Here is a 57671-nt window from a genome sequence, read left to right as displayed (position 1 = left end):
TAAAAATTTGCCTCAAAAAGTCGTCAAGCATCTGAATGGATTTCAAACATTGATTAATCAGCAGAAAAAGAATCAATTAATTTCTGATGAGGTATATCAGAAGCTCAAAAGGGATGCGGCTTATCTTATAAACAAGTGGCAAAGGTTGGATTTAGGGGATCCATGGTTGGAAGAATCTCGTGAAAAGAAGGAAATTGCACCTGGCCTATCACATACACATATTGACCGTGGGAACCCAACTGAAAATAATGGGGTTCAAAACACAGGTCCGTGGAATATTGATGTTTTAGAAGTCAATCCAGATAAATTTAAAGGTGAAATTAGGTCATTTTTATCCAATGATGTGGTTAAGGGGAAGGAACAATTGACAAGTATATCGCAACGCATGAATTCACTTGCTGCTGTGAACGGGGGATACTTTGTTGTAGGAGCAAACGATGGGACACCAGGTGATTTAGCAGGTGTTTCAATGGTGAATGGGGAAGTTGTTAGTGAATCAGTAGGGGATAGAACGAGTTTATTGTTTTCAGACTTGAGTGAAAACAAGGCCTCTATTGCAAATGTGGAAACAGATTTAAAAGCTATCTCCTCAAATGGGGAAAAATCAATTATAGATGGTCTGAATAGAAAGCCAGGGTTGATCCGTAGTTGTGGTGGTACTTCAGAGGACGAACGAAAAGAAGATCCAAAACACGATGTCACATGTACAGATGATGACGAACTAATTTTGTTTAAACCCATTTTTGGAGATGAGACGCCGGCAGGAAATGGCTTAGAGGTTGTTTTAGATGCAAAAGGGAAGGTAACGGATATTCGTCATAATAGAGGTGGCAATATCCCAGTAAATGGGGCAGTGCTTGCTGCCACTGGAGACACTATAAAATGGTTAAGCCAAAATGCTCAGATCGGTATGTCAATCGAAGTTGAAACTCATTTATCATTAGATGGGAAATCGGTGCCAGCCAAAAGGTACACTAGTATTATAAATGGAGGACCACGCATTCTGGATGACGGAAAAATAGATATTCACTCAGAAGAAGAAGGGTTTCGTTGGAGCGAAGACTTTTTCAATAGTTTTGTTAAAAGCCGCCACCCTAGAACACTTGCTGGCATTAAAGCAAATGGTAATATAATCTTTGTAACTGTAGATGGTAGGGATCCAATGAATAGTGTTGGAGTAACCTTTGAAGAGTCGGCAAAGCTTATGAAAAGCTTGGGTGCTTATGAAGCAATGAATCTTGATGGTGGAGGATCCACAACAATGACAGTTGGAAGTCAATTAATTAACCATCCTTCCGATAATTCAGGTGAAAGAGATATTGGTGATGCTATTCTATTCCTGCCAAAATAATTGATGTCACCATAAACAGGGTAAAAAGAAATATTACAAAAGGGAAACATGATCATGAAAATATTTTAGAATTATTTTTTGCTGTCGATCGCATTGTTACATGCGGTTTTTCTTTGTTGAAAGAATGATAGAATTAAAAAAATTTCGTAATTTCCAGCAAGGACATTCTCTAAAATGTAATAATTTTTAAGTATGTTATTGGTACTAAAGGGAAGTAATGTACAGCTCCTTTCCCCAGAATATCCATTCTCTCTTTCCCCAACCTATAATGGAGTAGAGTGGGTAACTTAAAGGGCATTGTAGTACAGATGCCCTTTAAGTGTCCTTTCAGCCTGACGTGCAATTTCAACTGAGGTGTATGCATTAATTATATTGATCCCGAGAGATACTTGCGGAAGAATTACACCGATGATGAGTATACTGAATACATTGGTTGAAAACCAAGCAGGATGTGAAATCACGTTTATCCACGCAGTACAGAATCGTGAAGTTCACGCGATGAGGGAACATGTAGATAATTTACGCAGGAACACCAAAACGTTACTTCTTTTGTATGTTATTTAAATACTATCGAGGAATCATAAGTTTGAAACGCTCGCTTTATTGAATTAGACGCGATAAAATGGAGGAATGCAAATAAAAGAAGATGAAAAGGCGCTGTGCTTTCAAGGAATACTTCAAGAAGTATTGAAACCTATAGCAGAAAAATTGAAAACGATAAAAGAAATTGAATCTGTTAGAAACGGACAAGAAGAATTAAAAAAGATGGTGGAAGAAAGACAAAGGACTAGTTAAACCTTCTTTTACAAGTCAATGTTTATTGTTTTCTTGATAGTAAATGGGCCCTTTGTGGAAAAATCCAGGCACTCATTTTTTTGAAAGATTTGTTAATCAAACGTTCCTTCTTCCACCTTTTCAAGGGGATGGGCAGAAACTCCCTATTTTTAAAAGGATAGGTGAATTACAATGAAAAAGCTATATTATGGTGGAGAAATTATCACGATGGAAAAAGACAAGGAATCAGTCGAAGCTGTATTGGTAGAGAAAGGTGTCATTCAAGACCTTGGTTCGTTAGCTAAGTTTGAATCCCTATTACACAATGGCAACATTGAAAAACATAATTTACAAGGTCATACGTTGTTACCTTCCTTTATTGATCCTCATAGCCATGTTTCGATGGTTGGTCCTGTTGCAGCTTTGTGTGATTTAAGTACATGTAACAATTTCGATGAGATTGTGACCGCATTAAAGTCTTATATAGAAGAGAAGCAATTGAGAGATACCGATCCAGTTATTGGTTTTGGTTACGACCATAATGTATTACAAGAAAAGCAGCATCCAACCAAAGAAATACTTAATCAAGTGTCGATGGATAGAATGGTTATCGTCATGCATACATCTGCTCATATGGGTTGTGTCAATGACATGGCCTTACAGTTTGCTGGAATTGATGAAAATACGAAAGATCATGAAGGCGGTAAGATTGGTAGAGTAAGAGGATCACTAGAGCCCAATGGATATTTAGAAGAAGCAAGTATGATGGCTATCCGAGAAGAGGTAGTAAGTGATATTGGGACAAATTTTGCAGCGATGATGCAGCAAGGTCAAGAAATATATATTAAAAATGGGATTACGACTTGCCAGGACGGTGCTACAAGTAAAGAAATGATGCAGCTTTTCCATACCTTAGCAGATCAGAACAAGCTCATGATAGATATCGTTGCCTATCCATTAGTAATGGAAGCACCAACAGAATTGCTACAACAATACGAAAGGTATGCTAAAAAGTACAGCAATCGGTTTAAACTTGGAGGATATAAGCTTTTTTTGGACGGTTCTCCACAAGGAAAAACAGCTTGGTTAACGGAACCATATGAAGGAGAAACGGATTACAGAGGGTATGCGTGGTTCCAAGATGAAGAGGTAAAGAAATTTGTTTTAACTGCGCTTAATGATGATGTTCAATTACTGACACACTGTAATGGAGATGCCGCATCGGATCAGTTACTACGAAGCTATGAGGAATCCTTAAAAGACGCAGCTAATCCGAATAAACACAAGCTGCGTCCAGTAATGATTCATTGTCAAACTGTACGTAGTGATCAATTGGACAAAATGGTTGAATTAAATATGATTCCGTCGATTTTCAATGTGCACACCTTCTACTGGGGAGATGTACACCTCAAAAACTTAGGGGAAGAACGAGGTAGCAGAATTAGTCCAGCAAAAACAGCCTTCGATAAAGGATTGGCTGTTAATTTTCATCAGGACTCCCCTGTTGTTAAACCTGACATGCTTCATGCCATTTGGTGTGCTGTGAATCGTAAAACTAGAAGTGGTCGGCGAATTGGAGAAGAGGAATGTGTTACTGTTTACGAAGCGTTACAAGCCGTTACCATCAATGCGGCGTATCAATATTTTGAGGAGGATACAAAAGGGAGCATTGCCGTCGGAAAATATGCAGATTTAGTAATATTGGATCAGAACCCGCTCACGATAGATAAAGAGGCGATTCATAACATTAACGTAGTAGAGACTATTAAGGAAGGAAACACGATTTATCAAAATACTGAGGCAAGCGCCTAACATGTAGGCACTATTTAATATGAGTATTAAATCTCGCAGATAGTTGGCAGTAAGACTCTCACTTCAATATAAGAAAGTGAAACCAATATGGTTAAGTGGGGGCGACTGCTGACTTCATTACTAAACAAAGATATTACCTTTCTATTTTAATATTTTAACTTTGTAGCTATTATAACAAGGTAATCAATATATTCTTTCAGCCATAAGCAGTATACAACAGAATAAGCATTATTAAGTAGTCAAACGGCTAGTCCACACGGGCAAGCCGTTTTTTTAATATAAAAATATTAAGGAGGAGATTTCTTATGCCAAAAATTATTAAAGACTTTATACCTGCCTCTCAAAAGGAACAACGTCCTGGATATGCTATGGTTCCGCTCTATTTAACAATTCACAATACTGCTAATACCAGCGAAGGCGCAGATGCAGAAATGCATAATCAATACTTGCATAATGGTGCAGGTGGTCGAACTGTTGGTTGGCATTACACCGTAGATGATAAAGAAATATACCAGCATCTTCCAACGAATGAAAACGGCTGGCATGCTGGTGATGGTGAAAATGGAACTGGTAATAGACGATCCATTGCTATTGAGATTTGTGAAAATAGCGATGGGGACTTCCGTAAAGCAACAAAAAATGCACAGTGGCTAATTAAAAAATTGATGAAAGAGCATAAAATACCGATTTCAAGAATTGTTACCCATAAGCACTGGAGTGGAAAGAACTGCCCTAGAAAATTACTTGATGATTGGAAGGGGTTCATTGATGAAATTAATGGTGCATCTAACCAAGAAGTAGACAACTACAACGGTCATTCCATTGTGGATTACCTTAATAGTATTGGCAAGAACGCTAGTTTTCGCGCACGCCGGCGATATGCTGCTCAATATGGCATCCGAGGTTATAGGGGAACAGCCAGTCAGAATCTTACATTGCTTCATAGCATGCGTGGCGATTCACAAAAAGCAAGCTATATCGGCAAACGAGTAGAGTCTAAACATGCAGGTCAATTAAGATTTTATAACAAGCCCAGTTGGTCGGATAAATATGTTGTTGGCTATCTTAAAAAGGGATATGGTTTTCCGACGATTGTAGCTAAGCTCAAAGTAGGCAATGGTTATCAATACAAGGTTAAAAATAGTAAAGGAAACGTTTATTATGTGACAGCTAGTAATCAGTATGTCAGAGTTGAATGAAGAAATAGTGCCTCACTCGCTAAGGAGTGGGGCATGTTCATGTTAAAGTGAATATACAAAGGTTGTTTAACCAAGATTGTTAATGGAATACTTTTCCTTTTTAGGAAGAGGTGTCATAAATCGTTTATACTGCGCTACAATCATGATGCTTATTACTACTAGTAAGTACCAGGAACTAATTTTTCCGATATGGACAAAACTCCATGAAAATTGTTGATTAGGATATTGCCATGCCCCAAAGAAAGTAGCAATATTCTCGGCAACCCAAATGAAGAAGCCGATAAGGATAAATGAGATAGACAACGGCATTTTATATGTTGTGTTCCGTACAATAAATTGTACATGAGTCTGTAAAAAGACAATAAATAATAGCAGTGTTAAAATCTAACGAAAATCTAAAATAAAATGATGCGTAAAAAAGTTTAAATAAATCATCAATCCAAGTGGTATTGTCCATATATTTTTGGGCCATTTATTCATTTTTAAATGAAATCTACGCCATGCCTGACAAATATAACTAGCGACACTTGCATACATAAAACCACTATAAAGTGGTACCCCAAGAACTTTTGACCACGCTTTTTCAGGATAAGACCACGAACCCAAATATACTTTATATACTTCTAGTAGTAATCCGATAACGTGGAAAATACATATCACTTTCCACTCTTTAAATGACTCCAAATTGGTTTTTAACATCAGATATTGCGTAATAAGACAGATTAGTAGAATAAAATCGTAGCGTGGTATGCCAGGTATAGAAATTATCTTGGACAAAGCAAGTGTCGCGAAAATAACCACTGGAAAAATGCATGATAAAGCCTGATGGTAACCGAAATAAAAAAGGTCTATGATATATTTCATGTTCTCCCCTCTTCGTATTCATAAGGGTTATAATAGCCCTTACTTACATTAACCATAAGGACTATTTGTTCTATAACGTAATGCTAGTTGCTAATTCGCTTAATGAAGGAAACGCTAGAAATAAGAAATATGGTGAGTACACCACTAAAAACAAATAGATAAGATAAATTAATTAAGAAGAACGGTTCAATTAAAGTACCATCAGGTTCCACACTTGAACCAATTAAGCTATAGATAACGAAACATATAGCACCCAACAAGATTGGTGTAGAAGCTAACAGATATTTCTTTTTCATCAAACATTCTCCTTTGTTATTATTTATTACAAACTAATTCTAAATCAAAAATATATGTAAATCAATTAAAATTTATTGATTTACAATAAAAATTTATTATTTAAATAGATTTCTTTCTGATTGCTTAAACATAAAGAAAGGCACCTCTTTTATATTTGGAGATGCCTTTCTTATTTACAGCTTTTTATGGAAAATAGCTCGATTTTGGATGGTAAGTTAGCTAGGAGTCTAAAATAATTTACCCTATTATTATTGAACTTTTGTTGGGGGATTTGTTGTCACATACGTTTGTGCGATAAAGTCGTGAATGGCACGTCTATCTTCTCTCACTCCTACCATGAAGGCGCTTACGATTAATCCTATTCCAAACGTAAGAATGTAAATAATTCCTGCTACAATATTTCTTAATATCATTGTTCCTATGCCAATTTTTCTGCCATCAATTCTTACAATACGGTTTCCCGCCATTCTCCTCCCTAGCGTGTACCCATACCAAACAATAGGTGTTATCAGGCTATATATAAGCCCTAAATAATCAATAGGACGAATGGTTTCATTATCATAGAATACACCGTATAGAAATTGCGAAATAATTCCTGTCACTAAAAAAATAATAATAACATCTAAAACTCTTGCCAAGAATCTGTTTTGAAAACCTGCTGGATTGGTAATGTCGATAAAAACCTCTCCTCTCTATACAAAATTTATACGCTTTTTTTCATTAGGATGTTATGGAGAATGACTGTTTTCGTTAAAGCTTTATCTTGTATATAACTGGCAGTAAGACCCTCATTTCAAGCAATAGAGTGAAACCAATATAGAGAAGGGGGAGGTAAATAAGCTCCTCACTGATTGAGGTTTCACTTTATTGCTGCTTTTTTGTTTGAACTTTCTTTACCAGTTAAACCTAATGAATCTGCACTTTCTCCATTTTCAAATTGTAATGGTAGCACACCCATGTTTTTGTGTTCATATCCCAGCATTATAAACCGCGGTTATCTCAGATAAAATAAAATGTCCCTTTATAGATGTAATCATATGATTTCACCCTTTATGCATGTTAGCTGAAGAATGAATCAAAGTCTTATCGCAGAAGTCCATACTTAATCGTCTGTGTAAAATTTAGACCTTTAGCGAGCCACGGAATCCTCTAGCAGCATAGTAAGAGGATGCACCGTTGTGATACAGAAAGACATGCCCATAGCGATAATCACAAAAAAGGGCACCGCCGAGTTCTCTAATATCTGAGGGTGTTTGCACCCAACTTGACGTTTTCTTATCGAAATGTTCCAGCTGCTGTAACGCTCGATACTGTTCTTCTGTTAAAAGTTCAATACCCATGGCAGTTGCCATATCAATTGCATTATTCTCTGGTTGATGTTTTTTTCTTGCCTCTAGTGCTTCACGGTCATAGCAAACACTTCTGCGGCCCTTAGGGCTTTCGGTTGAACAATCATAAAAAATGTATTGGCCCTGCTCATGACCAACAACATCGGGTTCACCGCCAGTGCTTTCCATTTCATGAAGCGACCACAGTTTTTCCGCATTAGCTTCCAGCCTTGCTTGGACGTTAGCCCATTCGACACCTTGGTGACGGTGCATGTTTTTCTCAAACCGTGTTTTCAATGCTTTGAATAATCCTTCACGTTGTTCTACTGATAATTCTTTTTCATTGCTTTTTGTCATGTTCATTTCCTCCTAACTAAAACGGTTAAGATATGTATATTTGTTTTACAATAAACTGTTTAAAGGATTGTGTAAAGTCAGTTTACATTAAATTACAAGACTAAGTAAATGTATTTCCCTACAATTTGGAATTTTTCTTGAATGACTTTAATTTTCCTACACAAATTTTATCACACATATAACTGGCAGTGAGGTGCCGACTTCAAGTAAAAAATGAAACCAATGTTGGTAAGTGGGGGATCGACTGCCAGTAAGTGTCTGAATGGTTCAAAGTCCTTTAGGTCATACCCTTGTGGTACGAACAATCAGTGGAGAATAAACAAATCTCCACTGATTAATGATTCACCTTATTTGTAGCCCTCGATAACGAAAGTACTATTCTGAATACTTATAAACATCTGGTCTCAGGTTTTCAAAAATAGGAATGTTTTGCTGTTGTTCTGTTACCTTCTGTATATCGATTTCTGTTGTTAAGATTGTCTCTTGATTGCCTGCTTCTTGAATAATATTTCCATTTGGATCGATGACGATGGAATGTCCTGCGTATGTGTTGCCGACATGTTTTTCGTTATTCACGACACCTACACTATTACATGCAACGACATAGACGCAATTTTCTATAGCTCTTGCTTTCAATAATGTTCGCCAATGGTTTAAGTTTTTGGTGGTCCACTGGGCGACATAGAAAATGATTTTTGCTCCTTGAGACGCTGGGTAACGTGTGATTTCTGGGAAACGTAAGTCGTAACATATAATTTGAGTTGCCTTGATATCATTAATTTCAAATACTTCTGGTGCTTCATTTCCACCTGTTAAATAAAGCTGTTCATCTAACATTGGCACGAGATGTATTTTATCTTTTTGATAAATTAGCTTACCCGTTTTTGATACCACAAAGGCGGTATTATATATATTCTTATTGCGTTTGTTTGAAACGGAACCTGCAATAATATTTACATGATGATTAGTCGCTAAATGTTGGATAAAAGGGAAACTTCTTGTTAAATCGACATCTGCATTTTCTGTTAAATGTTGTAAATCATACCCGTTATTCCACATTTCAGGTAGTATAACAACCTCTGTATCTGTTTCGAGTTTTTCTTCAAATAAGGCTTTGATACGATTTTCATTTTGTTCTACGTTGCCTTCTATAATCTCTAATTGAAATAATTGTATTTTCATTTTTATATCTCCTATTCATATGTAAATTTATAAATGGTATATAACTTGTCATTATATTTAACATCCTCACCATGTGAGGAAGATAGGATAGATGGTTTGATATCATCTATTACGCGCCCGCTATTAATATTTTCTTCCATATTAATTGTGAACTTTTTAATCGGTGGGTGTAGGGTCTTAGCATCAGAAATAAATAAGTCTCCAGTTATCAACACATTGTCATCTTTATGATGGTAAATGACATGGCCTGGAGCATGACCAGGTGTTTCATATACATCGAGGGGTAACGTGTTAATGACACTATCTTGAAAAGCCTCAACCTGATGTTCAACACCTGTTGTTTCCTTTTCTACTTTATTTGGATAGGGTATTTTTCCATTAATAAACGGAAGTTCATTCTTGTGTGAGTAAATAGGAATGTTTAATTCAGCTCGTAGATACTTAGCTCCATTGATATGATCCAGATGACCATGTGTTAGTAAAATACTTTTGGGAACACCTAAGGATTTTGCTGCTTTTAGCTGTATATGTGCGTATTCTTCCATCCCGGTATCAATGATGTAAACATCTTCACCATCCACTACGTACCATGTATTAATCTTGACTGGAATACCGACAACGGTTTCGTAGGTAAGTCTATAAATATGTTTAGAAATTTGGACGAATTTCAATTCATACACCTTCTCTTATTTATTTGATATCATAAATTTAACAAGATAAAAAGGTAGTAACAAGAAGGCACAATTTTGTAACTACCCATTGAGGTGAGGAAATGTCAGACTTTAAAAGCAGTCAATATGGTACTTGTACGTTAACTGTAAAGCATGCCTGTCCAATTGAATTAACGATACATATCATTGGTGGTAAATGGAAAGGTATCATTCTATTTTTACTGTCTCAATCACCAATGAATTACAATGCGATACGCCGTGAAATACCAGGTGTTACTCAACGCATTCTTACACTACAGCTTAGAGATATGGAGAAAGATGGTATTATTGAAAGAGAAGAAACAAGCGATTACCCTAAGAAGGTAATATATTATCTAACAGCTCTTGGTGAGGATCTTATTCCAATAATAAAATCCATAGAGAAGTGGGGGAATGCTTATATGAGGAAGGGATTTGAATAAGGTTAAAAAAACGGGGAGTTGTTATGAATTTACAAAAGCCTCATTCTTATGTACAACTCTGAGAAGATGCCACACCCTAAATTTAGTGATATGCTCTCTGTCAAGTAAACAATAGATAAAACTAATATTTAGGGTGTTTTTTATGGAGTATATGAAAATTCGTCAATAACTATTTAACATCTTCGTGCGATTTGGAAACGAATAAAGATATCTATCTCGTTTAGCTTCGATTAATTTGTATGAAAAGGTCCATCTTTTCATAAAGTGTATGCATAAAGCTATTAGTTGAAGTAATTTAAAATTTGGCTTTTTTATTTGACTTGATTTTTAAGGTTACAATAATACTAGCTATACTAACTACAACTCCTAAAATGGCAATAGCGCTTAACCCAAGATTATTAGGAGAAAGAAATCCGACTGGTATAATTCCTAAAAATGAGATCACTATAAATGCTTGATACATTGCCGATATGTTTCGTACAACACGATTACTAAATAGTGATAAAAGCAAAGGCGGTAAAAAGAGTACAATGATTATACCAATAGATATCCACAAACCAGCTGGTTCATCGTATGAAACAGTATTAGGACCTGTTGGATATCTAGCAGCCAATAAAACCGCTCCAACAGCTATTAATAAAGTTAAAAAAACCATATAAAATTTTTTGAGCATAGATAGAGAACTCCTTCTCCCTTAACTAATTTTGGAATAGTAATATATTTAGCAATATGAAAAATGACTAGTTTTAGTTGAAGTCTGCCCTAGGAAACCAAGGTTATATCTAAGTGAAAGAAAGTGAACCAAATCCTGATTTAATTGCTTATCCCGCATATAATTGGCAGTAAAAACTTTTGCATAATACAAGCCCACATAGCAAACGTCCCACTGCGTACTATTGCACAATAAGATAGTGAGCAGAGGATTTTTTGCCTCCACTTCAAGCGGTGATTCCTGTACCATAAATTTGGTCATTATATCTATCTAATGGAAGTCCATTGACATTTTTCTAAGTGTTAAAATGAACTAAAATCAATTCCATTCAGCATATATGTAAGTACGGTCAGTACCAGCAAATATCCCGCCATGGTCCAATACAAATCAAACTTTGGTTTGTTGATATGTACAAGGAAAAGATAAATATGGATGACTCCATACAACATTAGTGCAAAAACGTAGGTAATTACAAACAAGTCTATCATTAGAAATCCAAAAAAGCAGATAACCAAGCAGAAAATAGCAGCAAATGGAATGTTTACGACAGCGTACTTTGTAAGTAATTCGCGGTGAGAGAATTTTGCATTCCCCAGAAACTTCAATAACATATATAGAGAGATATAGCCTGCTGCAAAAGTAATAATCCAGGAAAGAGTCCCAGTTATTAAAAACATAATTCCAATCTCTGTAAACATACTCAATAAGCCATCGAATCCAAACTTAAAGAATAAAAAGTTACATAAACCTATGATAATTGAAAGTATTAACAGTATGAGGATACTCGTTTCAATTCCAATGATATGATTCGACTTCACTACAGAATGTGGTCTTATAATGGCATCCTTTAGTATACCTTTCGTTTCATTTAAACTCTTACCAAAGTCAAAGTTTATTTTGCTTTTTTGCTCCTTAGGTTCGTCAAAATTTTTGTCATTATCCATCGTTTCACTCCTTCTATTAATTTACATACATTCATATTAAATCAAATTTATAAAACTACCTATCTATGCTCCGCCTCCTTTGCTGCTCATTCTTATATTACGATAATTTATATGAAAGTTTCAATTTATCCCGCAGGGGTTTTATGCTGAAAGGCTACTTGGCAACTACCTGTTTGCGGAAGGGCTTTTCTATTATAAATTTCGGATAATCCTTGGGCTGGTAATTAGTGTCTACGCCTCCACTAACGTAAGTTTTCCACCATGATAACAATAGTAATGTTCAGCGTGAAGACTTTTAATTTTATTCAAAGATTGTTCCGCTTTCTCAATATTTAAACAGAAGTGTGGATTAGCGATAACTAATTCTTGATTTTCTTTAACAGCTGCATCACCTGTAATGACACTTTTTAAACTCGGAATATATAATGAAATGTGACCCGAAGTATGCCCTGGCGTTGCTATTATTCGACATTTGTTATCTAAAATCATATCTCCATCCTGGACTTTTTCATCAATTGGAACATGCTTTAAATTCTTTAATTGCTGTATAAACCATTTGCCAAATTCCATCTCTTCTTCTGGCATATTTTCTAGCTTTTGTTCTGCTTGAATCAATCTCTCTGACTTCATTTCACCACTAATATATTTTGCTTCAAGGTCACTAGCTATAATGTTAATCCAAGGATATTTTTCCTTGAAATCGTATAAGGACCCTATATGATCATCATCATAATGTGTAATAATGATACGCTTTAAATGCTTCATTTCATATCCATGTTTTAAAATTTCATTTTCTATTAAATGTAAAAAGCCTGTATACCCTGTATCAATCAAGGTTAATTCATTATTTGATATAAGTAAGCTGGGATAAATATAATTGTTTTGTCCATTAAATTCAAATTTAATTGGTAATTCTTTTATCTTCATCTTTCTACCTCCGTTTGTCTTAAAAATCTAGTGAATGATTATGTTACCAAACGATTTATCCATGCTTTCTTGTTTCAAATGCTTCGGTTACTTGCACGACTGGTTCATCCCAAGGATGATTAGGGTAAATGCCTTCTTCAATTACTTTTAATAATAAATGCTTATCTCTAGGAATAGAAAATTCTAACTTAAACGACGTTACTTGCTTCCTTTCTCCTATATCTCCCTCTGTTGGCATAGAATTTTTTGAAGGGACAAATTGCTCTATACCATCATTTGAATGCCAAGCTACGTTTTTATAGTTTCCATAAATTAAATCATCAACATGTAACACACCTTCTAATACTCTATCCAAAGATTCTGGAACCACATAAGTATGTATTCTATATATTGGCACTAATTTCACAAATTTCTTCCTCCCAATACCTTTTTTAAAAGTTAAGAAAGTATAAAATTAGTGCAATGACTGCGTTAAGCCAAGTAGTTATTTTGAAATGTTTGATGTATATTGGCAATGCTCCGACGAATTACTTCGCTTTCGGCGGGCACGGCCTCAACTAACTTTGCAAAGAAGAACACGTTGCAAAGTGGATTTTCGGCTCGTGCTAATCCCGCAGGAGTCTACGTAATTCGTCTCCGCTATGAGAAGGTGCAACAATTCTTGTCATAAGTAATAGGTTGACTTTTTTTTACAATAGGTAAAGTGAAAATCGCTATCCGTGAGTATAAAAGCAGCTGTGTTACTTCATGCTAGCGTTGTAGAGCCTGATAATAGCGAAGGCCGGCCACTTCAACTCCTGTGGGAAATGTTTGACCTGAAGATCCACTTTTTTGAGCGGGTTTTGCTAAAAAAGTTAGCTGAAGGACAAACCCCACGGAAAGGGAAGTGGGCAGCCGGAGTGGTGGTCAAGCAGTAGCTATTATTCCATAATAGCTACTAGAGGAAGCGTAAATCTGAGCATTTAGTGATAAGGACTGAGCGAATTTTGCTCAGTTTTTCTAAATAATACCCTTTTTATCCCATATATAACTGGCAGTAATACTCCCACGTCAAGTAACCAATAGGGATAGGGGTGGGATCGACTGCCAGTAAATGTTCGATTAGTTCTAGGGACTTTTAGGTCATACCCTTGTGGTACTAACCAAACCTCCACGGATTGAAGTTTTACTTTATCATATTCTTTCTCTCCATATAGCTAGTCATGCATAGGTTAATTCTATAAGTATTATTATGCTCTTACAAGATTTCCTTTTTAAAATAGGAAGCTGTGATAATCAATACGCAAATTCATCATTTCTATAATCTGTGTGTATGTTTTGAAACTTTGCTTCTTTTTAGAAATAATCTAAGTCCTGTATAAGAAAAGGGCTGCTAATCGCCAGCCCATTACGAAAAATATAGTGAGTTATAGCCACTCTTCACACTCGTCAGCTAATCGCTGTAATTTGTCAAAGAATTGACTAGCGTGATAGCCATCGCAAACAGCATGATGGACTTGTATTGAAATAGGTAAAAATAATTTATCTCCCTGATTAAAATACTTACCTCCTGTAATGATTGGTAGTAAGAATGTACCATCATTAAAGATATTTAAGTTAAAACCTGTAAAACTAGTCCAGGGGATGCATGAAATAGGAATTGCGTTTTTAGGCGTTTGTTTTTTTGCGCTTATCTCTTTTACATTGCCATAAAGCTTCATATCCTGTTGATAGTTTTTATAAAAGGAATAGAAGTTTACTTCGTATGCTGTCCATATAGTAGAAAACGTCTTATTCTCGTTATGAAAAATAGTATAGCTTGGTATCATCTGATCCCAAAATCCCAGTCTTCCTTCTTCATCCAAACACGTTCTAAATTCAACTTGACAATTAACGACCTTAGTAACCATATAGATAAAAACAGGATAAAACTTAATATTCATTTCACGAGTTTTTGCTAATAACCTTGTAATATCTATATTTGCAGTCATGCTGAACGTACATCTAGTATGATTTAAAAAATGTTCAAAATAAGGTTTTCTTTCCCAAGTATTTATATCAATTAAATTAAATGTCATAGTTTATATGCCTCCTAAATTTTTTTGAATAAATTTAAGAGGCAATCTTCACGGTTCGCTTCATTACTCACTCACCCTTATATAATGTCATTTATTATTGCAATATATAACAAAATTAAATAAATGTACACCCTCTAAATAAAATAGATTTATACTTTATCATTTGATGGTAGAAAATTAAAATGGTGTAGTGTTTGAAGCTGTACGGATACCTAGATACCTAATCTTGTTATATCGCAAATATTCTATTGGTTTGGTATTAACTCATTCTAATTATGTTTGCTTCGTATAGTAAGTAAGTGTGATTTAACGTTCTTCAACGAATAACCTATTTGTAGAGTAGATTTTTATTCTGAAATATACACTTAATATAATCTGTATTACTAAATATCGATCAGTTTACAATATGCTCTAAGAGTAGGAGGGGGATGGAAGAAATCAACGCTATGTAGCTGTTTTTTCTTGTAATAGGATGCTTTTTTAAAAAAGTTAAATTGCTGTAAAATTAACAAAAAATTGCAGGGAAATAAGGATATGTATAGAAGTAGTATGTATATTGAAAAAGGAGGTAACAAGATGTATAAAATTTTATTTTCCCTGCTGTTAGTAACTGTTATATCCGTTGTGGCTTTTGGAAACACGTCACATGCCTCTGAAGCTATTACTAAGGACGATGTAACTCTCTTGAAAACATTCGGACCATACAAGTTTAAAACAAAAGATGGTAAGTGGGACGGAAAAGTAGTAGTACCCTCTGGTGGTGCAGACGTTACGGTAACTGTAAGGAATTTGAATTTTTATGGAGAACCATTGGTGCGTTTATGTAATGCTTCATCGGGAAACTGTACTGGTTTTGGTCCATTAAGGCAGCCACTACTAACTAGAACTTTTACTGATATGTTACCCGGAACCTATTATGGAGATGTAGTTACTGGTGTGGTAACATCTAGTGGTACCATAAGCTTTGATGTTAGATAGAAGGTACTTGGATAGATAAAACAAATGAAAGTTGGTTGCGGATTTATATGATTGATGTGCATTGAATATAGTGCCCTTTCCTTGGTTGGAGGGGGTGTCTTTTTTCATTTTGGAATACTTTTTTCATCGTGATGGTAACAATGATATTGAGGGTCAACATCTTCCTAAGATCACCAGCTTGTAAAACATAAATAAAAAAACTCCATTAAAAAGGAGGATGAAAGGGAAGGAAATAATAAAATGTGGAATAAATAATCTTGTACATTAGCTTACGTAAAAAGCTGAGATTGTGTTTGGGATATATTAATCATTTTTTGCAAAAAAGAATGGATGGTTGAAATTTACCATTAGCATGGAGGCTTCTACTTTGTCTCACATATAACTGGCGGTAAGACCCCACTTCCAGCAATAAAGTGAAATCAATATAGATAAGAGGGGGGATCAACTGCCAGTAAGTGTCCGATTGGTTCAAAGGCCTTTAGGTCATACCCTTGTTGTACGAACAATCAGTGGGTTATAAACAAAACCCCCACGGATTGAAGTTTTACTTTATTTCTTCGTTCACCTCTATATTCTCCAATATGTGTATGGTCCATTACTTGTTAAAATTGCATTTTTCGGTACTTGTTTAAGTATGAGTAAAAGATTAAGAATGTCGACGGACGATGCCATTGCATTTAGGATTATCAGAAATTTTAATGCTGGTGTTAGGAGTCCTAGCATACCTAATAGCAGTGGCGCAATTATGGAAATAGTGATGAACGGAGCAATGGTGATTAGGATATATCTTGATTTTACAATCTCTTCCTCTGTTATTACAAACCCCCCGAATAACGTTAAACCTAGATATGTTTTATCTGATGTAATAAAATGTGGTATGAATATCAAATGAAAGATTTCGTGAAGTATTAAAAGTAGGATTAGCATAAAAATAATAGGAACGTTAATAGTTAGTGAGATTTTGTCTGCTGTCAGTCCAAACTCATGAAAGGATATAGTGGAAAAGATATGTATGACCCCAATAGAGAGAATTGCAGCTACCATCATCAACGGAATAGATAACAAAATAGCATGGCATAAATGTTTAGGTTCTCTCATTGGAACCCATCCTTTTTTTATTAAATCTATGTGTAATTGTGGGTTGCTTTTTGGCAAGTTGTTTCTTATTTTCATTCGATTCCCTCATTTAGAATTCTTTTAATATAATAGAAGGTAAACTTTTATGTAGCAGGTTTGCAGGAGAGATGACAGTGCTTGTCTAAGAAATATCTTTATCCCGCATATAACAGGCAGTAAGCCCTCACCTCAAGCAATAAAGTGAAACCAATATGGATAAGTGGGGGATCGCCTGCCAGTAATGTCCGATTGGTTCAAAGGCCTTTAGGTCATACTCTTGTGGTACGAACAAGCGGTGGGGGATAAACAAAACCCCACTGCCTGAAGATTTACTTTATGCTGTATTACGATTCCGCGGGTAGAGGTGAAGCTTCCTCCTAAGAAAAACGCTCAAAGCAGGATCTACCTTTTCTCCAGCAAGGAGTGTATAGTTCAGTTTCAGTAGCTAGATGACCTTCTAGGACAGCCCTATTGGTTTTACATGGAATCTGATTTTAGTTTAGAGTATAAATGAAGGTCGATGTACCTTTCATCATACTTTTCATATTGTCTAAGGGTGCCCTCTAACGTAAAGCGAAGCTTTTCAACTAGTTTAATAGAATTATGATTATCAGGTTCAATCTTAGCTTCGATACGATTAAGATTAAACGAATCAAATCCAACCGTAAGCAATTTAGAGATTGCCTCTGTGGCGTAGCCCTTCCCCCAAGATTCCTTTGCTAATTCGTAGCCAATCTCCGCCTTTTCATTTTCCTGATCTAACGAATTAAAACCACATGAGCCAATAATTTGATTTGTTGCTAATTCAATAATTGTATAGCGAATAGCTTTATTATCCTCATACAGCTTATTTAGAAAATGAATCATATCTTGTGCTTGGCTTTCATCAGTAAAACTAGTTATATTCATGAATTTAGTCACTTCAGGATCGGACCAAATGTTGAATAAACTAGCTGCATCATTTGTTTCCATTTTTCGTAAACATAGTCTATCCGTGATTAAGTTGGTAATCAATACTTACCCCTCCAATTTATTTATACTATGGGCTATAAATATTGATAGCTGCGCATCATTCAGTCCCTTCTTGCGTTGAAATTAATTCGATTATACAAGGTTTAAAAAAGTAAGTAAATAGCAACATTAATATGTTGCTGCTAGATAAAACCTATTCTAGATATTTAAGCTATCGTGAGAAAAGTAAGCGAGGTCGCTTTAGAATGTTGAGGAAGTAGGCAATGGAATTAATGAAAAAAGTAAAAATAGAGTACAGTGCACATCACAACCTTGGCTTGTAAGAACAGAACAATATCCTTCACCTAACTAGGAAAGCTAGGTGAAAGACATTTTTTTCTAATTGCTACAGAAGGCCATTGACTCCTTAGGAGTTTTGTTGTGTCCTTAGCATACACTAAGATTTTCTCATTAGGTCAAGCGAATGAATTAATTGAATTGGAACTCAATTGCTTCATCATCCATGATGGAGTGGTAAAATAATTCATCCTTATCAAGTAGCCATTTTTTTTCTTTTTCATCATAAATGACAGTTAGCTTTCTCGTTCTAGTATAGTTTTTCTTATCTTCATCTCTGGATAACCAGCCTAAATCACCATTAGGTTCGTGATAGGTGAGCACAGCGTTTATTTGAAATATATATTGGTTTAATTGTTTATCATATTCGGTGTGTAGCAGTGACTTTTTATTGTATACTGCTTTTAATAATTCGCCTGTATACTTTGGTTCCTTGGCCTTTATTTCTTTTATTCTATCGGCTAATTGCTCTTTAAGCTTCTTCGTAGCTCCAGTTTTTAATAGGGATGCATCTTTTTTAGATAACGCTTGTCGATATTGAATCAATGTATCATTTAACTGTTTGAATAATGCTTCTTCATTCTGTTCTGATAATGGATAGATAGTGTCGAACTGAACATAATCTCCATTGATATAATGCTCTTCACTTTTTGCAGTTCCCCATGGAAATTCTTTTTCAGCGTATAAGGAAACTGATTCATTTGTTGGGAACATACCAATTGACGTCTTGTCTGAACCGACGGTAATATCTGTTTTTTCTCCATTAATATAGAGGGTAGAATCATCATAGATGGAGGAAACTTCCACTTCAGTTGCATCAAGCTCTAATGTATGAATGAGTGTCGAATCATTGGAGTTAAACAATTCCACTTCCTCATCAATACTTGATGATATATAAGAATTCTCGAAGGTAGCAGTTACCTTATGCATACCAGGCATGTATGGTCCAAATTCTTTATGATAGCCTTCTCCAGAAGATGTCCCTACTTTCTCATCGTCAACATACAGGTCAATACCTTCCGTATCCATATATAGGTCGAGATGCATCGGAGAAACCATGATTTTATAATCATCGAAGAACATCCACTTTTTACCATCTTTTACTATATTAACAGTAGCATATGTATTATTTAAAGAAGCTTTGGCCATGGTGCCTGATGATACCGTTTCAACTTGCTCGTTTAAACGATTAATTAGCGTTTCGTGTTTTTTAGGGTGGTTTGCTAGATATTCCAAAAACTGTGAAGCATTCTCCTCTGTTACATTGAATGAGTCATTTACGGGATGAAGAATGCCTTTTAAAGCGTCGACATCTTTCTCGTTGACTGCTGTTTCAAAAGCTTGAATAACTTTCTCTGGTGTGAATTTACTGTTTCCAACTAAGAAAAATGAAATAATAGCAGCAATCAGGATGATGGTGGAGCATATGATGGCAAGTAATTTTTTGCTATTTGTTTTATTCTTCCCAACTTTCTTCGTTGGTTCTGACAATGGATTGCCACATTCTGGACAAAAATTTTTATTCTGATTCGTTTTATAGCCACAATTTTTACATTTCATGCATGCTTTCCCTACCTTTCTAAACTTATTGCGTGGACGATTACCACAGTATACTAATCGTACCATAATGAATAAAATTGATAATGCCACTTTTTCCCTGTTTTTACCACGAAATTGATAGGACTTTTTGATAGAGGAATGAAATATGAACTATAAACGATAGAAAAATGGATGAATAGTTCCGTCTATAAATGAAGAAAAGTGGCTGTTTTAATATTACAATTTGATTACAATCCGGAAATTCTGCTTCGTCATCATTAGTTATTAAGTAAAATTACCTAGTTAAAAAGAAACTTATATATAGGAAAAAATTCCATAGTTATAATATATGGATAATAAAGAATATTTAAATTACGATAGTTTTTTCAGATTATGTTTGAAAAATAGCCATAATTGTTTAATTAGGCGTATTTTATTAAGAATTTATCTATGTAACGTACGGAAAAATATCTTAAATTAAAGCTTTCGACAAAAAATACTTCGAATTTAAAGTAATTCCTGAATAACAATAGGTAAAAATAACCATTTTATGGTTTACATCTTATTTTTATAATCGGTTTTTAGTAATATTTAGGGAGGATAAATAAAATGGTATTAAATCATTAAGTAAAGGTGATTCTAATGAATAAGATTAGTCTGGTTTTATTAACAAAGGATAGTGATTATGCTAATTATTTCTCGAACTTTCTTATTAGTTCAAATCTTAAAGAGAAATTTTCCTCCAAAATTTTCACGGAAATAGATACGTTTAAAGAGAGTACACGTAACAAGAAGCAGCACATATTACTAACAGATATGATTATTGATCATGAAAGCTCGGTTACTTTTGATAAAATAATCACACTTTCTGAAGAACAGATAAGTAAAACACATGATTCCATTGCATCTATATATAAGTATCAGCCTTTTCATGAGCTTATGTCACAGGTGTTAGCCATGTATTATGAAATGAACGGAAAGCTTGGTTCGGTAATGAATGGGAAAGAAACGGATAGCGTTATTAGCTTCTATAGTGGAAATGGTGGAGTTGGTAAGACGATCTTATCCCTTTGTTTAGCAAAGCATTTAAGTTTTAAAGAGAAGCGCGTCTTCTATCTTAGCCTGGAAGAATTACATAGTACATATTTATACTTCAAACAGGATAAACCATCCTCCGCCGAGGTGTTTTATTATTTAAAAAAAGATAAAGATCAGCTTATTGCTAATATCGAATCGTTAAAGTCAAGAGATGCTTTAACAAACATAGACTACTTCTCATTTCCAGTACTTCCAGAAGAAATGCAATTAGCAACAGAAGAAGATATTGAAACGCTTATACAGGCAATTAGAGATACACAAAATTATGATTATATTATTGTTGATCTTGATAGCTCCATTCATGTACGAAATCGTACTGCTCTTAAGAATAGTGATGAAGTATTCTGGGTTTTGTCTTCGAACGAGACTAGCTTTTCAAGTGCTAATAATGTCATGGAACATGATTTAGTTGGAATTGGGAATGATCGGTCCAATATCCACTTTATTCTAAACAATGTGGGTGAGGAATTGTTTGACGGTTTTGATGCATTTAATTTTAGTATCGAAGCGCATATCCCATTTCATGTCCATTGGCTTAACAAAAGTGAAGAAACAAAGTTACAGGAAGATATCGTTGTCGGTGAACAGCTTTTCAAATTACTAAAAGAAAATACGATTCAATCATCGGAGGTGTCTCCGCAGTGGCAATAAGTGAAACTAAGGATAAGGAATCAGCTCATCAACAGCCCACGAGCAAGGTACCAAAAACGGAGGATGAAATTACGAAGCTGTTAATCGATAAATTAAGGGAAACACTAGACTTCATGCATTCAACTACAAATGACGAGCTACTGGAACTCGTTGAAGAGACAGTGATTGAGTATGCAAGAGAGTCAAAGATTTCCTCAGTTATGATTAAACGAATCGTTGATCGAATGTATCATGCATTTAGAGGACTTGGCGTATTACAGCCAATATTGGATGATCCATCTATAACGGAGATTATGATAAATAATTATGATGAAATTTATATCGAACGAGATGGTCAAGTATCGAATGCAAATGTGAAATTTGAGAATCAACAAAAGCTTGAAGATACGATTCAAGCAATTGTTTCTAAGGTTAACCGAGTTGTTAATGAATCCAGTCCTATTGTAGATGCTAGATTAGAAGATGGCTCTAGGGTAAATGTTGTATTACCACCAGTAGCCTTAAAAGGTCCAGCAATGACAATTCGTAAATTTCCAGAAAAGCCTTTAATGATTGAAGACTTGATCCAGTTTGGTGCATTGGATGAGGACGTTGCTTATTTTCTCGAACAGTTAGTAGAAGCGAAATATAATATTTTCATTAGTGGTGGAACGGGTTCTGGTAAGACGACATTTTTAAATGTATTGTCCAATTTTATACCAACCGAGGAAAGAATTCTTACTATCGAGGATTCGGCAGAGTTACAAATACGCAAAGTTCCAAATCTAGTTAGTCTCGAAACAAGAAATGCCAATACAGAGGGTAAAGGCGAAATTACAATCAGAGATTTAATCAAGGCTTCCTTACGTATGCGACCGAACAGGATTATTGTTGGTGAGGTACGTGGCCAAGAGGCATTAGATATGCTGCAGGCGATGAACACTGGTCATGATGGGTCTCTTTCTACAGGGCACGCGAACTCCGTTTATGATATGCTAAGCCGTTTAGAAACGATGGTTTTAAGTGGTGCTGAATTACCAATTGAAGTTATCCGTAAACAAATAGGATCGGCAATTGATATCATGGTCCATTTATCGAGGCTTAGAGACCATTCGCGTCGAGTAATGGAGATTTCTGAGGTGTGTGGAGTAGAGAATGGTGAAATTATTATTAAACCATTATATGTTTTTGAAGAAACCGGAGAGGACTACAGAGGAAAAATTATCGGTAAGCTTCAAAAGACGGATCATAAGCTGGAAAATACATCAAAGCTAAAACTCACAGGAAAGAACGATGTATTGGAGCAGTTTGCCTAATAGTAGGTGTGCCTGAAGAGGAGGATGATAAATGGACACAAGAGAAATCCTTTCACTTACCGCTATTATTGTTTGTGTAGGAATATTTATTTTCCGTAGAGTCCGAAAGAAAAAGTTGGCAAACATAGAAAAAAAACTGGCAGAAAAGCATGGTGCTGAGGTCAGAAGAAGAAGTATAGAAGCAATTAAAAGAAGGACCATAGGTGGAGAAAATCTTATTGACTATGGAACCTATAAATTGTCGAAAACAGAACGAGTGAAGTATACATTATTAGCAGCTAGTATTATATTTTGTGTAGGAATAATATTTTATGACAGTATCATTGTATCAAGTATCGCTGCATGTCTTGGAATTATTTATCCTAAATTTAAGCGTAAAGATTTAATAAAAATGCGAAAAGATGAATTGGCTTTACAATTTAAGGAAGCAATTAGCTCACTTGCATCATCTCTTGCAGCAGGGCAGTCAATTGAGAATGCATTTCGTGAAACTCAAAAGGACTTAAAATTGCTTTATCCCGATAATGACACGTACATTTTGAAGGAATTAAACTTGATTAACCGGAGAGTTGAAAATGGTGAAATAATTGAACGTGCTATAGATGACTTTGCCAAGCGTTCCGATGTAGATGATATCCGTAATTTTTCAGATGTATTTATTACATGTAAACGAACTGGTGGAGACTTAGTAGAAGTAATCAAACGTACAGCTGATATTATTACAGATAAAATCGAAATACAACAGGATATTAGGGTACTAGTTTCCCAAAAGAAATTTGAGTCTAAGATTATGGCGGTGGCTCCGGTGGGAATTACGGTCATGCTGAAAGTGACTTCCCCTGATTTTGTAGCACCATTATATGAGTTTGGCACATTGGGGCCAATTGTTATGACAGTTGCGCTCGCGTGTATCATTTGTGGACTTTTAATTAGTCAAAAGATTATGGACATAGAGGTATAGGAAGGGTTAATCTATGATACTAAAAAGTATATTGATGGTGATTCTATTAATTATCATTGGCATGAACTTGAAATATAAGAAGGTATATGAATCATTTATTTCTAGTTATAAAGAAGACATTACATTACCTATCATTGCTCCTTACGCATTAGCTATCATTGATAAATTAAACTTGTATAAACGAATGCCGAAATTGATTAATTCTATTCATCAGAAAATGATCATATTAAAAGGAAGTAAACTATCAGCCGATCATACCAAAATATATTTGGCAAAAATCATCACAACCATAACATTAGCAGTATTCTTTACAATGGTATATGTGGAATTGGACGGTGGAGGTTATACAAATTTAATATATGGATTAATATTGACGGGCATTTTAGGCTTTTATTTAGTGAAGGATTTGGATAAAAAAGTGAGGCAACGAAAGGATTCTATTGTTATTGAATTGCCCGAATTCGTTAATAAAGTCATTCTATTAGTAAATGCAGGAGATACGGTTCAAGGTGCCATAAAAAAATGTGTGGATCAGAATAAACAAAAGGTTTTTGATTCCCCATTATATTTTGAACTAAACGAAGCGGTAAATAAAATGTCAGCAAACACACCCTTTCAGGAGGTGATGAAGGACCTAAATTACAGATGTGGGATTCAGGAGGTTTCCATATTTACGACAACCGTTATGATGAATTATCGCAAAGGTGGAGCTCTCTTAGTTCAATCACTGAAAGAATTATCGGTATCATTATGGGATAAGCGAAAAACGATTACCAGAATTAAAGGGGAAGAAGCATCATCAAAATTGGTATTCCCGATAATCTTTATATTTGGTGCCGTGTTATTAATTGTTATTTACCCAGCAATAGCTATATTTTAATTATTAAATTTATATGCATAGAGGAGAGAGTTTACATGGAAAAAATCACAAATTTTTGGAAGGATTTTTGGAATGATGAAGAAGGGTTAGAAACAATTGAAGTGCTTTTAATATTAGCTGTTTTAGTAGCAATTGCCCTCTTATTCAAGGAAAGGATTACAAAATGGGCAAATAATCTATTTGACAATATAGATGAACAGCTTCCAGGTGAGTGATCATGACTATCCGTTTTTTGAGGAGGATTAACAATCTATGATGAAAAAAAACAGTTTATTATCCATGTTCTTAGTATTAATAATTTGTCTAATCTTAGCTGCCTGTTCTGATGATAAACCAAATGAGGAAGCGGAACAGACGGGGGCAGAGCAAACAGAAACAGATAGCAATAATACTGATACTTCTAATGAGAATATACAGCAAGAATCGGAAGATGGAACAGCTACAGAAGAGAAAGACGAAGAAACTAGTAATGATGAGTATGTAGAGCATCAACTTGGCTTGAAAATAGGAGAGACAGGAATCGTTGTAAGCTCACCTGATAAATTAAAATACGAAGTGACATTAAATGAAGTAAGCTATCGTGATGAACTTGAAAATGTATCCTTATATGGAGACACATTTGTATTAGTAGATGTTACTGTAAAGAATGTCGATGATAGGGCGTTTGATGCTACTGATATCTTTGAACCTGGTTTAGGAGGGCTTGATTCCAATGAATACGTACCACCTATTGGGTCTCAGTATCTTCAGGATGCTTCAGAAATACAGTTGATAGAGGGAGAATTAGATCCTGGAGATTCTATTAATGGAACTTATGTGTTTGATATAGAGAAAACAGATAATTACAATTTTGTATTTGGTCATGCTGCAGATCAAATTACGACCCGAGCTGAATGGGAATTCAGTGAAGGGGAAGTAAAGTAAGAGAATGAATGTTAATTAATAATTAACAGTTGAAAATGAAGGGAGTAATTAATATGAAGCCCTTTATGAAGGAAGAACGGGGAAGCTTTACAATTGAAGCTACCCTTGTCTTCCCTGCTCTTCTAATGTTTACTCTAATTGGCGTCTTCTTTTGTATTATTATTTTTCAAATGGGCACGGCAAGCTATATGGCGCATAAAGTATCAAGTGAGCTCGCCTATACATGGAATAGTACACATAAAGACATAAAAACGGGTGATTTTGAAAAAACAGAATATACAGGTCTAGCTGGTGGAGATGGATTATATTGGCGGGTCACAGATAATGATGTTTTAGGTTTTTTTAACTTAAGTGGTTTTTCTGGAGACAATATAGTAGTAGATAAGAAAAGAAAAGCAGATATATACAATGGTGCAATTACATTAAAAGTGGACTATAATAATACGCTGATATATAGCGAAGTTGAGGTGGAGGCTGAATCTGGCTTGTATATCCCCACCTTTTTCAAAAATATGATTGGAAGCAAGGTGAAAGGAACATCTAGCCATGTGGTTACTGAAACTCCTGAATTAATTAGAACTGCCAACTTCGGTAAATATTTATGGAGTGAATTTGGCATGAATGGAGCATTAAGTGATGCAGTTAGCTCCATAAGGAAGTTTTTTGGTGGTGAATAACTTGAAAAGAAAAGTAAAACGATTTTTTTTAAAGGATAATGGTTCTGTCTCGATCTATGCTATTATGATTATCCTGCCAATCTTCTTATTAAATGCATTATTGATCGATACGTTGCGTATTCTAAGTGCAGAACGCCAAATAGATAGTGCAATGGAGACTGCATTACGTTCTACCATGTCGCAGTTTAGTTCAGATTTGGCAGGTGTAGGCTTATTTGCATATGATGGAAATGATGCAGGTGGGGATTTTACTACATATATGAATGATCAGTTCTATTCTGGCTCTGAATTGAGTGGTACACAAAACCTTGCAAGACCATCGATTACAAGTGCAACGGCAAGCTTTGATAATTCACGTAACTTAGTTGACTATGATGTTTTTCGACATCAAGTTATAGAAAGTATGAAATATCAAGCACCGGTACAAATGGGGAAAGATTTATTTGAATTACTGACAGGAAATGATATATCAGTAGAAGATGTAGAAGAAGCAGAGGATCTAGTTGAAAACTATGAAGAAATTCTTGACTTAATGAAAAAGAGGAATGCTGAAATTGATGAATCTATTAAACAATTAAATCCTTATAACAAACTGATTAACGAAGATATTAAGAATCGTGTCATTGGTAATCCAGTTTCATCTGATAATGAGAAAATCCCTAAAGGAATAAAAACTTTCAATCAGTTAGTCTTTTATCTTGATAGGTATCAAGAGTTAAAAGAAAAAGAAGCAGATGGAGAGGAAGAATTGAGTTCCAGTGAAGAAAAGGAAATCGATAATTACATAGCAGGAATTAACGCTGAAATATATAAAAGTGTTATCGATATCGAGATATACCATAATGATATACCTACCCATTTAGTTGGTTCTGGTGGTGAATTGACTAATCCCAAAAGTGGATCAGCAAAGGATTATAATGACCAGATTAATGAATTGATGGATGGTAGTGATTTATTATCAGAATTAGAGAAATTTACACTAACGGATGATTTTTTTAAAGATATTTTAGATGGTACGGATGCAATTTATGAAAAAGTTCGAATTGACAAATCCTTAGGTGATAATCCAAACCTAAGTGATCCAGGACAGTATAGTATAGGTCAGTTATTTGCATTGTTTTATATAGCTATTGATAGCAATAATAAAACAGCAGCAGAAATTATTATTCAATCTATCGAGACTAAGTTAAATAACTTAAAAGAAAATCAAGTGAAAAAAATAGAAGATCAAATGCAAAAATATGATGATCTGAAAAAAGCATTGGAAAATGTGGATACGCAAGCAGAAGAAGAAAAAGCAGATGAAAGTTTTGGCAGTTTATGGGCAGAATTGAATAAATATAATGATATCAAAAATCAAATATCAAGTGATAATCAGCTTTATGCTGAGCTTGATAATATTATCGCAGAATATGATGGAGTAACAGGAACTGTAGGCGATACAGAAGAACCGAGTCGTCTACAATTTATCAAAGATGCATTCGATAGATTTAAAGAATTTGTGGTATTTATGCAAGGTTTTCCAACTTCTGTTCGGAATGAACTATATATTAATGAGTACATTATGGCGAATTACGGATCAATAGAACCATATGAAATTGGAGCTTCAGAATCCTATGCTTTTGCTACAAAAAAAGCACAATATATTACTTATGGATATAATGTTGCTGGAATGAATTACTTTATGTTTTTAAAAGACATTGCTTTAATTTTATTTGTAGGCAATTTGATTGGACAAGGAATACAAGGCGGTTTTGCTGGACCATTAGGCTTCTTTAAAGCATTGGCTGGAGCGCTAGGTACTACAGCTAAAGACCTGGGCGATTTGACCAGCAAACCATATAATATAAAATGGAATCCGTTTAAAGCATTTGGGGGAGGGTATGTAACTCTTACGATGCCAATGTTTCTAAGGATTATAATGGCTATGAAATCTACCAGTGAACCGTATAATAATGAAAAGATGAGAAGACTACAAGCGGTTATAACGAAGGAGACAGGTGTTAACTTAAATGACAAGCCATCGTATATCGAAGGAAATGTACAAGGTAAATTAAAGCTATGGTTTATTCCACAATTAGCAGAAGTATTACCTGGAAATGTAGAGGGTAACTATTATATTTTTGAAAAACGGAAAGTATACTCATATTAATCAGGAGGGAATAATTGATGAAAAAACTATTGATTATGTTATTTGCAAGTTTGTTATTAGTAGCATGCAGTGACGAAGGTGATACTACGAAAGATACTGGAGAAGGAAATAATGAAAAGGCAACTGATACCGATACTTCGAAAAAGGAAGAACAGAAAAAAGTGTATCAAATCGGTGAAACAGCTGTGATCACCAGTGATTTATATGAATTCGACTATGAGGTAACCGTAGACGATTTTAAGCTTACTAGAGAAGTGGATGGAACAACTATTGAAGATTATGTTACTGGAGCTCGTGAGGAAGATAGATTCGCGGTTGTTGAATTGACCATCAAAAATATTAGTGATCGAGCCTATGTACCAAACGAAATGTTTTCAGCAAATTTTACAGAAATGGGCGCAGAAGGTGGTCATACATCAAATGATGAATTTTTTACCGTAGGAGATGAAGAATTAGCCCCTGGTGAAGAAATACAAGGTCATTTAGTATACCTTACAAGCGTTGATTATGCTGATACATTTGTATTAAAGTATGAAATGATGTCTGACGAAGAAACACACTTTGAATTACCGAACCCAGAACAATAAGTAGTGAAATCCAAAAGGTGAGGAGAGGTTATACTACTCCTCACCCAAAACTTTCGAGAAGTATAAAGTATTTATTAATGGCTAAGGAGTTGTTGTGCGTAATGAAAAAACTATCATTCCTACTTATTTTTATCACTTTCTTAGTAGCTGGCTGTTCAAATTCTTCAGGTGGTGATGGTGGCACTTTAGAAGAATTAGATAAAGATAAAGCAAGAGAAGCCATAGCTGAAGGGGCTTTAGAGAGCCATATCCTACATGATAAAGGCTATAGCCCATCCGATATTGTAAATATCGAGGTTTGTGAATCATACCATATTGACAATGAAGAAGCTGGATTTATCGATATGTATAAAGTGGAGTGGGAGACAAGTGATGGTAAATTTGCGTACGATTTCTCGCTAACTACTGATTATGAGATAGAAATAATTTCTGGCTATAGAAAAATTGAAGACCGCTGCATCTATATTGATTAATAGGAAGGTCCTTTTAGTGAGAAAGTACAAGAATATTAAGTTGTGATTTTAGATAAAAATTAGGAGTTGCTAGAAATGAAGAAATTATTAATGGCGTTAGGGGCCTCATTTCTATTACTTGCCGGATGTGGGAATAATGAAACGGATACTGAAAGTGCCCCAGGTATACGTATTGAAGATTTAGATCAAGCAAAAGCAAAAAGTGCGATTGTAGAAGGAGCACTAGACATGAACTTTCCAGGCAGAGATTATCAAGAAGCTGATATTATCAATATTGAAGTTTGTGAAGCACTACATATAGACCATAAAAGTGATGGATTTACCGGTAAATTTATTACATTTTGGGAAACAAGTGATGGTGAACAAAGGAACCATTTCTTAATAAATGATAATTATGAAGTAGAAAAAATAGCTAATTACGACAAGATTCCTGATCGTTGTGTGAACATTGATTAAACCGTATTAAATCATAAGGAAAAGGGGTGTGTTATGTTGAATTTTCTAAAAAAAAATAGTGGAAGTATAACGTTGGAAGCAGCATTAATCATCCCTCTTTTGTTAACTTTTATTTTGTTTCTCACCTCATTAGTGAAAATTTCGATAGCTGAGATGGCATTACAGGAAGCGGTAAATGAAACAGCTCAGTCTGTAGCTCATTATTCATATTTAGCAATGGTAGGGCAAGGTCTGATCCAAGAACAAACAGATGGGTTTGTTGATTCTTTGACAGAGGGTGCTGCAGGTAAGTTAGGAAATCATGAGGTGGCTAATTATATACTTGATAAATTAGGAGCAGTAGGTAAGGATGTTATTCCAACATCAGGGCAAGGACTTAATTACTTCTCCAATGAAATTTATCAAGGAATAGTTCAAAAAAAATACGAAGAAAATGTATTTAGCTCAACTTTTTTTAGTCCAGAAAGTGTTCGAGTAATAGATTCCTCCTTTCCACATGGAACTAGCGAAGATGCGGCAAATGTAAAGATTGAAGCTGAAAATACCATGCAAATTGTGCTCCCTTTTTTTGAAAAAGAGATCAAAATTAAAAAGATTGTAGTTGAGCGTGGATGGGTTGGAAATTAATAGGGGTAAAACATTGTAAGGACATTAATTTATTAATTATTTTTAATTGCGCTAGCTTATTTTAATATTCGCAAGCAGAGAATCCCTAAATTCAAATCGTGTTTGAAAGTATTATGTCTAGTCTTTTATATTTTTAAAAAGCTATAGGTGCTTGTGATGAGCAATTATTTGCAGTTATTGAGTGATAATAGGCGTATTATTTAAGCTTTGTGCTTTTATATATCTATTATATTCGTAGGGTTATTGGAGTTATAGTTTTATATTTACGAAAACCGTTTTTATTAAGTTGACGTTAGTTTTTTTACATATTAAAGAAAGTATACAAAAAGGTCATTAACACCAGTTAAAAAATAATGTATTAAACCCGTACATATGCTTTATTTCTGGGAAGTTATATATCGTATAAGACTAGGGGCGGTGTAGGAAGGAGATTTTCTTGAAAAAATCATTAACTTTGTTATTAGCAATTTTGTTATTAGTAGCATGTAGTAATAAAGGTGATACTATCAAAGATACTGGAGAAGAAAATAATGAAACGGCGATTCAGCAGGATGAATCGAAAACCAATACTACAGAAACGGTAGAACAGAAAAAAGTTTATCAGATGAGAGAAACAGCAACAATTACCAGTGATTTATATGATTTTGATTATGAGGTAACGGTGAATGATTTTAATATCCAAAATGAAGTAGACAGTGTGAAAATACAAGATTATATTACTGGTGCAGATGAAGGTTATGGATTTGCTGTAGTAGATGTAACGATTAAAAATATAAGTGATGAGTCGTACGTTCCAAATGAAATGTTTTCAGCGAATTTAGCAAAAGAGGGTGACACTGCGGGAGATATTTCAAATGACGAATTTTTTGAAGTTGGTGATAAAGAGTTGGCTCCCGGAGATGAATTGAAAGGTCATCTAGTTTACGATATACCACTAGATGATTCAAAAAAATACACATTAAAATATGAAATATCATCTGATGAAGAAACACACTTCGTATTACCTAACCCTAAAAAGTAAGTTATTTAGAGATTATTATGAAAAAGATCTGTCTAATTTTTCTTGCTATTATTATGCTTGTAGCAGGTTGTAGTGATAGTGATAATACAAGAGAAAAAAATAAAAATTCTGAGCTTGCAGAAACAGCAAATACTAATCAAGAAGATATTGAACTACACAATGTTGGTGAAACAGTGCAGGTGAAAAGTAATAAATATGATTTCACTTATAAAGTTACTTGAATAGTTATAAAGAGCAGGATGAATATAAAGGTAAATCCGTTGCTAATTTTAATGCAGATGGTGGAGACTTTATTGGAGTTAAATTTGCTGTAGTAAATCTTACAATTAAAAATACGAGTACTGAGCTTTTTATACCTTTTGATAAAAAAGAAAATAATAGCTTTTTAGTTTTTGAATTTATGACGGATGAAGAAGTAAGATTTAACATTAAAGAACATTGAATAATAATCTTGCATAATACTTAGGGTAGCATTGCTGCCCTTAGGAATGAGATATTTTGATATATTTTATTCCTAAGCATAGCAATGAGGTAGTGGGGAAATATCTTGGTAGATTGTTTGTTAAACGAAATAGGGGGATACCAATGAAAAAATTATTAGCATTATTAGTACTACTAGCAGTAATTATAGTAGCAGGTTGTAGCGATAACGATGAAGGTGATAACAAAGAGGAGAAAGATGATAACAAGGAACAAGCGACAGAAACAAACGATGATAATAATAAACGTAAAGATGCTGAGGATAAAAAAGTTTATCAGATAGGGGAAACGGCGACAATTACGAGTGATTTATATGACTTCCCATACGAAGTTACGGTTAATGATTTTGAATTAACTTCAAAACCAATTAATGGAATTGATCTAGAACAATTCGGCTATACTTCTGAAGAAGGTGGACAATTTGCTGTAATTAATGCAACTATTAAAAATATTAGCGATCAACCATTTGTACCAAATAAAATGATTTCTGCCCAACTTGTATCAGAATCTATTGGTTTAAACTCTGAAGATGAAGATTTCTTTCTAGAAAGAAACGAAGAATTAAAACCAGGAGAAGAAATTACAGGTGATTTAGTATATATAAGTAGTGATTTTAACAAAGATAATGTTCTTTATCTGGTTTATGAATATATGGCATCCAATGAGGAAACTAAATTCGAACTACCTGTTTCATCATAAGCGTTGTCAATATGGGGTAGCTTACTACTCTTAGAATGAAGATATTAAATTTAAATATCTTCATTCTAAGGGAGATAAGAAAATCTGATATAAGAAGGGGTTATTACTGATGAAAAAACTATTAGTATTATTGTTTATCATAATAATTGTATCAGGTTGTAGTAACACACCTTTCATGTATTTGAAAAGAACCGCATGCTTGAAAGTGAAATGTAAAAATAAAGAAAAAAGCAGCAGAGCATGGCTGGGTAGGGAATTAATTTAGGAAGGAGGGAGAAGAATGCCAACACATTTCTATCTATTAATTGTGTTTTTAGGGGTTGCAGCATTTTATGATATCAAATACTCCAGATTACCAAATTGGTTGAACGTTAGTGGTGCAATGGTAGGTTTGTTATTTCATTTATTTTTCAATCAATTGGACGGGTTGTTAAATTCTGTATTTGGGTTATTGGTTGGTGGAGGTATTATGCTAGTCTTGTATATTTTTAAAGCTATAGGTGCTGGTGATGTGAAATTATTTGCAGCAATTGGAGCGATTTCTGGAGTTTTATTTACGCTATATTCCATTATGTATTCCATCATTTTTGCTGGATTCATTGCAATTATTATCTTATTATTTACCAAAACATTTTTAGTTAATATGACGTTAGCTTTCTATCATATTTTTGAATCGATTCGAGATAAATCGTTAACACCATTGGACGACTTTAAGAATAACATTTCTAATCGTTTTCCATTTATTTATGCTGTAATACCAGGTGTTGTAACTTCATTTTATTACATGTATTTGGCTTAAGGGGGAGAATTTCATATGAGTGAACTTTATCAGTTTCATATAACTTATGAACAAGCAAATGAAATGTATATGAACTACGAAAAACGAAAGAAACAGGGGTTGAACAACGAGATTTTGATAGCCTGCAATTAAAAATGAAGCTACCCTTGTCTTCCCTGTATTTTTATTTTTTGTGCTGGCAGGTGTGTTCTTTTGTATTGTTATATTTCAAATAGGCATAGCGAATTATGTAGCACAAAAGGCCACTGCCCAAGTTGCTTATACATGGAATGACTCGAACAAAGATTTAACTACTGGAGAATTTGGAGAGAAACAGTACACTGGCCTCGATGGAGATGGATTATATTGAAGAGTGACTGATAATAGTGTTTTAGACATGTTTGGGCTGGGTGGCTTGTTTGAGCCAGATGATAGTGTTAAAAGCAAAAAAATACAAAACGGTATTTCAACATATAATGGTTCCATAGAAGTAGATATAGACTATGAAAACTACATTGTATACAGTGAAGTAAAAGCGACAGCAACTACCAATTTATTTATGCTTTCCTTCTTTAAGGATATTCTTGGAAGGGATCAGCTTGAGGCAACTTCTAGTCGAGTAGTAACGGACACACTGGAGTTAATTCGTACCTTCAATTTTTCCAAATATATATGGAAAGAGTCTGGTCTTGGTAGCGTCTATGATGGAATAAAAGAATCAATTAACAACTTTTTTGGTGGGGGATAATATATGAGTAAAAATAAATTAATATCTATTTGTATACTAATTATAATAAGTTTGTTTTTAGCGTCTTGCTCTAATGATGAGACAACAGAACAAACTAATCAAACGACTGATACAGAGCAACAAAATGATCAAGATAATACTGATACGTCTGAAGAAGTGGATTCTGATGAAGGTAATCAAGTTGAAAACAAGGATGAACATATTGAAAACCAGTCTGGCCTTCAGATTGGTGATGCAGGCACTGTAGTAAGTTCAGAAGAAAGATATACCTATGAGGCTACTTTAAATGAAATACATTTTCGAGATATAGACGAGATTAAATTATTTAATGAAACCTTCGCAGTAGTTAATGTCACCATTAAAAATATTGATGATCAACCATTTAAGGCAGAAGATATTTTTAGTCCTAGCCTTGGAGAAATGGGAACAAATCAATATGAAGGGCCTGTAGATAATCAATTTCTTCAAGAAACTTCAGGCATTGAAATTATAGAAGGAGAAATTGCACCAGGGGATTCAGTTACAGGCGATTTTGTGTTTGATATCGATAAATTTGATAACTACCATTTTGCATTTGGGACAAAATGGGACCAAATTTTTACCATGGCTGAATGGGAATTTAGCATAGATGAAGTTCAATAGATATCTTAAAAGCAAACTACATGATTAATTACTATGATCGGGGATGACGTGATGAAAAAATTTTTTAAAGGAGAGCGTGGCTCAGTTTCTATCTTTGCCATTCTTATCATCCTTCCAATCTTTTTATTGAATGCTTTATTTATTGATACATTAAGAATGCTGAGCGTCAGATTGAGAATGTAATGGATATTGCCCTATTAATTGTGTTTTTAGGGGTTGCAGCATTTTATGATATCAAATACTCCAGATTACCAAATTGGTTGAACGTTAGTGGTGCAATGGTAGGTTTGTTATTTCATTTATTTTTCAATCAATTGGACGGGTTGTTAAATTCTGTATTTGGGTTATTGGCTGGTGGAGGTATTATGCTAGTCTTGTATATTTTTAAAGCTATAGGTGCTGGTGATGTGAAATTATTTGCAGCAATTGGAGCGATTTCTGGAGTTTTATTTACGCTATATTCCATTATGTATTCCATCATTTTTGCTGGATTCATTGCAATTATTATCTTATTATTTACCAAAACATTTTTAGTTAATATGACGTTAGCTTTCTATCATATTTTTGAATCGATTCGAGATAAATCGTTAACACCACTGGACGACTTTAAGAATAACATTTCTAATCGTTTTCCATTTATTTATGCTGTAATACCAGGTGTTGTAACTTCATTTTATTATATGTATTTGGCTTAAGGGGGAGAATTTCATATGAGTGAACTTTATCAGTTTCATATAACTTATGAACAAGCAAATGGAATGTATATGAAACTACGAAAAACGAAAGAAACAGGGTTTGAACAACGAGATTTTGATAGCCTGCAATTAAAAATGATTCAAGCTAATCATATTCCAAGATTGATTCCGATGAGCTTTGAAGACATCAATGGTCGTAGTACGGTATACTATCGAATTGAAGGCTTGAGAAAGTTACGGCCAATTGTGAAAGAAAAGCCATTAACAATGCAAGAGTACTATGCCTTGTTTATAAATATTATTCAGGCTTTACAAGATTCAAGCAATTATATGCTGAATGATCAGCAGTATGTTTTGCATGAAGATTTTATTTATATTGGCAATGGATATCATCAAGTGTACTTAACATATCTACCAGTGAATGAAATAGCGAATAAGCCATCGATGTATGAGGAATTGAAAAAATTAATCTTGAATATGGCTAGTGAAGTACAGGGGTTAAAAGGTGTTCAATTTAAGATGATTCTCAGCTACATTAAAGACCCTGGCTTTAGCTTGCAAGGACTTAAGCAATTATTAAGTCAATTACAAGGGACACAGCAGCAGCAATCAATAAATAATGAGAATGAAGATGCGAATGCCGAGCAAGATCAGCAGACAACGATCATGAAAAAAGTGAAAAAATTACCACCGCTTACTAGTAAGATGAAAACATATTCCATTTTAATAGGGATCTTAGCCTTGGCAGTTATATGGAAGCTTTATGAAAGCAGTCCAAATTCAATTATGTTCGGAGTTTCATCCGTTTTAAGTGTAGGAGTAATTGCGGGTGTGTACGTATATTGGAAAGTTTGGCGTCCAGGTGTAGAGCCTACCATTATAGAGAAGGAAGTAAGAGTCAAAAATAAACAGCGTAAGAATAAGTCGACTATAGCGAAGAAGACGAGTGAAGCTACGTCAGAACATACGAATGATTTACCAGCACAACAAGATAGCGCTATTTCGTACAATCAGGAAGTAGTTAATCAAGTCTTTGCGCAACAGAGTGAAACTGCTTCTACGCTACATACAAATAGTGAAGCGTTAACTACGGATACGTCATCCATATCCTCTAATCAACGAGATCAAACCATGCTATTGGATGAAGAGGAGCTACATGGTAAAAAGTTACCGAAAGTAAAGAATTATCTTCTTGTTAAAAGAGAAGAAGCTGATGAAAGTATTGAATTAGAAAAGGATAACTATATTATTGGTAGAGCTGAAAAAGGTACAGATTATGTGGAAAAAAGTGTAGGTGTCTCTCGTTTACATATTGAGCTTGTTAAACTTTCAGACACGTATGGTATTAAAGATTTAGGATCAAAAAATGGTACGTATATTAATGAAGAAAAGATTATTCCATATAAAATACATGAATTAAAAAATGAAGATGAAATCCAAATTGGTAAGATAATTTATTCGTATAGGGTGTCTAAATAATGAATGCAACGAAGGGTATTGATTTTGGATTATTTACGATGAAAGGTCCAGATAAAAAAATAAATGAAGATTATATTGAATATACTTCGAGCTATCTTAACCAGAATGAAGAAGCGCATATTTTAATTGCTGCTGACGGGATGGGGGGGCATACGTTTGGAGATATAGCAAGCTTCTATGCCGCCAATTATATCTTAAAATGGTGGAGAACTAAGCTGATTAAACATGATAATTCAGAACGTTTTTTAGAAGATTGCCAAGACACAATAGCTGGTATCTTTCATGTAATTAATCAAAAGCTAATCGATATAGGTAAACGAGAAGATCATCATTTAGGAACGACATTAAGTGTGCTAATTATTGTGGGTGATCAATATCTTATTTGTCATGTAGGTGATACGAGAATTTATCGAGTGCGAAAAACAATAGCTATTCGTTTAGAGGAAAGTGACGACACTATTGATTTGGAGCAGTCCAAGCGTTTTGTACAGCTTACTAAAGATCATACTTGGGCAAGAATGCAGGTGGAGAATGGGGCCTTGTCGGAAAGAGAAGCAGAGAAGGATGATAAGTCTCACTTATTAACACAGTGTATGGGAGTTAAAGGAGAAATAGATCCATTTGTCTCTATGAACGCATGTTCGGAAGAAGAACATTTTATCTTATGTACGGATGGTCTATACTCTTTGTTTACAAAGGAGGATCTCCATAAGCAATTTCAAGAGGGTTTAGAAAGAGAACATTCCTTACAAAAAATAGCGGAGCATTTTTGTAATCTGGCAAGAGATGCGAACTACCATGATGATGTATCTGTTCTTATTTTGGGACGTAAAGGAAGATAGATGAGTCATGAAGGTTATCAAGAATCATCGTATTAATGGCAAATACAGAGTAAAAAGCTTTTTTCGTGAAGGCGGAACATCGCAGCTTTATGAAGTTGTAGGTCCGAAAAAACAAATAGCAGTATTAAAAGTAGTTAAACAACCTACGACATTGTTTACGAATCAAATTACCAATGAAGCGAAAATATTAGCAGCTATCGATCATACGAATGTTCCGACATTATTTGATATTGTAACGATTCAGGATCATTATAAAGCAATTATCATGGAAAAATTCAATGGTACGAATTTAGCTGATTTCATAGAACAAAGGAATAGAAGATTTCAATGGGATGAAGTACTCGAAATTGGCAGGAAGATAGCTGATATCATCCAGGTTTTCCACAGGAAGCATCCGTCTATTGTTATACGAGATATAAAGCCTTCTAATATTTTATTAACGAAGGATAATACCATTCATTTAATAGACTTTGGAACTTCCGTTTTTGAAAATGAATCACAACGGTCATCTGCTTTGGGTACAATAGGATTTGCTGCACCGGAACAATTTGAGAAAGGTGTTATTGATAAACGCTCTGATTTATTTTCTTTAGGTGCTACATTATTTTATCTCATTTCTGATGGAGAAAATATATATACCACAACGAATAAAAGTATATTAAATGAGCGCGCTCCAAAATCCTTTGTAAAGGTTATTTTGAAGTTGACAGAGACGGATGCTGAGAAACGATTTAATTCCATTGAACATGTAATAGCTGCACTAAAAAAAGTAAAATTATCTTGGAGAGAGCGGACGAAAAAGTTTGGCTAATAAGAAATAAGGGGTGATATGGTGACTGACCGATTTGAAATAAAAGATGGAAGCTTAAGGAAGACTATGGATACTGTAACCTTCGAAATAGCGAAGGAAAAGACGAATATTTTAGCAGATGAACAATTAGAAGAGTTAAAAAGAGACAGTGAATTATTTTTAACCTGCAGACAATATAATATTAAAGAATCGATGGTTCAAATCCATTATCAAATTGATCATGGATTCAAGTCCTTAACTAGTTATGTATCATCAAATAGGGAATTTAAATGTAAATTAGCACGTAGTATATTAACGGTGGACAATTTATTTGGAACACAATACACGACCTTAGTTCATCCAGATAATATTTATGCTAATAATGAGGGAAACATAAAATTTGCCCATCGAGGTATACGTTCTGTATTACCACCTGAGGAATATACATCATTCCAATTACTTCAAGATTTAAAAAATGTATTTTTGTATTTATTCACTACTGGTAATACGGTCACACATGCAATTGATCAAGATATAGTCCAGCGTATTCAAGCAGCGGCCTCAATAGAGCAATTAAGAAAGGCACTGGAACCTTCTCAGGTGAATCAACAACCTATTACGAATAAATTTGAAGATAAAGAAAAAATAGCTTCAAAAAAATTACCATCCTTAAATCGTTCTAAACTGAAGGTAGAAAGAAAATCGTTAATTATCGGTGTAACTGTTGGTATTTTATTAGGAATGCTATTTGTCTATGTTGGCAAGGTAGTACCAAGCACGAAGGCTGCTTCCGCTACGACTAGTGAACTTGATGAGCAACAGGATGAGAATAAAACATTACAAAAAGAACTAGAACAGAAAGAAGCAATAATCAAAGGATATCAGTTCGTTATTTCTGGTGAGACGGAAGAAGCCATAGCTGCATTGGAAAATGTCCAATCACTTGATGAGAATGCTAATAAGGTACTGGCAGGACAATATATCCAATTGAATACATTAGAAAGCTTGTCCAAGGCTTTAGATTTGAACAAGTCTTATGAGGCGGAAGTAGTGGTGAAATTATTAGCTCTTAATAATGAGGAAGCAAATCAAAAAATTCTTTCTATTAAATCGGATCAACCACAAGTTAAGATAGAGCAAGCGTGGTTAAATAAAGACTATAAGCAGGTATTGGAAATTTATAAGGAAATCGCTGATAATAACCGGGCAAAATCTTTAGCCGCTCATAGTTATATTCAAATAAATAAACCGAAAGAGGCACTTAAAATTGCCAAGGCATTAAAAAATAAAGACCTGCAAATAAAAAGTCTACAAAAAGAAAAAGAGCTGATTAAAGCTAATGACGCTTTAGATAAAGATGAGAAGAAGAGTAAAACCGAAAACATAGATAAGCAAATTAAGAAGCTGAAGTAAAAAGGTTTTATCCCATACATAACTGGCAGTAAGGCCCCATTTCAAGCAAAAAAGTGAAACCAATATGGATAAGTGAGCGATCGACTGTCAGTTAAGTGTCCGATTGTTCAAAAGCCTTTAGGTCATACCCTTGTGGTACGAACAATCAGTGGGGAAACAAAACCCCCACTGATTGAAGTTTCACGTTACGTGGTCATGTTACGGTTATGCAAGCACCAGAAGAGAATGTCTTTGTGTTAGTAGGAAAATAATCTTTGCTGTAAAGAAAATAAGAAAAAAGCGTCCTTACATACTATTCTGTAGGGACGCTTTTTTTCATTGTCAGTTATTTGTTAATACTTCAATATGCTTCTTCAGCTTATTCGTCATTTCGTTTAATTCCTCCGTCATTTGTGAGAAGGTTTCCGCTTCTCCTTCCTGACTTTGAACTGCTTGAGCTATATCAGATAATTGCTCAGTAGTCTGTTCAATATTTGACATGATCTCTGCTAATACATTGCTGATTTTATCGGTAGCTTCCGAGGAATCCTGAGCCATTTTCCGTATTTCTTTAGCAACGACAGAAAAGGTTTTGCCATGTTCTCCAGCTCTTGCTGCTTCAATCGCAGCGTTAAGCCCGAGTAAATTTGATTGCTCGGAGATTTTATTAATAAATCCAGTAACATCATGAATTTCACCCGAATTTTTTTCCACATTTTCCGAGTGGGCGGCTATTTGTTGGACGGTTGCGGATAATTCTTCTGTTTGTGAAAGCATCGTATGGGCTTTTCCTTGTACATTATCTGCTAGCTCTTCCAATGATTGAATAATCTCAAGAAATTCATATTCTTGATCTAAGCTAATGCCAATACCAATACAGCCAACGATTTCATTGTTATCAAAAATGGGGATACCTACGCCTTTAAATGGTGCCCCATATTCGGGTGGTGTTTTGATAACGGTTCGTTTACGATTTTTAATTACTTGACCAAACAAGTCATGTTCAAAAAAAGGATCACCAATAGCTACTTTGGCATCCAAGGTTGTGCCTGGAGCGTAGTATAAATACTTTTCTAAATCGACGATGCCGATTAGGATGTTTTCGTTTTGCAAAAGCTCTTTGATTAATGGTCCAAGCTCTACTACCTTTTTAAGGATTTCTGAATCAATTTGAATTGATGTTTGCATGATTTCACTCCATTCTATATGTTTTCTGCGATAAAGGATCGCTGCTTATAAAAATCAGAAAGACAAGCTTCTTCAAAAGCGAAGCCTGCACGGATTAATAATGGTTCTTGATGATATTTACTAACCAATTGCAGACCGATTGGTAGATTATCAGTTGTTGTACCCACAGGAATGGATAAGGCTGGATGTCCTGTCAAACTAAATAATCGTGTAAATCGAGTCATACATGTGAAAATATCTTCCTCCAATCCATCTGTTTCAACATGTTCAATTCCGATTGGTTTAGGGCTTACAGGTAATGTTGGCGTAGCTATCAAATCAATATCCATTAATACATGATCAAGCTGATTAATAGCTTCTTTTTGTATATTTAAAGCCTTGATATAGTCAGTAGCTCCAATTGCTGTGCCATTTAGTAGGTGAGCTTTTACATCATTTCCGTAGTCATCCTGTTGTGTGTGTAGCGTAGTCTCGTGAATCGATGCACCTTCTGCTAAAGCAATGGTAAAAACGCTGTTGCTTGCAGCCTCAGCAAATGGAAGTTCAATATCAATTAAAATAGCACCAAGCTTTTCTAGCTCAAGTAAACTGTTTTGATAGGCTTTTGTAATTTCGGGTTCCACGTGGTCAGTGAAGAAATTAGTAGGTACACCAATGCGCATACCACGAATATCACTTTTACAATGTTCGCTATATCGACGGTCGGTTAATCCTTCCATGATAATGGCTAAGTCAGTTACATCTTGTGTTAATGGACCAACGTGATCCAATGACCAAGAAATACCCTTGATTCCTTTTGTACTTATGTTATTAACGGTAGGTTTTAAGCCGACTACACCACATGCAGATGCAGGGATACGAATGGACCCACCAGTATCTGTTCCAATCGAAGCAAGACCTAAGTTAGCAGCTACAGCTACTCCTGATCCACCACTTGAACCGCCAGGGATATGATCTGTTTTCCAAGGGTTCTTTACACTGCCGTAGAATGGATTGGAAGAAGTGATACCAAAAGCATATTCGTGTAAGTTATTTTTACCCAAATTAATAGCTCCTACGGTTTCTAATTTCTGTACAACATAAGCATCCTCTTGGGGAAAGTATGCTTTATCTATATGTGAACCGTTTGTTGTTCTAATTCCTTGTGTATTAATTAAATCTTTATAAGAAATTGGAACCCCCTGCAAAACAGATGATTGATAACCCTTCATCCAGTTTTCTTCCGCAAGTTTAGCCTGTTTTAAAGCATGTTCATCAGAAACAGTAATAAAGGCATTTAATTTCTTATTCACATGTTCGATTCTCTCTAAAAATAGCTTTGTTATTTCAGTAGGTGAGAATTCCTTATTCTTATAACCTATAAGTAATTCTGATATCTTCATTGTTTTTACCATTTAAAATCCTCCCTCGATGTCACTTACTATATCGGATCTCTATGCATAAATGTTAATTAGAAATATCTTTCATAAGCTATATAGGGGAAGCGATTTTATTGTTAAAATGCCCGATTTTATAATGATTCGGTGCAAAGTATAGACAATAGAAATTTTTGTCTTTAGTAAAGAAGGGAATAACACGTAGTGTATTTTTCCAAAAGGAGATTTCTTCCGCATTTAAAAGCCATTTAAAATAGCCATTCATGAAATGAAGGTAAAGGCGACTCGACAAATCAAGCTCAAACCCGAATACTGCCTGATGATCCTCAAGTAACTTAAAGGCATCACAAATGATATTTGTAAAAAAGCATGTTCACATTGGAGGATACTTCTGCACCGTTTAGTAGAGGACTCTGATGTATTGGTCTTTGCAGTTTAAGCAGTTTCGATACACACCCATCTAGATAGGGGATTTAACTTTTTTCTAATACGATTGATTGATCATCGACTGTCCTATCTGTTGGTGGCACCATTGGCCAAATTGCATCAAGCAGGTCTTCTCTTGTAAAGGTCTGTGATGTGTAACTTCAATCAGTGGAGATTTTGTTTATCCTCACTTCCCCATATTGGTTTCTCTTTATTGTTTGAAGTGGGGGTCTTACTGCCAGTTATATGCGGAATAAAAAATATCCCACGGAGAATTGCTCCGTGGGATGGATTGGGATTACTGAGGGTTACTTACAGTTCTCAACTACCTTCCATGGTCCCCAGTCACCAGTTGTTCCTGGTTCATCGCCTTTTGTCCACCATTTGGCTTCATATATATTGCCATTATGTTGTACACGATCTCCGCCAACGTACGTGTCTCCTCCATTCCAAGCAGGATAATCACATGTTCCTCCTTGATCACTTGTAGAGACAGTCAATGGGGCGGCTGAATAAAGCTTTCCATCCGCATCCTTTGAAGAAACGGTAATCGAATAAGAAGTACCTGACTGTAGGTTTTCTAATTTTGTAGATAATGATGCTGTTGATATTTCTTGATTATTAAATTGAATGACATATTCCACAATAGAAGAAGATTCTGTAGGAGCCTCCCATGATAGATCGATGCTAGACGCTGTTACATTACTAGCATTAACATTCTGCGGAGCTAATGCAGGTGGATTTGGATCTCCTCCATCACCTGTGAAATTTAAGTTGTTTGCCAATGTAGTCACTAGCGTTTGATTTACATCTCCACTATAGTCCCAAAACATAGCGCCTGCAAGTCCTTCAGACTTAATGAAATCTGTTTTATATCCAAAGGATTCTTCATCATCATACGTTATAAAATTTCCGTTTGAAGCATTATATAAATAAGGTACCTTTGCTTTGTCATTCCAATATCGTTGGTAACCATTCTTATTTATATAGTTATCTTCTAAATCGCTAAAGTCAAAAGTGCCATTTTCCCAAGTTCCTTCTGTTGCCGGTGAACAATTCTGATATTCTCCATTATTAGCTGCATCACAATCGCTCCAACCTCTACCATAAAACGGTGTTCCTAAAACTAACTTATTAGCTGGAACTCCATCATTTATATGTCGTGTCACAGCGCTTTGTACGTTAAAGGTATCTGCTTTAGGAAGACCTGCAGCTTCTGCGGCTGGATCAAAATAAAGAGGTGCATTATGACCGCTTTGTGTTTGCCATCCACCGTTAAAGTCATACGTCATAATATTAATCCAGTCCACAATGTCTGCAATTTGACCTAGTTCATTGTTTTCAACATATTCATTACTTGCACCCGAAGCAATAGTAAGTAAATACTCTGTTCCATCTTCTGCTTCAGCAGCATCTAATTTCTCACGAACCTCTTGGAGAAGTAATACATAGTTTTGTTTATCTTCTGGACGTGTACTATTTCCAGGTAGCCCACCACTAACAGGATATTCCCAGTCAATATCAACGCCATCAAAACCATAATTTCGAATAAAGTCAACTGCTGAATTGGCAAATTGCTCTCTTGTTACAGGGTCAGCAGCTACATCTGAAAAACGGTTCGACCAAGTCCATCCTCCAATAGAAATTAGAGTTTTTAAATGGGGATTTTGTTCTTTTAGTTTAATAAGTTGCTTGAAATTTCCTTTTAATGGGTCATCCCAATTATCACCTGGATTTGTTTTTTGGGCATCAATCCAAGGATCTCCCATTACAATAGTTCCATTAGGGGCGTCCATATTGCCATTCTCATCCTGACATGCCCATGTTTGTGGATTTGGTCCAGCAGGATCAGGGTTTCCGTGTCGACCATCCCAGCAAATATCTGCAAATGCATAGTTGATATGACTTACCTTCGAAGCATCCATATCCCATACTTGATAGTCTCTACCATATGCTGCCCATGATGGATAGTAGCCAATAATTTTGTAATCGTTTGTCTCTGCTGCTTGAATGAAACTATTCTGTGTGGGCATGCTTGTAAAGACGAGTAAACCAAAGATGAAAAAAATGAAAAACTTGTTTGCTTGTTTTAATAGATTCACTACGATAATCTCCCTCTCTTTTTAAAATACATAATGAGAAGCGCTTTCATAGTTTTGTAAAATCCAACATGCATGTTTTGGTGTATATCTATCATATTTGTTATAACAAATATTTTCAAGTTAATTAACAGAAATATCTAAATTTTGATTCAATAGACCTAAGTTAAGTTTTAACTTTGATAATTGTATTAATATTTCGTCATTAACAAATGAAATAGGGGAAACTATTAAGTAAAGAATCCTAGTATTGTAAAACCGGATAATTCATTACACAAGTTATTAATTGTAATATCAATTAATAACTTGTAATGATGAATCGTTTTATATATAAATTTTCGCCCTATGTATATATTCCTAAGGCAATTGTGCTATAGTTTAAATATATTGAAAATTATAAAAAATAGAGGGAATGAAGTGCAGAAGTTAGGATGTGTAAATGTAAGTAAGGTTTTTAAAGGAGATGGTGTGGAAACATTTGCTCTGGAGAAAATTAATACCTGTTTTGTTGAAGGAGAGCTTGTTGCCATTGTTGGACCGTCAGGCTCTGGGAAATCGACATTACTTAGCTTGATTGGAGCACTGGATGTGCCTTCAGAAGGAGAGATAATCTATAGAAACGAATCTATTCATAAATATAGTCAAAACAGGTTAGCCGATTTTCGGTTTGAGCATATTGGTTTTATCTTTCAACAATTTCACCTATTACCTGCATTAACAGCCCTAGAAAATGTAATGTCTCCATTGTTTTCACGAAAAGTTTCCTGCAACAAAAAAGAAAGAGCAGAGTCTTTATTATCACAAGTGGGTTTAGCTGATAAGCTCCATGCTTTACCTTCACAGCTATCAGGAGGTCAGCAGCAGCGTGTAGTAATTGCCCGTGCATTAGTACATGAACCAAGTTGGTTACTAGCCGATGAACCAACAGGGAATTTAGATACAGATACAGGCGAGTTGATATTTGTTTTCAACGTCTGTGATAACACAACGATAGTTTTTGAGTAAATGCACTTCATCAATACCAAGCCATTTAGGAGTTCTAATATCTGTTTGAGCTTCAAGCTCAACTACAAAGTTGTTTCGTACAGCTTTTTCGTCAACGCCTATATCGTCTGCAACATTGGTGAATGTCTTTTCAAAACTGGTTTCTTGAATCCAATTTATTAGTCTATTAGTAACGGAACGAATTACTAGGAATCTATAATCATATTTACTCTCTTTCATATCAAGAATTTTTAAGTTTGGTAGGTTAATTATATTTTCTCCTTTTAGAATACTTCATTTTTACCTATATTATAGAAAGAAATTCAAAAAGAGCTGTCGAAACAGCCCTTGGATTTCGTAAATATCATATCTTTGGTCGAATCAGATGTAAGGGAATCAAAATTTACAAATGAATACCATCCATTTGTGTTATTTGGTATTGGTTCTATTTAATACTTGACAAATAACTAGCTGCTACTTTGTTTAGAAAATAAGTGTAACCCACTTGCCATTTCTCAAGCATATCTCTATGAAAGTCGTCAACGATGAAATGCTCTGTTTGATTTAGAAAGTCTTGCGGTGTTGATGGATGATCTTTTTTTTCTAAAAATGCTAAATGTTTCTTTACACGATCCAAAACTTTTGAATTATTCGGAGAGAAACCATCTTGTAAGAACTGAATCATATCTTCATTAAATGACTGTGCTTCCATGGCAGAGTCATTCATTGATTCCACATCAATTGTTTTATTCGACAAGTCAAAGTCATATTCTTTTTTCAAGTGTTCATTTTGGTCTTTTAAGACTTCTTGCCATTCTTCTTCAGTTTCAAAACCTTTAAACATAGTTTCCATATCTATATCGACTCCTTCTTTAGCATTTTTAAGAGAGGAATTGATTGTTTTGATTAGACCTTTAAAACGATCAATTTTTTGTTCTAGTAAATATTTTTGCTGAATCAACGTATTTTTCCTGTTGATTTCGCCATCTAATAATTGTTTAATTTCCTTGAGAGGAAAATGCAATTCTTTGTAAAAAAGTATTTGCTGTAATCGTTCTAAATCTTTTTTTCCATATAGGCGATAGCCGGCTTCTGTCGTTTGCTCCGGAATCAAAAGACCTATTTTGTGATAATGGTGTAAAGTCTTTACTGTTGTATGAGCTAGTTTTGCAACTTCATGAACGGTAAACATTTTTTCTTCTCCTTTCAATGCTCTTTATACTAAAGTATCCTCTAAGGTAAGAGTCAACACATTTATTTCACTTTTTTCTTTGAACATCATATGTGAATTTACAAAAGGAAGTAGCTATAACGACACATAAAATAATTAATAAATAGTAGCTGATTGCGGGCGAATGGTTGAAAGTGGATTGTGATGCTCTAACTACCCAGTCAACTGGATTTATTTTTGATAGAATACTTATCCACTTTGGCAATAAATTGGTCGGCATAAAGGCAGAAGACAAGAAAATCAATGGAAAAGAGAAAAACTGCATGACTGTAATCATTGTTGTGTGCTTTTTTGTCAAAGCGGCAATTCCAATTGAAATAGCTCCAATTAAACATGAGAATAATGCTGGTGTAACAAGAAAAAGAATTGGTGGAACTATTCCCATTGGGAGTCTAAATCCCATAAAATAGCTAATAATTATTAGCAAAGTGGATTGGATCAATTGAAACGTGAAAATGTAGACTAAATCACCAATGATGAAAATCAAGTTATTCTTTGGGGCGATTAAATATCGGTTAAATATTCCTTCTCTCATATCATCTAATGTACTCATTCCTAGATATATTCCGCCAAATAGAGCATTCATGATCAAAATTCCTGGTAAAATATACGATACATAATTGGATTCTTCAAACCCACTTACGGAAGATATGCTTGAAAATATCGTGCCAAACAGCACTAGGAAAATCAATGGCTGGAACATTGAAATGATAATTGCTATTGGATTTTTAATTAGCGGTGTTAGCCTCTTTTTTGCTAATAATAAAGCGAATGCCATGTTATTCATAGTTCTGCCTCCTTCTCATTAAAGTTTGCTAAATAAACGTCATTTAACGTTGCCTGCTTCAATTCACTAAATTTAATTTCGACATTACTTTGAATTAAGTATTTCAGTAATTCAGATAAAATTTGTTGTCCATGACTCGTCATAATTGTTAATAATGTTGGTTTTATTTCATGACGAACTATCTCTTTTAGGTTAGAAATATATGCTTCTATTTTATGAATGTTGGCCAAATCCAATTTGCGATAGTGGATTTCTATTTGATCAGCAGCAAGTTTATTGATCAGCTCTTTTGGCGTCCCAATATCAAGTATCTTTCCATTGTTGATTAATGCAATTTCAGTTGCTAGGTGATTAAGTTCCTCTAAATAGTGTGTCGTTACAAAAATTGTCGTTCCTTCATCTTGAGAAATTTTTGTAACTATTTGCCACAGAGTAGTTCTCGACTCTGGATCTAATCCGGCTGTGGGTTCATCTAGTAAAAGGATATCAGGGGTATGAAGTAGACTTATCGCTATATCCAATTTTCTTTTCATACCACCTGAGTAAGTATCAACCAAATCGTTGGATGCCTGAAACAAATCAAATTGCTTTAACAGGTGTTCTCCACGTTCCATTATTTTTGTAGTACTCATGCCATACATTTTTCCGGCAATCCATAAGTTTTCCCAAGCTGTTCCTGTCGAAAATACAGTTGTTTGTTGGAAAGTGACGCCAACTTTTTTTCGAACCTTATTCACCTTGGAAACAACATCTAAATTCGAAATTTCGACAGTACCCTCATTTGGCAAGGTCAAAGTAGCTAATATACTGGTCAAAGTAGATTTCCCTGCACCATTTGGACCAATCAGTCCGAAGATAGAACCTTTTCTCACTTTAAGAGATACATTATTTAAGGCTACCTTTTTGGCAAATGATTTGCTAACATTGTTTACAGTTAGTTCATACATATTCTTCCCTCCTTATTTCTTATAAAAGGAACTATAAGCTATCCTCTTAGGGGAGAGTCAACCATCAAGTATTCCTTTATAAAAGTCGAATTGGAATGAATTTAACCAAGCTGAAGAAATGATCATACCTTATTCTCATTAGTACTGGTCATGTCCAGCGTAAAAACGCCCAAGTGAAAACTTGGACGTGATTCTTTAAATTTGCAGATATTTTAATACAATTATGATTCGATAGTAAAAGGTTTCATAACGAAAACTACATTAAAAGTTAATCAGTTTCATGGATACAGAAAAAATAAATGATATTACATAATTTATGATTTTACACACAATTATCCGATTTACGATGCTATGAACATTAATTTATTTAATAGGGTTGTCAATACTATAATCCGAATACCTTAAATGATTTAATGTTCTTGCAGAAATTTAAATAAATCATCTCTATTGTTAGTTTTATAAACCTTGTCTTTTGTATCAAATACTATAAACGTAGGAGCTTCCTCTATTTCTTCCAATCTTGCATCTTCCATTGTTTTTTCTTGAGTAAAAGTCTTTACGTTATTTATATCATTTTCTTGTAGCTCCTCAAATGTAATTGCGTCATCAGAAACCACATATAAAGCATATTTCCCTTCTTCGTCAGATAAAAAACTAGCCTTGTTCTCTTCTGACTCATTACAGGCAGTAAATAAAAAGCTGATTAAAATAATTATGAAACAGAACTTTTTCATAAATAACCCCTACCAATTCCATATTAGTCATTTTATGTTTTATTTATATTCATTATTTAGAGATAAAAATGCCAGGAATTGCTTGGGTCAGTTCTATATATATCTACATGACTGGTTTCTCTGACGTGAGGAGCCCATGCTGGAACACCTTTCGAGTTAACAGGTTCCCAATACGAAGGAGCATCAAAACCATAACTACCTGCATAACTAATGTCACGATTTATTGTTTGATTTTCGTATAGCTCATCCCTACTCTGCTCTACGGTACCTTGGATTGTATAAGGATTTGTTAAGGTAAGACTTGAATCTTGTCTATCCCAACCACCTTCAGACCGAATCAATCTCCAATAGTCGGTACCGGAATAGGTAGATTTCTCAATATATATTGTTGAGGATGCACGAACGCCATATGAGTCATCCCATTTACTATCTCCACGAGAGCCATCGTAACTGGCGATTAAATTAACTGCATAAGTTTCAGAGTTGTCACCATTAGACATAGTTCTTTTTTCTATTAATTGCGCAGTCTTATATTTCGGTAACATCATATTCAATAATATTACCTTTTGATGTTGTAACCTCTTTGGTGTATTTGTTTACACCAATCCCTTCAACATCTAAATCAGTTTCCCCTATAGATGCTCTTTCCGTTATTTTTTCAGCATTTTTAATTTCACTAAACTTTTCTATGCTCTTTGTAGAACTAACTTCTGCACTTCCAGAGGTGGGTAATAAAAAGGTAAAACTCAAAACTAGAGCCCATGACATAATACTAAATGTATTTTTCAAATAAAACCTCTCCTTTAGTTTAGTTAGTGATTGTTCTTTTATAAAATTAGCACAAAAACAACATTTAACAAATAATGTGATATTTATGCAAATTGATGGATGAAATAAATTCCCGTTTCTTAACGTATATTTTCTGCGAAATGTTGGTGGTACCTTATATTATAATTTCCTTAACGTTGTAAATCTGGACAGCTCCTTTATTCTTGCTGCAAATGCTCAATGATTATTTATAATTCAAAAGATATAGATGAATAGAAGGAGTAATTTCCTGAATGGGGGAAAAATATAGGTCTTTTTTATCGGTGTTATTATTAGAATAATTAAAATAGACAGTTTTTTGCTAATGTTCCACTACATTTTTCCCTCTTTTATCGGTAAAACCGACAGTCTATTTCATAGTAATCCCCCGATTTACATGCTAGATTTGCAGGTGTACTCTAAGTAATAAGAAGAGCAACAAGGTGTTTCAGTTATAGAAAAGTCGGGTTAGTGTACGGAAGTATCACAATAGGCTGGAAATATGTTAAAGGTATCCCTGCTTTACAAGTAGTAACTTGTTTATCCCAGATATACTGGCAGTAAGCCTCCCACTTCCAGTAATAAAGAGAAACCAATATGGATAGTGAGGGATCAATTGCCAGTTGGTTCAAGGGCCTTTAGGTGATCCCCTTGTGGTACTACCAATCAGTGGGGCATAAGCAAGATAGAATCAAATGAGAAATAGAACAAAATAAACAACGAATGGCAGAAGTACTACAAACGGTACAAGAATATTTACGATAGTCTTGCCAATTAACTGGGATATACCTACATCGAGCAAGGAGTACAAGCTATACAGAAGTCTCAAACCAATGTGAATCAGGTGGTAGACTCTAGGAAGCTGATCGACTCATTGAATTAGCTAAAAAAGTAATAAATCAACAAAAAACGAAGAAAAGGCTGCATCTCTCCAAAGATCTCGTGTCAATATCCAAATAATTAGTAAATCAAGGTGGTGAAATACTGTGAAGAAGTTGATACATCTGTTACGTAAATTCATGTCATGTTTGCTAATTGCTATGATCATTATCTTTGCATTTGCGGTTATCACTTCAAAAGTGAAAGGAGAAGAATCGACCATTTTTGGTTATCAAATAAAATCCGTATTATCTGGGTCGATGGAGCCAACCTTTCAAACAGGATCAATTATCGCAATCAAACCAGGAACAGAGCAATCAATGTACAAAAAAGGTGATGTTATCACGTTTAGAACAAAGGAAGAAAAAATGATTACTCACCGTATTGTCGAGGTCAAACAAGCAGAAGAACAGCAGGTATATACGACAAAGGGTGACAATAATGACGGTGTAGATGTGGAGCCTGTATTAACACAAAATATCATCGGAGAGTATACAGGGTTTACTGTTCCTTATGTAGGATATCTTTTAAACTTTGCAAAATCGAAAGTAGGTACAGCGGTATTATTAATTGTACCAGGTGTAATCCTGCTACTCTACGGACTCTTTTCCATGTTCCAAGCAATTAGAGGAATAGAAGATCCAAAGAAGGAGCAATCTACGTAAATGTTTCTCAATATTCGGTTAATACTCTTGTGTTTTGCAAGCATGGGGGATTAATAAATAATAAAAGGGGAGGAAGTTTAATGAGTCTGAAGAAAAAGTTAGGCATGAGCGTGGTGACTGCATCATTGGGGCTATCATTAATTGCTGGAGGTACTTACGCATATTTTAGTGACACAGAGGTAACAGATAATACGTTTGCAGCAGGTACACTGGATTTATCTGTTGATCCAACTACGATTATTGATATTACTAATTTAAAGCCAGGAGACACGATGGTAAAGGAATTTGTACTTGGTAATGAAGGATCACTCGATATCAAAACTGTGAATCTATTAACTAATTATGAAGTGGTAGACGCTTCTGGAGATAATGGAGGCGACGATTTCGGTCAGCATATTAAAGTTAACTTTATGTGGAATTGGGATAAAGAAAGCGAGCCAATTTTTGAAACTACCTTGTATGAGTTGAAAAACATGGATCCAGATGTAGTGAAAAAGGATATATGGGATCCATTATGGGAACAGCATGGTGGTCTAGATGTGGGAGACACGAATGAGCTTTGGGTAGAATTTGAGTTTGTTGATAATGGACAGGACCAAAACATCTTCCAAGGTGATCAATTAAACCTTGAATGGACATTTAATGCTACACAAACAGATGGTGAAGAAAAGTAATTATCTTTTCATTCTATTAATCTATTAAAAGAGGAGAGGATTCGTCTTGAAAAGAAAACTGATTTCTTCAACGTTGGCTCTGACAGTTGCTTTTGGAGGATTTACGACAGCGGGAACTAATGTCTTCGCACAAGAAAATGTAAAAAGTAAGATAGAATATAATGAACAATATAATACGCCTTCTTATATCATTGAAAACTGGAAAGCGCCGAATACTTTAGCTAAAGCAAAAAAACTATCTGAAAAGGAAGTTGCTTTTGCCTACCTTAAGTATCGTAGCAAGCAATTGAAATTAGAAGGGAATATGAAAGATCACTTTAAAGTGGTCGAGGAAGAGAAAGATAATGAAAATGGTACACATCACATTAAGCTTATTGAACAGCATAACGGAGTTCCAATATATGGATCTGACCATACCATTACCTTAGATGAAAATGACAATGTAAAAGCTTACTTTGGTCAAGTAGTACCTGATTTAGCAGAGAAGGACATTCCTTCAAAGGCTTCGATTTCAGGTGAGGATGCAGTCGAAATTACCAAGCAGGACATTGAGCAGGAGATTGGCAAAGTAGAACATTATGATGGAGAGGTGACAAATGAACAGTTCATTTATGAACATGATGGGAAATTTTATCTTTCGTATCTCGTAAAGGCTTCAACGTCGAAACCAGCTCCTGGATACTGGCACTACTTTATAGATGCAACGAATGGTGAGATTATAAATAAAGCAAATGCAATTGATCATGTAACTGGATTTGGTAAAGGCGTGTTTGGTGATAAGAAGAAGTTTGAGATTGCTTTAGGAGATGACGACCAATACCTTCTTTTTGATGAAACACGAGGGGATGGTGTGCATACATTTGATGCACAAAATATGGACTTCTATCTCTTCCATCTCCTATCCATATTATTAGGGTATACGGGTGAAGAAATAACTAGTGGTCATAAGTACTTTAATGATCCAGCTGCAGTCGATGCTCATGTGAATGCTGGAAAGGTATATGATTACTACTTAGAAACGTTTAACCGTGACTCTTTTGATGGAGAGGGTGCCAAAATTATTTCCTCTGTTCACGTCGGAGAAGCTTGGAATAATGCAGCCTGGAATGGAAAGCTAATGATGTATGGCGATGGTGATGGTCGTAATTTCTTGCCTCTATCCGGTGGACTTGATGTGATTGCCCATGAGCTAACACATGCAGTTACAGATAGAACTGCTGGCTTAGTGTATGAAAACGAATCCGGTGCATTAAATGAATCTTTATCCGATATAATGGGTGCAATGGTTGATCGAGATGATTGGCAGATTGGTGAGGAAATTTACACACCAGATATTGAAGGGGATGCACTGCGTTCGATGAGTGATCCTACCTCTGTACAAAATGCGATTACTGGCCCTTATCCAGATCATTATAATGACCGTTATACTGGAGAAGAAGACAATGGGGGCGTGCATATTAATTCAAGTATAAATAATAAGGCAGCTTATTTAGTAGCCGAAGGCGGAAACCATTACGATGTAACAGTAGAAGGAATTGGTAGAGAAAAAACAGAACAAATCTACTACCGAGCACTAACGAAATATTTAACTTCTACTTCTGACTTCAGTATGATGCGTCAAGCGGCAATTCAGGCAGCATCTGATCTATATGGAGAAAACTCATCAGCAGTCGAAGCAGTGAATCGGGCTTATGATGCGGTTGGAGTAGAATAAAAGAATAAATACACTAGAAAGCACTGCATCTCTAAAATGAGAGTGTAGTGCTTTTTTACAGTCTAGGAAATTATAAAATTTGCCCATTTGATAAATAGGCGTGTTGAGCCGCGTCCAGATCCAGCGTCCAGAAACGAGGCGACTTCACGAATTGTCCTAATCTAAGTCATTATCGGCTCGCAGGCTGACCGTGATTCCTTTTTCTCTGTTGACTCGCTCTAGTCGCTACGTTTCTAGTCGGGCGCTTGCGCTTTTGTTGCAGATTTTTAATGCTGATTACTTAACATATGATGTGCTAATTGGACTGCTTTATCTAATTGATTTGTTTTATCGTAATAAAAAAATAGCTCTTTTTCATAGACGTTTACAGAATAGACGTGTCCATAATTTCTGAAAAATGGTAAGGCTTGTTCTTCAAGATAGGAATAATATTGCTCTTGCTTTTCTTGTAATTTGTATAGTAAAAGAGTAAAAAGATAGCTATAGAGTAATTCTTTAAGTTCCTCAGATACAGCTAAACCTTCTTTCGATAATTTCACCAGTTCATCTTTCGTTAATAGATTTCCCTTTATACATGCTTGAATATATCCCTCTAGCGAGTTTAAATATTTTTTTGATTTTACTTTTTTTATTTTCATTGCATCCTTAAACAAGGTGGCAGCTAACTGATAATCCTCCATTCTAAAATAATCATTAGCCAAATTGTGTAAGACAATTGCTTTTCTTGTTACGGTATGACAAAGTTCACAACTCTTAATAAGCGACTCGTATTTTTTTAAGCGAGCTGTGAAATTTGATTGTACATGTTTATTTTGGATAACAAGTAGCAATGTCTCTGTATCTATAACTCGTAGAAAATTATTGGAGCTCTTGAAATAATGTAATGCTTTCTCGGCATAGGAATAGGCCAATAGGTCTGTATTATTAAAGTAATAAGAGATTGCTAAATGATAATAATAATCTGTGTTTTGATATGTATGACTGTTAATAGATTTTAATGCATTAATTGCTTTCAGGTATTCTTGTTTTCGGATATAATAAATGCCCCAAATGTGGTAAAGCAGTCCTGATTCATATGGTGAAAGTTTCTGATTTTGTAATTTTTTGATTATTTTCAATGTACCTGGATCATTTTCTTTGCTAAGTAAGAAACGAGCTTTCAGAAGTTTATATAAATTATTGTAATCGGAGATATAAATTAATTCACTTTCTTCTAGCTCTGCTACTAAGCTATCTGCCTCTTCCTCTTGCTGCATGATAATAGACTCATGCCATTTCTCTAATTTTTGTTGGATGGCTTTAAATGTGCGAATTTCCTCATGCATAGATATGTTAAGTCGTTTCGCTAATAATTCCGTTATATCTTTTGAGAAATGCGTTTGTCCAAGCTCAATTTTACTGATATGGGTAGCAGAGCAGATATCTCTTCCCAGTTCCTCCTGTGTTAATCCAGTCCTTTCGCGGTAGAACTTAATAATTTTGCCTTCATACATCATACATTTCCCCTTCTTAAAGTAAAGATTATTACTATCTGACTTGTATTCTCCCTTCTTATAAAAATACGTTTATCATCATGTAATAGTTTCTCGGTTATGAAATAATTAATGTGAAGTATTTTTCTCCCTATTGGCAGTAAACTCCCCCATTTCAAGCAATAAAGTGAAGCCAATATGGATATGTGGTGATTGACTGCCAGTAAATGTCCGATTGATTCAAACACCTTTAGGTATCCCCTTTTGGTGCTAACAATCAGTGGTGGAATAAACAAAGCTCCCACTGTTTGAAGTTTTACTTTATCCTATTACGTATAACATTACCAAAGCCTGAGCATGTTTTCACGTAGATTTATGGTTTTCATTTTAATCATAAAAGTTGAAATTCCATTGGTTTCCCCTTATCTTATTATCAATACGTCGTTGAAATAGAAGGAGACGCTGTTAGATGTGTAATTCATTGCGTGAAGAAATACAATTAAAATTACAAAATGGCGAATATCATTGTGAAAAGGAACTGACACTTTCCATTTTAAGTGGGAAATGGAAGGTAGTGATTCTATGGCATTTAGGTGTGGAAGGTCCACATCGATTTAGTGATTTGCAGCGATTGTTTGAAAATATATCTCATAAAACGTTATCCAATCAGCTGAAAGAACTCATAGAGGATGGTATCGTTAGTCGTAAAGTCTATCCAGAAACTCCACCAAAAGTGGAATACTCTATGACAGAACTAGGCTATACCTTATTACCAATTGTAGAATCGATGTATGATTGGGGGAAGAAACGAATCCAACAGTTAAAAGAAGAAGGAATAATAAAATAACATAAAGCTAGGGTATTAGCTTGCTTTCAGTGTGTGATATATACGCTCTTAAATTAGACAATTTATTCCCCATATAATTGATATAACTGGCAGTAAGCCCCCATTTCAAGGAATAAAGTGAAATCAATATGGATAATGTGGGATCAACTGCCAGTAAATGTCCGATTGCTTCAAAGACCTTTAGATCATCCCCTTGTGGTACGAACAATCAGCGAGGATAAACAAAACCCCGCTGATTGAGGTTTCACTTTATACATTAAAAAACCAGTAGTCAGTATAAAAGGCTGGTTATATCAACCTTTCCTAGTAGTCTGTGAAATTATAGGAAATGATTAAATTAGACCATGTGGATAAATAGGCGCGTGTTGAGCTGCGTCCAGCTCCAACGCCCAGAAATGAGGCGACTTCTCAAATCACCCTACTCTAAGTCATCATCGGCTCACAGGCTCATTGTGATTCTTTTACTTCCGTTGACTCGCTCCTACTTTTCTATTTGGGCGCTTGCGCTTTTGTTCAAAGTTAAGAAAGTATAAAATCAGTGCAATGCCTGCGTTAAGCCAAGTAGTTATTTTGAAATGGTTGATGTATATTGGCAATGCTCCGACTAATTACTTCGC

General features: G+C 34.8%; 61 protein-coding genes and 1 pseudogene (1 of these 62 running past the window's edge). 38 read left to right on the top strand and 24 right to left on the bottom strand.

Features of this window, described 5'->3' with window-relative positions; genetic code table 11:
- The 5 genes from ABDZ84_RS08845 to ABDZ84_RS08830 all read left to right on the top strand — a co-directional run.
- A protein-coding gene (locus ABDZ84_RS08845) for a phosphodiester glycosidase family protein (protein ID WP_343781137.1) crosses the window boundary here: on the top strand, positions 1 to 1351 show its 3' portion. Its footprint begins 851 nt before the window's first position; the window shows 1351 of its 2202 coding nt (coding positions 852–2202); the start codon falls outside the window, past its left edge; the stop codon is at positions 1349 to 1351.
- A 408-nt stretch (positions 1352 to 1759) separates the two neighbouring features.
- The gene (locus ABDZ84_RS21495; RefSeq protein ID WP_425542104.1) at positions 1760 to 1915 is read left to right on the top strand and encodes a hypothetical protein; all 156 of its coding nucleotides are present in this window, start codon (positions 1760 to 1762) and stop codon (positions 1913 to 1915) included.
- 66 nt (positions 1916 to 1981) lie between these two features.
- A complete protein-coding gene (locus ABDZ84_RS08840; RefSeq protein ID WP_281949504.1) occupies positions 1982 to 2146 on the top strand; it encodes a hypothetical protein in 165 nt (54 codons plus the stop codon).
- 171 nt (positions 2147 to 2317) lie between these two features.
- Positions 2318 to 3937: an amidohydrolase gene (locus tag ABDZ84_RS08835; protein WP_343781134.1), complete on the top strand. Its 1620-nt coding sequence runs from the start codon at positions 2318 to 2320 to the stop codon at positions 3935 to 3937.
- 305 nt (positions 3938 to 4242) lie between these two features.
- Positions 4243 to 5136 (top strand): peptidoglycan recognition protein family protein, encoded by an 894-nt coding sequence (locus tag ABDZ84_RS08830; RefSeq protein WP_281414402.1) that lies wholly within the window; start codon positions 4243 to 4245, stop codon positions 5134 to 5136.
- A gap of 66 nt (positions 5137 to 5202) precedes the next feature.
- Here the strand turns inward: ABDZ84_RS08830 and ABDZ84_RS08825 are convergent.
- The 6 genes and pseudogenes from ABDZ84_RS08825 to ABDZ84_RS08800 form a co-directional block, all read right to left on the bottom strand.
- Positions 5203 to 6000 (bottom strand): annotated as a pseudogene (locus ABDZ84_RS08825) (DUF817 domain-containing protein).
- Between the two features lie 83 nt (positions 6001 to 6083).
- A complete protein-coding gene (locus ABDZ84_RS08820) occupies positions 6084 to 6296 on the bottom strand; it encodes a DUF3955 domain-containing protein (protein WP_281949502.1) in 213 nt (70 codons plus the stop codon).
- A 249-nt stretch (positions 6297 to 6545) separates the two neighbouring features.
- Positions 6546 to 6974: an RDD family protein gene (locus ABDZ84_RS08815; protein WP_026679792.1), complete on the bottom strand. Its 429-nt coding sequence runs from the start codon at positions 6972 to 6974 to the stop codon at positions 6546 to 6548.
- 444 nt (positions 6975 to 7418) lie between these two features.
- The gene (locus ABDZ84_RS08810; RefSeq protein ID WP_166530718.1) at positions 7419 to 7982 is read right to left on the bottom strand and encodes a DUF4256 domain-containing protein; all 564 of its coding nucleotides are present in this window, start codon (positions 7980 to 7982) and stop codon (positions 7419 to 7421) included.
- A gap of 375 nt (positions 7983 to 8357) precedes the next feature.
- Positions 8358 to 9164, bottom strand: a complete 807-nt coding sequence (locus ABDZ84_RS08805; protein ID WP_026679794.1) for a carbon-nitrogen family hydrolase — start codon at positions 9162 to 9164, stop codon at positions 8358 to 8360.
- A gap of 11 nt (positions 9165 to 9175) precedes the next feature.
- Complete coding sequence (locus ABDZ84_RS08800; RefSeq protein ID WP_026679795.1) at positions 9176 to 9835, bottom strand: MBL fold metallo-hydrolase; 660 nt, start codon at positions 9833 to 9835, stop codon at positions 9176 to 9178.
- A gap of 101 nt (positions 9836 to 9936) precedes the next feature.
- On the opposite strand from ABDZ84_RS08800, the gene ABDZ84_RS08795 reads away from it, so the two are divergent.
- Entirely contained in the window at positions 9937 to 10296 is a 360-nt protein-coding gene (locus ABDZ84_RS08795) for a winged helix-turn-helix transcriptional regulator (protein ID WP_343781129.1), read from the top strand.
- Between the two features lie 295 nt (positions 10297 to 10591).
- Here the strand turns inward: ABDZ84_RS08795 and ABDZ84_RS08790 are convergent, their stop codons facing one another.
- The 4 genes from ABDZ84_RS08790 to ABDZ84_RS08775 all read right to left on the bottom strand — a co-directional run bounded on the left by ABDZ84_RS08790 (position 10592) and on the right by ABDZ84_RS08775 (position 13285).
- Entirely contained in the window at positions 10592 to 10969 is a 378-nt protein-coding gene (locus ABDZ84_RS08790) for a DUF5391 family protein (RefSeq protein ID WP_166531050.1), read from the bottom strand.
- A 341-nt stretch (positions 10970 to 11310) separates the two neighbouring features.
- Complete coding sequence (locus tag ABDZ84_RS08785) at positions 11311 to 11952, bottom strand: hypothetical protein (RefSeq protein WP_166531049.1); 642 nt, start codon at positions 11950 to 11952, stop codon at positions 11311 to 11313.
- Positions 11953 to 12183: 231 nt separating this feature from the next.
- Positions 12184 to 12879 (bottom strand): MBL fold metallo-hydrolase, encoded by a 696-nt coding sequence (locus tag ABDZ84_RS08780; RefSeq protein ID WP_166531048.1) that lies wholly within the window; start codon positions 12877 to 12879, stop codon positions 12184 to 12186.
- Positions 12880 to 12934: 55 nt separating this feature from the next.
- Positions 12935 to 13285 (bottom strand): YqfO family protein, encoded by a 351-nt coding sequence (locus tag ABDZ84_RS08775; protein ID WP_026679799.1) that lies wholly within the window; start codon positions 13283 to 13285, stop codon positions 12935 to 12937.
- Between the two features lie 313 nt (positions 13286 to 13598).
- On the opposite strand from ABDZ84_RS08775, the gene ABDZ84_RS08770 reads away from it, so the two are divergent.
- Complete coding sequence (locus ABDZ84_RS08770) at positions 13599 to 13796, top strand: hypothetical protein (RefSeq protein WP_121603754.1); 198 nt, start codon at positions 13599 to 13601, stop codon at positions 13794 to 13796.
- A gap of 489 nt (positions 13797 to 14285) precedes the next feature.
- On the opposite strand, the gene catA is transcribed toward ABDZ84_RS08770, so the two are convergent.
- The gene (catA, locus tag ABDZ84_RS08765; RefSeq protein WP_343781126.1) at positions 14286 to 14936 is read right to left on the bottom strand and encodes a type A chloramphenicol O-acetyltransferase; all 651 of its coding nucleotides are present in this window, start codon (positions 14934 to 14936) and stop codon (positions 14286 to 14288) included.
- Between the two features lie 576 nt (positions 14937 to 15512).
- Between catA and ABDZ84_RS08760 the strand changes: the two genes are divergently transcribed.
- Positions 15513 to 15914 carry a hypothetical protein gene (locus tag ABDZ84_RS08760; protein ID WP_166530389.1) on the top strand — a complete coding sequence of 134 codons (402 nt, stop codon included), beginning with the start codon at positions 15513 to 15515 and terminating at the stop codon, positions 15912 to 15914.
- 567 nt (positions 15915 to 16481) lie between these two features.
- Here the strand turns inward: ABDZ84_RS08760 and ABDZ84_RS08755 are convergent.
- From ABDZ84_RS08755 to ABDZ84_RS08745, 3 genes are all read right to left on the bottom strand, one after another.
- Entirely contained in the window at positions 16482 to 17012 is a 531-nt protein-coding gene (locus ABDZ84_RS08755; RefSeq protein WP_343781124.1) for a DUF3267 domain-containing protein, read from the bottom strand.
- 495 nt (positions 17013 to 17507) lie between these two features.
- Positions 17508 to 18044, bottom strand: a complete 537-nt coding sequence (locus tag ABDZ84_RS08750; protein WP_166530388.1) for a GNAT family N-acetyltransferase — start codon at positions 18042 to 18044, stop codon at positions 17508 to 17510.
- Positions 18045 to 18470: 426 nt separating this feature from the next.
- Positions 18471 to 19898: a zinc ribbon domain-containing protein gene (locus ABDZ84_RS08745; protein ID WP_343781121.1), complete on the bottom strand. Its 1428-nt coding sequence runs from the start codon at positions 19896 to 19898 to the stop codon at positions 18471 to 18473.
- 621 nt (positions 19899 to 20519) lie between these two features.
- On the opposite strand from ABDZ84_RS08745, the gene ABDZ84_RS08740 reads away from it, so the two are divergent.
- The 25 genes from ABDZ84_RS08740 (at position 20520) to ABDZ84_RS08625 (ending at position 40245) form a co-directional block, all read left to right on the top strand.
- Positions 20520 to 21626, top strand: coding sequence for an AAA family ATPase (locus ABDZ84_RS08740; protein WP_121604564.1), 1107 nt, complete (start codon positions 20520 to 20522; stop codon positions 21624 to 21626).
- 113 nt (positions 21627 to 21739) lie between these two features.
- Positions 21740 to 22921, top strand: coding sequence for a TadA family conjugal transfer-associated ATPase (locus tag ABDZ84_RS08735; protein ID WP_051388483.1), 1182 nt, complete (start codon positions 21740 to 21742; stop codon positions 22919 to 22921).
- 31 nt (positions 22922 to 22952) lie between these two features.
- On the top strand, positions 22953 to 23882 hold the full coding sequence (locus ABDZ84_RS08730; protein WP_051388479.1) for a type II secretion system F family protein: 930 nt from the start codon (positions 22953 to 22955) through the stop codon (positions 23880 to 23882).
- Positions 23883 to 23895: 13 nt separating this feature from the next.
- Positions 23896 to 24762, top strand: coding sequence for a type II secretion system F family protein (locus ABDZ84_RS08725; RefSeq protein WP_051388480.1), 867 nt, complete (start codon positions 23896 to 23898; stop codon positions 24760 to 24762).
- 35 nt (positions 24763 to 24797) lie between these two features.
- Complete coding sequence (locus tag ABDZ84_RS08720) at positions 24798 to 24977, top strand: Flp1 family type IVb pilin (RefSeq protein ID WP_026683192.1); 180 nt, start codon at positions 24798 to 24800, stop codon at positions 24975 to 24977.
- Between the two features lie 37 nt (positions 24978 to 25014).
- A complete protein-coding gene (locus tag ABDZ84_RS08715; RefSeq protein WP_343781116.1) occupies positions 25015 to 25686 on the top strand; it encodes a DUF4352 domain-containing protein in 672 nt (223 codons plus the stop codon).
- 53 nt (positions 25687 to 25739) lie between these two features.
- Entirely contained in the window at positions 25740 to 26363 is a 624-nt protein-coding gene (locus ABDZ84_RS08710; protein WP_343781114.1) for a TadE family protein, read from the top strand.
- Position 26364: 1 nt separating this feature from the next.
- Positions 26365 to 28515 (top strand): TadE/TadG family type IV pilus assembly protein, encoded by a 2151-nt coding sequence (locus tag ABDZ84_RS08705; protein WP_343781112.1) that lies wholly within the window; start codon positions 26365 to 26367, stop codon positions 28513 to 28515.
- A gap of 17 nt (positions 28516 to 28532) precedes the next feature.
- On the top strand, positions 28533 to 29102 hold the full coding sequence (locus ABDZ84_RS08700; RefSeq protein WP_343781110.1) for a DUF4352 domain-containing protein: 570 nt from the start codon (positions 28533 to 28535) through the stop codon (positions 29100 to 29102).
- 101 nt (positions 29103 to 29203) lie between these two features.
- A complete protein-coding gene (locus ABDZ84_RS08695; protein ID WP_026683196.1) occupies positions 29204 to 29575 on the top strand; it encodes a hypothetical protein in 372 nt (123 codons plus the stop codon).
- 75 nt (positions 29576 to 29650) lie between these two features.
- On the top strand, positions 29651 to 30031 hold the full coding sequence (locus ABDZ84_RS08690; RefSeq protein ID WP_343781108.1) for a hypothetical protein: 381 nt from the start codon (positions 29651 to 29653) through the stop codon (positions 30029 to 30031).
- Positions 30032 to 30067: 36 nt separating this feature from the next.
- The gene (locus ABDZ84_RS08685) at positions 30068 to 30658 is read left to right on the top strand and encodes a TadE/TadG family type IV pilus assembly protein (RefSeq protein ID WP_166530383.1); all 591 of its coding nucleotides are present in this window, start codon (positions 30068 to 30070) and stop codon (positions 30656 to 30658) included.
- A 436-nt stretch (positions 30659 to 31094) separates the two neighbouring features.
- Entirely contained in the window at positions 31095 to 31679 is a 585-nt protein-coding gene (locus ABDZ84_RS08680; protein ID WP_343781104.1) for a DUF4352 domain-containing protein, read from the top strand.
- A 17-nt stretch (positions 31680 to 31696) separates the two neighbouring features.
- Positions 31697 to 31900: a hypothetical protein gene (locus tag ABDZ84_RS08675; RefSeq protein WP_343781102.1), complete on the top strand. Its 204-nt coding sequence runs from the start codon at positions 31697 to 31699 to the stop codon at positions 31898 to 31900.
- On the top strand, positions 31897 to 32121 hold the full coding sequence (locus ABDZ84_RS08670; RefSeq protein ID WP_343781100.1) for a hypothetical protein: 225 nt from the start codon (positions 31897 to 31899) through the stop codon (positions 32119 to 32121). The genes ABDZ84_RS08675 and ABDZ84_RS08670 overlap by 4 nt, the downstream gene beginning before the upstream one ends.
- A gap of 143 nt (positions 32122 to 32264) precedes the next feature.
- Positions 32265 to 32858, top strand: a complete 594-nt coding sequence (locus ABDZ84_RS08665; RefSeq protein WP_228089006.1) for a DUF4352 domain-containing protein — start codon at positions 32265 to 32267, stop codon at positions 32856 to 32858.
- 109 nt (positions 32859 to 32967) lie between these two features.
- Entirely contained in the window at positions 32968 to 33123 is a 156-nt protein-coding gene (locus ABDZ84_RS21490; protein ID WP_161629305.1) for a lipoprotein, read from the top strand.
- Positions 33124 to 33138: 15 nt separating this feature from the next.
- Positions 33139 to 33657: an A24 family peptidase gene (locus tag ABDZ84_RS08660; RefSeq protein WP_343781097.1), complete on the top strand. Its 519-nt coding sequence runs from the start codon at positions 33139 to 33141 to the stop codon at positions 33655 to 33657.
- Positions 33658 to 34009: 352 nt separating this feature from the next.
- Positions 34010 to 34384 carry a hypothetical protein gene (locus ABDZ84_RS08655; RefSeq protein ID WP_343781095.1) on the top strand — a complete coding sequence of 125 codons (375 nt, stop codon included), beginning with the start codon at positions 34010 to 34012 and terminating at the stop codon, positions 34382 to 34384.
- A 3-nt stretch (positions 34385 to 34387) separates the two neighbouring features.
- Positions 34388 to 35026, top strand: a complete 639-nt coding sequence (locus tag ABDZ84_RS08650) for a DUF4352 domain-containing protein (protein WP_343781093.1) — start codon at positions 34388 to 34390, stop codon at positions 35024 to 35026.
- Between the two features lie 182 nt (positions 35027 to 35208).
- A complete protein-coding gene (locus ABDZ84_RS08645; protein WP_343781091.1) occupies positions 35209 to 35721 on the top strand; it encodes an A24 family peptidase in 513 nt (170 codons plus the stop codon).
- A 15-nt stretch (positions 35722 to 35736) separates the two neighbouring features.
- Positions 35737 to 37200 carry a DUF6382 domain-containing protein gene (locus tag ABDZ84_RS08640; RefSeq protein ID WP_228089104.1) on the top strand — a complete coding sequence of 488 codons (1464 nt, stop codon included), beginning with the start codon at positions 35737 to 35739 and terminating at the stop codon, positions 37198 to 37200.
- Entirely contained in the window at positions 37200 to 38042 is an 843-nt protein-coding gene (locus ABDZ84_RS08635; protein ID WP_205389582.1) for a PP2C family protein-serine/threonine phosphatase, read from the top strand. The genes ABDZ84_RS08640 and ABDZ84_RS08635 overlap by 1 nt, the downstream gene beginning before the upstream one ends.
- 7 nt (positions 38043 to 38049) lie before the next feature.
- Positions 38050 to 38853 carry a serine/threonine-protein kinase gene (locus tag ABDZ84_RS08630; protein ID WP_026683204.1) on the top strand — a complete coding sequence of 268 codons (804 nt, stop codon included), beginning with the start codon at positions 38050 to 38052 and terminating at the stop codon, positions 38851 to 38853.
- A 21-nt stretch (positions 38854 to 38874) separates the two neighbouring features.
- The gene (locus ABDZ84_RS08625) at positions 38875 to 40245 is read left to right on the top strand and encodes a type VII secretion protein EssB/YukC (protein WP_026683205.1); all 1371 of its coding nucleotides are present in this window, start codon (positions 38875 to 38877) and stop codon (positions 40243 to 40245) included.
- Positions 40246 to 40566: 321 nt separating this feature from the next.
- On the opposite strand, the gene ABDZ84_RS08620 is transcribed toward ABDZ84_RS08625, so the two are convergent.
- From ABDZ84_RS08620 to ABDZ84_RS08610, 3 genes are all read right to left on the bottom strand, one after another.
- Positions 40567 to 41412: a methyl-accepting chemotaxis protein gene (locus tag ABDZ84_RS08620; RefSeq protein WP_026683206.1), complete on the bottom strand. Its 846-nt coding sequence runs from the start codon at positions 41410 to 41412 to the stop codon at positions 40567 to 40569.
- A 14-nt stretch (positions 41413 to 41426) separates the two neighbouring features.
- A complete protein-coding gene (locus tag ABDZ84_RS08615; RefSeq protein ID WP_226983618.1) occupies positions 41427 to 42806 on the bottom strand; it encodes an amidase in 1380 nt (459 codons plus the stop codon).
- Between the two features lie 716 nt (positions 42807 to 43522).
- Complete coding sequence (locus tag ABDZ84_RS08610; RefSeq protein WP_343781154.1) at positions 43523 to 45247, bottom strand: glycosyl hydrolase family 18 protein; 1725 nt, start codon at positions 45245 to 45247, stop codon at positions 43523 to 43525.
- Between the two features lie 483 nt (positions 45248 to 45730).
- On the opposite strand from ABDZ84_RS08610, the gene ABDZ84_RS08605 reads away from it, so the two are divergent.
- Complete coding sequence (locus tag ABDZ84_RS08605) at positions 45731 to 46318, top strand: ABC transporter ATP-binding protein (RefSeq protein ID WP_051388482.1); 588 nt, start codon at positions 45731 to 45733, stop codon at positions 46316 to 46318.
- Between the two features lie 424 nt (positions 46319 to 46742).
- On the opposite strand, the gene ABDZ84_RS08600 is transcribed toward ABDZ84_RS08605, so the two are convergent.
- The 6 genes from ABDZ84_RS08600 to ABDZ84_RS08575 all read right to left on the bottom strand — a co-directional run bounded on the left by ABDZ84_RS08600 (position 46743) and on the right by ABDZ84_RS08575 (position 50785).
- Positions 46743 to 47489 (bottom strand): MerR family transcriptional regulator, encoded by a 747-nt coding sequence (locus ABDZ84_RS08600; RefSeq protein ID WP_026683209.1) that lies wholly within the window; start codon positions 47487 to 47489, stop codon positions 46743 to 46745.
- 67 nt (positions 47490 to 47556) lie between these two features.
- Positions 47557 to 48315: an ABC transporter permease gene (locus ABDZ84_RS08595; RefSeq protein WP_026683210.1), complete on the bottom strand. Its 759-nt coding sequence runs from the start codon at positions 48313 to 48315 to the stop codon at positions 47557 to 47559.
- Positions 48312 to 49262 carry an ABC transporter ATP-binding protein gene (locus ABDZ84_RS08590; RefSeq protein WP_121604577.1) on the bottom strand — a complete coding sequence of 317 codons (951 nt, stop codon included), beginning with the start codon at positions 49260 to 49262 and terminating at the stop codon, positions 48312 to 48314. The genes ABDZ84_RS08595 and ABDZ84_RS08590 overlap by 4 nt, the downstream gene beginning before the upstream one ends.
- Before the next feature lie 410 nt (positions 49263 to 49672).
- Positions 49673 to 49996, bottom strand: a complete 324-nt coding sequence (locus tag ABDZ84_RS08585) for a hypothetical protein (RefSeq protein ID WP_343781084.1) — start codon at positions 49994 to 49996, stop codon at positions 49673 to 49675.
- A gap of 56 nt (positions 49997 to 50052) precedes the next feature.
- Positions 50053 to 50496 carry a hypothetical protein gene (locus ABDZ84_RS08580; RefSeq protein ID WP_343781082.1) on the bottom strand — a complete coding sequence of 148 codons (444 nt, stop codon included), beginning with the start codon at positions 50494 to 50496 and terminating at the stop codon, positions 50053 to 50055.
- A 28-nt stretch (positions 50497 to 50524) separates the two neighbouring features.
- Positions 50525 to 50785: a hypothetical protein gene (locus ABDZ84_RS08575; RefSeq protein ID WP_121604579.1), complete on the bottom strand. Its 261-nt coding sequence runs from the start codon at positions 50783 to 50785 to the stop codon at positions 50525 to 50527.
- 1004 nt (positions 50786 to 51789) lie between these two features.
- Here ABDZ84_RS08575 and sipW point away from each other — a divergent pair.
- From sipW to ABDZ84_RS08560, 3 genes are all read left to right on the top strand, one after another.
- The gene (gene sipW / locus ABDZ84_RS08570; protein ID WP_318279823.1) at positions 51790 to 52347 is read left to right on the top strand and encodes a signal peptidase I SipW; all 558 of its coding nucleotides are present in this window, start codon (positions 51790 to 51792) and stop codon (positions 52345 to 52347) included.
- An 80-nt stretch (positions 52348 to 52427) separates the two neighbouring features.
- Positions 52428 to 53021: a CalY family protein gene (locus ABDZ84_RS08565; RefSeq protein WP_026683215.1), complete on the top strand. Its 594-nt coding sequence runs from the start codon at positions 52428 to 52430 to the stop codon at positions 53019 to 53021.
- Between the two features lie 46 nt (positions 53022 to 53067).
- Positions 53068 to 54735 carry a M4 family metallopeptidase gene (locus ABDZ84_RS08560; RefSeq protein WP_166530370.1) on the top strand — a complete coding sequence of 556 codons (1668 nt, stop codon included), beginning with the start codon at positions 53068 to 53070 and terminating at the stop codon, positions 54733 to 54735.
- Between the two features lie 266 nt (positions 54736 to 55001).
- On the opposite strand, the gene ABDZ84_RS08555 is transcribed toward ABDZ84_RS08560, so the two are convergent.
- A complete protein-coding gene (locus ABDZ84_RS08555) occupies positions 55002 to 56228 on the bottom strand; it encodes a helix-turn-helix domain-containing protein (protein WP_343781079.1) in 1227 nt (408 codons plus the stop codon).
- A 448-nt stretch (positions 56229 to 56676) separates the two neighbouring features.
- Between ABDZ84_RS08555 and ABDZ84_RS08550 the strand changes: the two genes are divergently transcribed.
- The gene (locus ABDZ84_RS08550) at positions 56677 to 57054 is read left to right on the top strand and encodes a winged helix-turn-helix transcriptional regulator (RefSeq protein ID WP_121604583.1); all 378 of its coding nucleotides are present in this window, start codon (positions 56677 to 56679) and stop codon (positions 57052 to 57054) included.
- The last annotated feature ends 617 nt before the right edge of the window (positions 57055 to 57671 follow it).

It is taken from the genome of Virgibacillus salarius, from assembly GCF_039521925.1.
GTDB lineage: Bacteria > Bacillota > Bacilli > Bacillales > Amphibacillaceae > Virgibacillus > Virgibacillus salarius.
Note: the sequence above shows the minus strand (reverse complement) of the source record. Positions and strands in the feature narration are given on the sequence as shown.

Bases quoted from the DNA above. Each gene is read 5' to 3' on its own strand.
- ABDZ84_RS21495 (WP_425542104.1), top strand. From the start codon at position 1,760: ATGATGAGTATACTGAATACATTGGTTGAAAACCAAGCAGGATGTGAA.
- ABDZ84_RS08840 (WP_281949504.1), top strand. From the start codon at position 1,982: ATGCAAATAAAAGAAGATGAAAAGGCGCTGTGCTTTCAAGGAATACTT.
- ABDZ84_RS08835 (WP_343781134.1), top strand. From the start codon at position 2,318: ATGAAAAAGCTATATTATGGTGGAGAAATTATCACGATGGAAAAAGAC.
- ABDZ84_RS08830 (WP_281414402.1), top strand. From the start codon at position 4,243: ATGCCAAAAATTATTAAAGACTTTATACCTGCCTCTCAAAAGGAACAA.
- ABDZ84_RS08820 (WP_281949502.1), bottom strand. From the start codon at position 6,296: ATGAAAAAGAAATATCTGTTAGCTTCTACACCAATCTTGTTGGGTGCT.
- ABDZ84_RS08810 (WP_166530718.1), bottom strand. From the start codon at position 7,982: ATGACAAAAAGCAATGAAAAAGAATTATCAGTAGAACAACGTGAAGGA.
- ABDZ84_RS08805 (WP_026679794.1), bottom strand. From the start codon at position 9,164: ATGAAAATACAATTATTTCAATTAGAGATTATAGAAGGCAACGTAGAA.
- ABDZ84_RS08795 (WP_343781129.1), top strand. From the start codon at position 9,937: ATGTCAGACTTTAAAAGCAGTCAATATGGTACTTGTACGTTAACTGTA.
- ABDZ84_RS08790 (WP_166531050.1), bottom strand. From the start codon at position 10,969: ATGCTCAAAAAATTTTATATGGTTTTTTTAACTTTATTAATAGCTGTT.
- ABDZ84_RS08785 (WP_166531049.1), bottom strand. From the start codon at position 11,952: ATGGATAATGACAAAAATTTTGACGAACCTAAGGAGCAAAAAAGCAAA.
- ABDZ84_RS08780 (WP_166531048.1), bottom strand. From the start codon at position 12,879: ATGAAGATAAAAGAATTACCAATTAAATTTGAATTTAATGGACAAAAC.
- catA (WP_343781126.1), bottom strand. From the start codon at position 14,936: ATGACATTTAATTTAATTGATATAAATACTTGGGAAAGAAAACCTTAT.
- ABDZ84_RS08760 (WP_166530389.1), top strand. From the start codon at position 15,513: ATGTATAAAATTTTATTTTCCCTGCTGTTAGTAACTGTTATATCCGTT.
- ABDZ84_RS08755 (WP_343781124.1), bottom strand. From the start codon at position 17,012: ATGAGAGAACCTAAACATTTATGCCATGCTATTTTGTTATCTATTCCG.
- ABDZ84_RS08745 (WP_343781121.1), bottom strand. From the start codon at position 19,898: ATGAAATGTAAAAATTGTGGCTATAAAACGAATCAGAATAAAAATTTT.
- ABDZ84_RS08740 (WP_121604564.1), top strand. From the start codon at position 20,520: ATGAATAAGATTAGTCTGGTTTTATTAACAAAGGATAGTGATTATGCT.
- ABDZ84_RS08735 (WP_051388483.1), top strand. From the start codon at position 21,740: ATGCATTCAACTACAAATGACGAGCTACTGGAACTCGTTGAAGAGACA.
- ABDZ84_RS08730 (WP_051388479.1), top strand. From the start codon at position 22,953: ATGGACACAAGAGAAATCCTTTCACTTACCGCTATTATTGTTTGTGTA.
- ABDZ84_RS08725 (WP_051388480.1), top strand. From the start codon at position 23,896: ATGATACTAAAAAGTATATTGATGGTGATTCTATTAATTATCATTGGC.
- ABDZ84_RS08720 (WP_026683192.1), top strand. From the start codon at position 24,798: ATGGAAAAAATCACAAATTTTTGGAAGGATTTTTGGAATGATGAAGAA.
- ABDZ84_RS08715 (WP_343781116.1), top strand. From the start codon at position 25,015: ATGATGAAAAAAAACAGTTTATTATCCATGTTCTTAGTATTAATAATT.
- ABDZ84_RS08710 (WP_343781114.1), top strand. From the start codon at position 25,740: ATGAAGCCCTTTATGAAGGAAGAACGGGGAAGCTTTACAATTGAAGCT.
- ABDZ84_RS08700 (WP_343781110.1), top strand. From the start codon at position 28,533: ATGAAAAAACTATTGATTATGTTATTTGCAAGTTTGTTATTAGTAGCA.
- ABDZ84_RS08695 (WP_026683196.1), top strand. From the start codon at position 29,204: ATGAAAAAACTATCATTCCTACTTATTTTTATCACTTTCTTAGTAGCT.
- ABDZ84_RS08690 (WP_343781108.1), top strand. From the start codon at position 29,651: ATGAAGAAATTATTAATGGCGTTAGGGGCCTCATTTCTATTACTTGCC.
- ABDZ84_RS08675 (WP_343781102.1), top strand. From the start codon at position 31,697: ATGAAAAAGATCTGTCTAATTTTTCTTGCTATTATTATGCTTGTAGCA.
- ABDZ84_RS08665 (WP_228089006.1), top strand. From the start codon at position 32,265: ATGAAAAAATTATTAGCATTATTAGTACTACTAGCAGTAATTATAGTA.
- ABDZ84_RS21490 (WP_161629305.1), top strand. From the start codon at position 32,968: ATGAAAAAACTATTAGTATTATTGTTTATCATAATAATTGTATCAGGT.
- ABDZ84_RS08660 (WP_343781097.1), top strand. From the start codon at position 33,139: ATGCCAACACATTTCTATCTATTAATTGTGTTTTTAGGGGTTGCAGCA.
- ABDZ84_RS08650 (WP_343781093.1), top strand. From the start codon at position 34,388: ATGAGTAAAAATAAATTAATATCTATTTGTATACTAATTATAATAAGT.
- ABDZ84_RS08645 (WP_343781091.1), top strand. From the start codon at position 35,209: ATGGATATTGCCCTATTAATTGTGTTTTTAGGGGTTGCAGCATTTTAT.
- ABDZ84_RS08640 (WP_228089104.1), top strand. From the start codon at position 35,737: ATGAGTGAACTTTATCAGTTTCATATAACTTATGAACAAGCAAATGGA.
- ABDZ84_RS08635 (WP_205389582.1), top strand. From the start codon at position 37,200: ATGAATGCAACGAAGGGTATTGATTTTGGATTATTTACGATGAAAGGT.
- ABDZ84_RS08630 (WP_026683204.1), top strand. From the start codon at position 38,050: ATGAAGGTTATCAAGAATCATCGTATTAATGGCAAATACAGAGTAAAA.
- ABDZ84_RS08620 (WP_026683206.1), bottom strand. From the start codon at position 41,412: ATGCAAACATCAATTCAAATTGATTCAGAAATCCTTAAAAAGGTAGTA.
- ABDZ84_RS08615 (WP_226983618.1), bottom strand. From the start codon at position 42,806: ATGGTAAAAACAATGAAGATATCAGAATTACTTATAGGTTATAAGAAT.
- ABDZ84_RS08610 (WP_343781154.1), bottom strand. From the start codon at position 45,247: ATGCCCACACAGAATAGTTTCATTCAAGCAGCAGAGACAAACGATTAC.
- ABDZ84_RS08600 (WP_026683209.1), bottom strand. From the start codon at position 47,489: ATGTTTACCGTTCATGAAGTTGCAAAACTAGCTCATACAACAGTAAAG.
- ABDZ84_RS08595 (WP_026683210.1), bottom strand. From the start codon at position 48,315: ATGAATAACATGGCATTCGCTTTATTATTAGCAAAAAAGAGGCTAACA.
- ABDZ84_RS08590 (WP_121604577.1), bottom strand. From the start codon at position 49,262: ATGTATGAACTAACTGTAAACAATGTTAGCAAATCATTTGCCAAAAAG.
- ABDZ84_RS08585 (WP_343781084.1), bottom strand. From the start codon at position 49,996: ATGAAAAAGTTCTGTTTCATAATTATTTTAATCAGCTTTTTATTTACT.
- ABDZ84_RS08580 (WP_343781082.1), bottom strand. From the start codon at position 50,496: ATGTCTAATGGTGACAACTCTGAAACTTATGCAGTTAATTTAATCGCC.
- ABDZ84_RS08565 (WP_026683215.1), top strand. From the start codon at position 52,428: ATGAGTCTGAAGAAAAAGTTAGGCATGAGCGTGGTGACTGCATCATTG.
- ABDZ84_RS08555 (WP_343781079.1), bottom strand. From the start codon at position 56,228: ATGTATGAAGGCAAAATTATTAAGTTCTACCGCGAAAGGACTGGATTA.
- ABDZ84_RS08550 (WP_121604583.1), top strand. From the start codon at position 56,677: ATGTGTAATTCATTGCGTGAAGAAATACAATTAAAATTACAAAATGGC.